General features: G+C 40.8%; 56 protein-coding genes (2 of these 56 running past the window's edge). 13 read left to right on the top strand and 43 right to left on the bottom strand.

Translation table 11 applies throughout. From position 1 onward, the window contains the following. A protein-coding gene (locus DMI82_RS02945) for an efflux RND transporter periplasmic adaptor subunit (protein WP_110102461.1) crosses the window boundary here: on the bottom strand, window positions 1-448 show its 5' portion. 995 nt of this gene lie to the left of the window's left edge; the window shows 448 of its 1,443 coding nt (coding positions 1-448); its start codon is at window positions 446-448; its stop codon lies beyond the left edge, outside the window. Window positions 449-666: 218 nt separating this feature from the next. Between DMI82_RS02945 and DMI82_RS02940 the strand changes: the two genes are divergently transcribed. Further along, the gene (locus DMI82_RS02940; RefSeq protein WP_110102460.1) at window positions 667-1,800 is read left to right on the top strand and encodes a hypothetical protein; all 1,134 of its coding nucleotides are present in this window, start codon (window positions 667-669) and stop codon (window positions 1,798-1,800) included. 84 nt (window positions 1,801-1,884) lie between these two features. On the opposite strand, the gene DMI82_RS02935 is transcribed toward DMI82_RS02940, so the two are convergent. The 16 genes from DMI82_RS02935 to DMI82_RS02860 form a co-directional block, all read right to left on the bottom strand. Then, on the bottom strand, window positions 1,885-2,640 hold the full coding sequence (locus DMI82_RS02935; protein WP_021650384.1) for a sulfite exporter TauE/SafE family protein: 756 nt from the start codon (window positions 2,638-2,640) through the stop codon (window positions 1,885-1,887). Between the two features lie 6 nt (window positions 2,641-2,646). Then, window positions 2,647-4,446, bottom strand: coding sequence for an aspartate--tRNA ligase (gene aspS / locus DMI82_RS02930; protein ID WP_110102459.1), 1,800 nt, complete (start codon window positions 4,444-4,446; stop codon window positions 2,647-2,649). Between the two features lie 77 nt (window positions 4,447-4,523). Beyond that, the gene (gene hisS / locus DMI82_RS02925) at window positions 4,524-5,777 is read right to left on the bottom strand and encodes a histidine--tRNA ligase (RefSeq protein WP_110102458.1); all 1,254 of its coding nucleotides are present in this window, start codon (window positions 5,775-5,777) and stop codon (window positions 4,524-4,526) included. Next, on the bottom strand, window positions 5,710-6,345 hold the full coding sequence (locus tag DMI82_RS02920; protein ID WP_021650382.1) for an HD-GYP domain-containing protein: 636 nt from the start codon (window positions 6,343-6,345) through the stop codon (window positions 5,710-5,712). Before DMI82_RS02920 ends, hisS begins: the two co-directional genes overlap by 68 nt. 21 nt (window positions 6,346-6,366) lie before the next feature. Beyond that, window positions 6,367-7,896: a coproporphyrinogen dehydrogenase HemZ gene (gene hemZ / locus DMI82_RS02915; protein WP_110102457.1), complete on the bottom strand. Its 1,530-nt coding sequence runs from the start codon at window positions 7,894-7,896 to the stop codon at window positions 6,367-6,369. After that, complete coding sequence (locus DMI82_RS02910) at window positions 7,868-8,497, bottom strand: MBL fold metallo-hydrolase (RefSeq protein WP_110102456.1); 630 nt, start codon at window positions 8,495-8,497, stop codon at window positions 7,868-7,870. The genes hemZ and DMI82_RS02910 overlap by 29 nt, the downstream gene beginning before the upstream one ends. Window positions 8,498-8,519: 22 nt before the next feature. Continuing rightward, window positions 8,520-10,844, bottom strand: a complete 2,325-nt coding sequence (locus DMI82_RS02905) for a RelA/SpoT family protein (protein WP_110102455.1) — start codon at window positions 10,842-10,844, stop codon at window positions 8,520-8,522. Window positions 10,845-10,922: 78 nt separating this feature from the next. Next, window positions 10,923-11,447, bottom strand: a complete 525-nt coding sequence (locus tag DMI82_RS02900; RefSeq protein WP_110102454.1) for an adenine phosphoribosyltransferase — start codon at window positions 11,445-11,447, stop codon at window positions 10,923-10,925. 202 nt (window positions 11,448-11,649) lie between these two features. Further along, a complete protein-coding gene (gene recJ / locus DMI82_RS02895) occupies window positions 11,650-13,368 on the bottom strand; it encodes a single-stranded-DNA-specific exonuclease RecJ (RefSeq protein WP_110102453.1) in 1,719 nt (572 codons plus the stop codon). Between the two features lie 167 nt (window positions 13,369-13,535). Further along, on the bottom strand, window positions 13,536-15,959 hold the full coding sequence (secD, locus tag DMI82_RS02890; RefSeq protein WP_110102452.1) for a protein translocase subunit SecD: 2,424 nt from the start codon (window positions 15,957-15,959) through the stop codon (window positions 13,536-13,538). A gap of 15 nt (window positions 15,960-15,974) precedes the next feature. Next, window positions 15,975-17,339: a thioether cross-link-forming SCIFF peptide maturase gene (gene scfB, locus DMI82_RS02885; RefSeq protein ID WP_129975275.1), complete on the bottom strand. Its 1,365-nt coding sequence runs from the start codon at window positions 17,337-17,339 to the stop codon at window positions 15,975-15,977. A 143-nt stretch (window positions 17,340-17,482) separates the two neighbouring features. Continuing rightward, complete coding sequence (scfA, locus tag DMI82_RS02880) at window positions 17,483-17,623, bottom strand: six-cysteine ranthipeptide SCIFF (protein ID WP_015524633.1); 141 nt, start codon at window positions 17,621-17,623, stop codon at window positions 17,483-17,485. Between the two features lie 82 nt (window positions 17,624-17,705). Beyond that, entirely contained in the window at window positions 17,706-18,056 is a 351-nt protein-coding gene (locus DMI82_RS02875; RefSeq protein ID WP_021650373.1) for a TIGR04086 family membrane protein, read from the bottom strand. A gap of 50 nt (window positions 18,057-18,106) precedes the next feature. Continuing rightward, window positions 18,107-19,822 carry a hypothetical protein gene (locus tag DMI82_RS02870; RefSeq protein ID WP_110102451.1) on the bottom strand — a complete coding sequence of 572 codons (1,716 nt, stop codon included), beginning with the start codon at window positions 19,820-19,822 and terminating at the stop codon, window positions 18,107-18,109. A 208-nt stretch (window positions 19,823-20,030) separates the two neighbouring features. Beyond that, entirely contained in the window at window positions 20,031-20,624 is a 594-nt protein-coding gene (locus tag DMI82_RS02865; protein ID WP_110102450.1) for a YdcF family protein, read from the bottom strand. A 144-nt stretch (window positions 20,625-20,768) separates the two neighbouring features. Then, window positions 20,769-21,533 (bottom strand): N-acetylmuramoyl-L-alanine amidase, encoded by a 765-nt coding sequence (locus DMI82_RS02860; protein WP_110102449.1) that lies wholly within the window; start codon window positions 21,531-21,533, stop codon window positions 20,769-20,771. Between the two features lie 226 nt (window positions 21,534-21,759). Between DMI82_RS02860 and DMI82_RS02855 the strand changes: the two genes are divergently transcribed. The 3 genes from DMI82_RS02855 to DMI82_RS02845 all read left to right on the top strand — a co-directional run bounded on the left by DMI82_RS02855 (window position 21,760) and on the right by DMI82_RS02845 (window position 24,538). Beyond that, window positions 21,760-22,737 (top strand): ABC transporter substrate-binding protein, encoded by a 978-nt coding sequence (locus DMI82_RS02855; protein ID WP_044960660.1) that lies wholly within the window; start codon window positions 21,760-21,762, stop codon window positions 22,735-22,737. Between the two features lie 89 nt (window positions 22,738-22,826). After that, a complete protein-coding gene (locus DMI82_RS02850; protein ID WP_021650367.1) occupies window positions 22,827-23,741 on the top strand; it encodes an ABC transporter permease in 915 nt (304 codons plus the stop codon). 2 nt (window positions 23,742-23,743) lie between these two features. Continuing rightward, window positions 23,744-24,538, top strand: a complete 795-nt coding sequence (locus DMI82_RS02845; protein WP_021977269.1) for an ABC transporter ATP-binding protein — start codon at window positions 23,744-23,746, stop codon at window positions 24,536-24,538. Between the two features lie 162 nt (window positions 24,539-24,700). On the opposite strand, the gene DMI82_RS02840 is transcribed toward DMI82_RS02845, so the two are convergent. The 6 genes from DMI82_RS02840 to DMI82_RS02815 all read right to left on the bottom strand — a co-directional run bounded on the left by DMI82_RS02840 (window position 24,701) and on the right by DMI82_RS02815 (window position 29,287). Beyond that, entirely contained in the window at window positions 24,701-25,633 is a 933-nt protein-coding gene (locus DMI82_RS02840; protein ID WP_110102448.1) for a DUF5688 family protein, read from the bottom strand. A gap of 306 nt (window positions 25,634-25,939) precedes the next feature. Next, window positions 25,940-26,410: a low molecular weight protein-tyrosine-phosphatase gene (locus DMI82_RS02835; protein ID WP_044960656.1), complete on the bottom strand. Its 471-nt coding sequence runs from the start codon at window positions 26,408-26,410 to the stop codon at window positions 25,940-25,942. A gap of 215 nt (window positions 26,411-26,625) precedes the next feature. Continuing rightward, entirely contained in the window at window positions 26,626-27,840 is a 1,215-nt protein-coding gene (locus DMI82_RS02830; RefSeq protein ID WP_044960653.1) for a site-specific integrase, read from the bottom strand. Window positions 27,841-27,944: 104 nt separating this feature from the next. Then, window positions 27,945-28,166, bottom strand: a complete 222-nt coding sequence (locus tag DMI82_RS02825; RefSeq protein ID WP_021650362.1) for an excisionase — start codon at window positions 28,164-28,166, stop codon at window positions 27,945-27,947. A gap of 424 nt (window positions 28,167-28,590) precedes the next feature. Next, window positions 28,591-28,863 (bottom strand): helix-turn-helix domain-containing protein, encoded by a 273-nt coding sequence (locus DMI82_RS02820; protein ID WP_015541278.1) that lies wholly within the window; start codon window positions 28,861-28,863, stop codon window positions 28,591-28,593. Beyond that, window positions 28,850-29,287 carry an RNA polymerase sigma factor gene (locus tag DMI82_RS02815; RefSeq protein ID WP_005426505.1) on the bottom strand — a complete coding sequence of 146 codons (438 nt, stop codon included), beginning with the start codon at window positions 29,285-29,287 and terminating at the stop codon, window positions 28,850-28,852. Before DMI82_RS02815 ends, DMI82_RS02820 begins: the two co-directional genes overlap by 14 nt. 504 nt (window positions 29,288-29,791) lie before the next feature. On the opposite strand from DMI82_RS02815, the gene DMI82_RS02810 reads away from it, so the two are divergent. Beyond that, window positions 29,792-30,151, top strand: coding sequence for a helix-turn-helix domain-containing protein (locus DMI82_RS02810; protein ID WP_015524620.1), 360 nt, complete (start codon window positions 29,792-29,794; stop codon window positions 30,149-30,151). A gap of 63 nt (window positions 30,152-30,214) precedes the next feature. On the opposite strand, the gene DMI82_RS02805 is transcribed toward DMI82_RS02810, so the two are convergent. Then, window positions 30,215-30,550 (bottom strand): hypothetical protein, encoded by a 336-nt coding sequence (locus DMI82_RS02805; RefSeq protein WP_005426510.1) that lies wholly within the window; start codon window positions 30,548-30,550, stop codon window positions 30,215-30,217. A 171-nt stretch (window positions 30,551-30,721) separates the two neighbouring features. Here DMI82_RS02805 and DMI82_RS02800 point away from each other — a divergent pair, with 171 nt between their 5' ends. The 3 genes from DMI82_RS02800 to DMI82_RS02795 all read left to right on the top strand — a co-directional run bounded on the left by DMI82_RS02800 (window position 30,722) and on the right by DMI82_RS02795 (window position 31,578). Further along, a complete protein-coding gene (locus DMI82_RS02800) occupies window positions 30,722-30,985 on the top strand; it encodes a helix-turn-helix domain-containing protein (protein ID WP_015541275.1) in 264 nt (87 codons plus the stop codon). Window positions 30,986-31,079: 94 nt separating this feature from the next. Then, window positions 31,080-31,253, top strand: a complete 174-nt coding sequence (locus DMI82_RS20030) for a hypothetical protein (protein ID WP_193599905.1) — start codon at window positions 31,080-31,082, stop codon at window positions 31,251-31,253. Next, entirely contained in the window at window positions 31,240-31,578 is a 339-nt protein-coding gene (locus DMI82_RS02795) for a type II toxin-antitoxin system RelE/ParE family toxin (protein WP_019162149.1), read from the top strand. The genes DMI82_RS20030 and DMI82_RS02795 overlap by 14 nt, the downstream gene beginning before the upstream one ends. Window positions 31,579-31,631: 53 nt before the next feature. On the opposite strand, the gene DMI82_RS02790 is transcribed toward DMI82_RS02795, so the two are convergent. Beyond that, window positions 31,632-31,991 (bottom strand): MmcQ/YjbR family DNA-binding protein, encoded by a 360-nt coding sequence (locus DMI82_RS02790; protein WP_008703804.1) that lies wholly within the window; start codon window positions 31,989-31,991, stop codon window positions 31,632-31,634. 400 nt (window positions 31,992-32,391) lie between these two features. On the opposite strand from DMI82_RS02790, the gene DMI82_RS02785 reads away from it, so the two are divergent. Beyond that, the gene (locus DMI82_RS02785) at window positions 32,392-32,733 is read left to right on the top strand and encodes a plasmid mobilization protein (protein ID WP_005426517.1); all 342 of its coding nucleotides are present in this window, start codon (window positions 32,392-32,394) and stop codon (window positions 32,731-32,733) included. Further along, window positions 32,682-34,061, top strand: coding sequence for a relaxase/mobilization nuclease domain-containing protein (locus tag DMI82_RS02780; RefSeq protein ID WP_110102447.1), 1,380 nt, complete (start codon window positions 32,682-32,684; stop codon window positions 34,059-34,061). The genes DMI82_RS02785 and DMI82_RS02780 overlap by 52 nt, the downstream gene beginning before the upstream one ends. Window positions 34,062-34,084: 23 nt before the next feature. Here the strand turns inward: DMI82_RS02780 and DMI82_RS02775 are convergent, their stop codons facing one another. Further along, complete coding sequence (locus DMI82_RS02775; RefSeq protein ID WP_005426519.1) at window positions 34,085-34,498, bottom strand: winged helix-turn-helix domain-containing protein; 414 nt, start codon at window positions 34,496-34,498, stop codon at window positions 34,085-34,087. Between the two features lie 118 nt (window positions 34,499-34,616). Here DMI82_RS02775 and DMI82_RS02770 point away from each other — a divergent pair, with 118 nt between their 5' ends. Both DMI82_RS02770 and DMI82_RS02765 read left to right on the top strand, forming a co-directional pair. Next, complete coding sequence (locus DMI82_RS02770) at window positions 34,617-34,991, top strand: BlaI/MecI/CopY family transcriptional regulator (RefSeq protein ID WP_092073165.1); 375 nt, start codon at window positions 34,617-34,619, stop codon at window positions 34,989-34,991. Window positions 34,992-35,001: 10 nt separating this feature from the next. Next, complete coding sequence (locus DMI82_RS02765; RefSeq protein WP_092073168.1) at window positions 35,002-36,798, top strand: BlaR1 family beta-lactam sensor/signal transducer; 1,797 nt, start codon at window positions 35,002-35,004, stop codon at window positions 36,796-36,798. 27 nt (window positions 36,799-36,825) lie between these two features. Here DMI82_RS02765 and DMI82_RS02760 read toward each other — a convergent pair whose 3' ends face one another. From DMI82_RS02760 to DMI82_RS02750, 3 genes are read right to left on the bottom strand one after another with little or no spacing between them, the layout of a single operon-like run. Next, window positions 36,826-38,073 (bottom strand): DUF6070 family protein, encoded by a 1,248-nt coding sequence (locus tag DMI82_RS02760; RefSeq protein WP_055059611.1) that lies wholly within the window; start codon window positions 38,071-38,073, stop codon window positions 36,826-36,828. Beyond that, window positions 38,060-39,217, bottom strand: coding sequence for a DUF6070 family protein (locus DMI82_RS02755; protein WP_110102446.1), 1,158 nt, complete (start codon window positions 39,215-39,217; stop codon window positions 38,060-38,062). The genes DMI82_RS02760 and DMI82_RS02755 overlap by 14 nt, the downstream gene beginning before the upstream one ends. Window positions 39,218-39,257: 40 nt before the next feature. After that, entirely contained in the window at window positions 39,258-41,360 is a 2,103-nt protein-coding gene (locus DMI82_RS02750; protein WP_062807811.1) for a penicillin-binding transpeptidase domain-containing protein, read from the bottom strand. Between the two features lie 697 nt (window positions 41,361-42,057). Here DMI82_RS02750 and DMI82_RS02745 point away from each other — a divergent pair. Continuing rightward, a complete protein-coding gene (locus DMI82_RS02745; protein WP_227588531.1) occupies window positions 42,058-42,537 on the top strand; it encodes a hypothetical protein in 480 nt (159 codons plus the stop codon). A 23-nt stretch (window positions 42,538-42,560) separates the two neighbouring features. On the opposite strand, the gene DMI82_RS02740 is transcribed toward DMI82_RS02745, so the two are convergent. From DMI82_RS02740 to DMI82_RS02675, 14 genes are all read right to left on the bottom strand, one after another. Next, window positions 42,561-42,980 (bottom strand): winged helix-turn-helix domain-containing protein, encoded by a 420-nt coding sequence (locus tag DMI82_RS02740; protein WP_110102445.1) that lies wholly within the window; start codon window positions 42,978-42,980, stop codon window positions 42,561-42,563. 102 nt (window positions 42,981-43,082) lie between these two features. Further along, a complete protein-coding gene (locus DMI82_RS02735; RefSeq protein WP_110102444.1) occupies window positions 43,083-43,544 on the bottom strand; it encodes a hypothetical protein in 462 nt (153 codons plus the stop codon). 7 nt (window positions 43,545-43,551) lie between these two features. Further along, window positions 43,552-44,331: an ABC transporter permease gene (locus DMI82_RS02730; RefSeq protein ID WP_110102443.1), complete on the bottom strand. Its 780-nt coding sequence runs from the start codon at window positions 44,329-44,331 to the stop codon at window positions 43,552-43,554. A gap of 2 nt (window positions 44,332-44,333) precedes the next feature. Beyond that, window positions 44,334-45,119 carry an ABC transporter permease gene (locus tag DMI82_RS02725; RefSeq protein WP_024738632.1) on the bottom strand — a complete coding sequence of 262 codons (786 nt, stop codon included), beginning with the start codon at window positions 45,117-45,119 and terminating at the stop codon, window positions 44,334-44,336. After that, window positions 45,112-46,038, bottom strand: a complete 927-nt coding sequence (locus tag DMI82_RS02720; protein ID WP_015524607.1) for an ABC transporter ATP-binding protein — start codon at window positions 46,036-46,038, stop codon at window positions 45,112-45,114. The genes DMI82_RS02725 and DMI82_RS02720 overlap by 8 nt, the downstream gene beginning before the upstream one ends. Window positions 46,039-46,173: 135 nt before the next feature. After that, window positions 46,174-47,091: a sensor histidine kinase gene (locus DMI82_RS02715; protein ID WP_110102442.1), complete on the bottom strand. Its 918-nt coding sequence runs from the start codon at window positions 47,089-47,091 to the stop codon at window positions 46,174-46,176. 5 nt (window positions 47,092-47,096) lie between these two features. Then, complete coding sequence (locus DMI82_RS02710; protein WP_110102441.1) at window positions 47,097-47,789, bottom strand: response regulator transcription factor; 693 nt, start codon at window positions 47,787-47,789, stop codon at window positions 47,097-47,099. Between the two features lie 43 nt (window positions 47,790-47,832). After that, entirely contained in the window at window positions 47,833-47,970 is a 138-nt protein-coding gene (locus tag DMI82_RS02705; protein ID WP_080633534.1) for a DNA-binding protein, read from the bottom strand. A 333-nt stretch (window positions 47,971-48,303) separates the two neighbouring features. Continuing rightward, window positions 48,304-48,573, bottom strand: a complete 270-nt coding sequence (locus DMI82_RS02700; RefSeq protein ID WP_330409192.1) for a winged helix-turn-helix domain-containing protein — start codon at window positions 48,571-48,573, stop codon at window positions 48,304-48,306. Window positions 48,574-48,775: 202 nt separating this feature from the next. Further along, complete coding sequence (locus DMI82_RS02695; protein WP_110102439.1) at window positions 48,776-54,115, bottom strand: DUF3849 domain-containing protein; 5,340 nt, start codon at window positions 54,113-54,115, stop codon at window positions 48,776-48,778. A 53-nt stretch (window positions 54,116-54,168) separates the two neighbouring features. Continuing rightward, window positions 54,169-55,557 (bottom strand): toprim domain-containing protein, encoded by a 1,389-nt coding sequence (locus DMI82_RS02690; protein WP_199579959.1) that lies wholly within the window; start codon window positions 55,555-55,557, stop codon window positions 54,169-54,171. Between the two features lie 48 nt (window positions 55,558-55,605). Next, a complete protein-coding gene (locus DMI82_RS02685) occupies window positions 55,606-57,102 on the bottom strand; it encodes a CD1107 family mobile element protein (RefSeq protein WP_110102438.1) in 1,497 nt (498 codons plus the stop codon). Beyond that, complete coding sequence (locus tag DMI82_RS02680; RefSeq protein WP_021652602.1) at window positions 57,086-57,334, bottom strand: DUF4315 family protein; 249 nt, start codon at window positions 57,332-57,334, stop codon at window positions 57,086-57,088. Before DMI82_RS02680 ends, DMI82_RS02685 begins: the two co-directional genes overlap by 17 nt. Before the next feature lie 12 nt (window positions 57,335-57,346). Next, on the bottom strand, window positions 57,347-57,671 hold the 3' portion of the coding sequence (locus tag DMI82_RS02675; protein ID WP_242981800.1) for a CD1108 family mobile element protein. Its footprint extends 2,516 nt past the window's final position; only the last 325 of its 2,841 coding nucleotides appear in the window; the start codon falls outside the window, past its right edge — the gene reads right to left on this strand; it ends in the stop codon at window positions 57,347-57,349.

Here is a 57,671-nt window from a genome sequence, read left to right as displayed (position 1 = left end):
TCTCTATTGTATAGGAAAGCTGATTATCTGCTGTAGCTTTCTTTTTCTCAGCTTCCAGTGTAGTAATCTGATCAGATATACTTAACTGTTCGTTTTTCAGGCGGTCCAAGGCCAGCTGTGCTTCCTGAAGACTTTGCTGGATACTTCCAAGATCATACTGAAAAAGAAGCTGCCCTTTCTTGACTTCCTGACCGGTCTTTACCTGAACTTCTTTTACCTTTCGGCCGCTTTCGATCTTTACCTGAACCGTTTCCTGCGGTTCCACAACACCTGCATATCGGTTTTCCACTCCGGAATCCATTTCCGAAAGCTTGCTTATCTTTGTTACATATACAATATCGCTGCCTCCTGCGGACCCTGCATGATGTGTATAATAATACCATCCACCGGCTCCGATACCGGCTGCAAGTACAAGGACTCCAAGTGCGATCAAAATACGTTTTTTCATATCTGTCCCCTTTTCTCAGCATCGTACTAAAACTATCTGTTGCTTCAAACATCATAGCAGATTCACTCTAAAAAGAAAAGTCCCTGAAGAAAACGATGCAGATTTCACAGATTTTTCATAAAAAAGTCTCCTTTTTCTCCATTTTTGCGATATTTTGACTTTCGGTACTTTATCTGCTAAAATGTTGTAATATAACTTTTTTGAAAGGAAAGAACAATATGAAGACAGTGAAACATCTGCTGGCTTTCTTGATGATCATTCTTCTCTCAGTTTTTTTATGTAGCTGCTCCCAGTCGGCCAAAGCTCATGCGGAGAAGGCGATCAAAAAAGATCTGGATCTTCTTAAAAATCTGGACTCTGAAACAACCATGCAGTACATATCCTATCAGGAACTGTTTCCGGATTCTGATGACAGCACAAAGCTTTCTGCTGACATAAAAGAAGTATTTTCTCTCTTCTTTCAGAATTTCGATTACAAAATCCTAGGTATATCCGTTGATAGCGACGAAAAAAATGCTTCTGCGCAGCTTAAGCTTACTACTCTGGATGCTGAGGCTCTTGCCAGTGATTTTGTTTCTGCAAGCCTTCAGGAAGAAATACTGGAAACCGCCTCCGGTAAAGAAAATGATAACGGAAATTCCCTGGAGCAGCGTTATCTGCTCCTGTACAAGCTTCTCAAGAATAACACGTACAGTTCTGTAGAACGCAATACTTCCATCCAACTAAACAATCTTGGATCTTCTTCAGAACCTGACTGGGAGATTACGCACAGTTCCTCTCTCGAAAATGATCTGGTCGGTGGCCTTATCACCTATCTGTCCGATCCTGATCTTGTGCCGCCTGCCGAAACGCTTACCGTCTATCTGAAAACGCTTCAGGAAATGGATGTAAAGCAGATGGCTAATTATTTGGGGCTGGATTCCATTCTGAACACTTCAGATTCGGCAAAAAACGCCATTGCCTCTGCCCTTATGGAACAGTTTCACTCCTGTTTTAACTACAAAATATCAAGCACCTCTGTTTCCGGATATCTTGCTGAAGTGGACGCAGAGCTTACCACATTTGACAGTAATTCCATTCTTACACAGTACGAAAAAGAATTGAATACTTATCTGGCTTCTGCTGATGCAGTGATCGACGGTTCCCAGAAGCGTTACAACAAATCACATGAACTGCTTCTGGACAGTATCAGGAATAATCAGGCAACCATAACTGCCACTGCTACCTTCCATCTCACAAACGATGGTGCATCCTGGAAGCTTGAAAATGCAGGTACCGAACTGGGCAATGCCATCTTCGGAACTCTTACCGCTTCACCGGTTCCTGAAGATTCTACCGAAGATAACGAATAAAGAATAAAAGCTAGAAAACCCGTGAATATCTGCTTTCTCTGACAGGAAAGCGTGATCTTCACGGGTTTTTTATATTCTTCTTTTTTATATTCCGGATATGATCTTTATAAAAAGCAATGCAAGGACTATAAGAATAATAGGCCGTATGATCCGGCTTCCGTTTTTCATAACCATACCTGCACCGGTATAATGTCCTGCGATCGAGAACACTGACGCTGCAATTCCAAGCATGATCACAATCTTTCCGCTGAGCAGAAATACAACAAGAGCCGCTACATTAGAAGAGAGGTTGGTAACCTTCATGGTACCGGATGCTTTTGCCACACTCATTTTTCCCAATCCTGTAAACAAAAGCAGGAGAAAAGTTCCTGTTCCTGGTCCATAAAATCCATCGTAGCATCCTACAGCAAGAGAGCATACGGCACAGAGCAGGATCTGTTTTTTTCTGGCGATCTCGCCACCCTTCTCATCCATATTTTTCTTGCGCAGCACATAAAAAGCAACCACCGGAAGAACAGGGATCAGCATATAACGCAGGAGCTTATCACTGGCTATAAGAGCAAGGTGAGCTCCTATGGAAGATCCCAGGAGTGCCATTGGAATACATGGAAGCACCAGGATCCAGTCCACAAATTTATTTTTGCACAGACGGACAGTTGAGATCAATGTTCCTGTTGCTGATGACAGCTTGTTGGTGGCAACAGCATTATGTACAGGAACTCCGGCCAAAAGATAAGCAGGCAGGGAGATCAGTCCTCCCCCGCCTGCTACAGCATCTACAAATCCGGCAAGAAATACAAGTGGGCAAACGATCAGAAATGTATAGATTGTCGGCTGCATGATTTTTTATTCTTCCTCTTCTTTCTGCGGCTCAAGGTCAAGTCCCAGCTCATGAAGCTGTGCCTCACTTACCTGGCTAGGAGACTGAGTCATCAGACAGGAGGCATCCTTAACCTTCGGGAATGCAATAACATCACGGATCGTATCTGCCTTTGCCATAAGCATAACAAGTCTGTCAAGGCCATATGCAAGTCCTGCGTGTGGCGGAACTCCATATTTGAAGGCATCCAGAAGGAATCCGAACTGCTCATGTGCAGCTTCTTTTGTGAAGCCAAGTGCCTCAAACATTCTTTCCTGAATATCATCCTGATGGATACGCACGCTGCCACCGCCAATCTCATTTCCGTTAAGAACGATGTCGTATGCTTTTGCACGAACCTTTCCCGGATCTGTGTCAAGAAGCGGAAGATCCTCCTCCATAAGCATGGTGAACGGATGGTGCATTGCTGTAAAACGGTTCTCCTCCTCGCTCCACTCAAGAAGCGGGAACTCTGTTACCCATACGAAACGATACTCATTTTTATCTAAAAGATCCATCTGTTTTGCAAGCTCAAGACGGAGTGCTCCCAGTACATCGTATACCAATTTTGTCTTATCTGCTGCAAAAAGAAGAAGATCTCCCGGCTTGCCGTCCATAGCTTTTACAAGAGTATCCATCTCTTCATCTGTCATAAACTTGGCGAAAGAAGATTTTCTGGTTCCGTCCTCTGCAATGGAAATGTATGCAAGACCTTTTGCACCATAACCTTTTACGAACTCAACAAGCTTATCGATCTTCTTTCTCGGCATTGCGCCCTGACCTTCTGCATTGATACCACGAACACTTCCGCCGTTCTCAAGCGCACCTGTGAACACACCAAATCCGCAGTCTTTTACGATATCACTGACATCATGAAGTTCCATACCGAAACGCATATCCGGCTTGTCGGAACCAAAACGATCCATAGCTTCCTGCCAGGTAATTCTCTGGATTGGGAGTTTTACATCGATATCCAGAACTTCTTTGAACAGGAATGCAAGATATCTCTCGTTAACATCGATAACATCGTCTACATCAACAAAGGAAAGCTCCATATCGATCTGTGTGAACTCCGGCTGACGGTCAGCACGAAGATCCTCATCACGGAAGCATCTTGCTATCTGGATATAACGATCAAATCCGGAGCACATCAGAAGCTGTTTGTACAGCTGCGGAGACTGTGGAAGGCCATAGAAGCTTCCCGGATGAACACGTGATGGTACCAGATAGTCTCTGGCTCCCTCAGGAGTACTCTTTCCAAGCATCGGTGTCTCAATCTCAAGGAATCCCTCTTCTGTAAAGAACTGTCTTGTAAGCTGGGCAACCTTGCTCTTCATCATGATATTTCTCTGAAGATCTGGTCTTCTTAAATCAAGATAACGATATTTAAGTCGGATCTCATCTTTTGTCTTGCTATTCTCCTCGATCGGGAATGGAGGAACATCTGCCTCAGCAAGAACACGGAGGGATTTTACACGAAGCTCGATCTCGCCAGTTGCAAGATTCTCGTTTACTGCTCCTCCACGTTTCTCTACGGTACCGGTTACAGCAATAACAAACTCACTACGCAGTTTACCTGCTTTTGTAAAGCCTTCCTCGTCAATGCTGCCATTCTCAAAAATCAGCTGCATGATCCCGGAACGGTCACGAAGATCCACAAATACAAGACCTCCTTTATTTCTGGCTTTTGCCACCCATCCCATTAATGTTACTTCTTTTCCGACCATCTCTGTGGTCACTTCTGCACATCGGCAAGTTCTGTGCAGTCCCTGCATGCTTTCAGCCATCTCTTTATCCTCCTCTGACTATTTTTTTCATAGTCATTTTAATTTACTCTGCTATCTCCGTTTTCAGACGGGCAGTTTCAGTCTCTGTTGAAAAATTCTACATACTCTGTATAACCATCTGCTGCCAGCTGGTCTTTCTGGAATTTTTTGTTCTTTTTCATGATAGAGATATTGATCTGTGTACCTGCACTTCTTTCCTCAGTTGCCTGTTTCAGGATATTCAGAAGCTTGTCTGCCGGCATGTTCTTCTCGATCAGATATGCTTTCTTGCCATTCTTGGTTGGAATCTCATAGCCTCTCTCAAGAAGCAGCATAACAATTCTCTCAAATCCAATGGAGAAACCACAAGCACAGATATTATTTCCTGTAAATTTACCGATCATCTCATCGTAACGTCCGCCTCCACCGACGCTTCCGCCGAACTCATCCATGGAAATCTCAAAGATCGGACCTGTGTAATAGGACATTCCACGTACCAGTGTAGGGTCAAAGGACATTTTGAAGTCTGCTGTTTTTACAGATTCTACAGTATTGATGATCGTTTCAAGATCCTCTGCAATACCTGCTTCCAGAACATCAGAAAGTTTTTCTTTAATATAACGGACACCCTCAACATCGTTGGTGATCTCACGGAAAAGTCCAAGATAAGTGTCAATGCTCTCTTTCGCAAAGCCCTCTTTCTCAAGCTCCTCTGCAACTCCCTCGATGCCGATCTTATCCATCTTGTCAAGAATAATAAAGACAGTATCAAAGCTCTCTGCCGGGAATCCACTGTACTGAGCCATTGCCTTCAGGATCCTTCTGTCATTGATACGGATCGTAAAGTTATGGAAATCCAGTTTTCCAAGAAGTGTTGTAGTTGCAAGTACAAGCTCGATCTCAGCAAGATAGGTCGGCTCACCCAGGATATCGATATCACACTGCATAAACTGACGGAAACGACCTCTCTGCGGACGGTCAGCTCTCCATACATTTCCCATCTGAAGTGCCTTAAACGGAGCCGGAAGCTCGTTTGCATTATTGGAATAATATCTGGAAAGCGGTACGGTCAGGTCATAGCGAAGTCCGGAATCTGTCAGATCATTCTCTGTTTTTGCAGTATCCAGTTTCAGTTTCTCGCCTCTCTTCATGATCTTGAAGATCAGCTTTTCATTTTCACCGCCCTGCTTGCTGCAGAGATTCTCAATATGTTCTACACAGGGAGTCTCAATTGCGGAAAAACCAAAGGTTCCGTACGTCTCTCTGATCATATTCATCACATAGTTACGGATTGCCATTTCCTTCGGTAAAATGTCCTTCATTCCTGTAACCGGTTTCTTTTTTAATGCCATAGTTTCCTCCTTTATGAATCACCCTCTGAAATGCAAGAAACACCTGCATGTCAAAGTTTTTAATCTCATCGATCATCAGTCTTAAAACTTCATCATTTTCCAGAGCCTTCCGATATGGTCTGTCCATACTCAAAGCCGCATATACATCACATACTCTCAGGATCCTTGCACCCATAGGGATATCCTTTCCGCTTCTGTTGCTGGGATAACCGCTGCCGTCAAAATTCTCATGATGATAAAGAATACTTTCCAGAACATAATCGGAATATCCCTGGTCTTTCAGGATCTCATAACCTAATGTGGAGTGCATGCGAACATATTTCAGTTCTTCAATGACCATCGGATTCTGCTCTTGGCCATTAATGTATCCTTCCAGTTTCAGCTTGCCTATATCATGGAGCATTCCGGCAATAGCCAGCTGATAACATTCTTTCTCACCAAGACCAAGCTCCTTTGCCACATCATAGGCAAGGTTACTGACAACAACCCCATGCTTCAGCTCTGCGGAAAGATCCATTTCCAGGATCCGGTCCTGCGTAGTTTCACTTATCTTCTGTACGCTTTTCAAGGATCCGTCTCTCCTTTCCGTCTACAGCCATTTTGCAATGCCCTCGCGTTTCCTCTCGATCATTTCATCGATACGTGTGATATAATTGACAACATCCTTCACATTCTCCACACGCTCAATGCGCTGTCCGTGATCAAACACAAGCTTGGAAGAACCACCTGCACCCAGTGCGATGATCGGCTGCTTTTCCTCCATAATCAGTATATTGTAAATCCCTGCTTTGTCAACCTCTGAATACCCGACGTTCTCAAAATTCCCCTTCATATTCTTCTGTCTGTACAGATAATAAGGACCCATTCCCATCTCGTAGGCCGTTTTCATAGTCAGATCCATGATCTCCTGATTGTTTTCAAAGGTCATCTCCTGGTATTTAGCACGGAAAATATTCAGTCTTGCCGCACGCTTCACAGCAAGAGAATGTACGGTCAGGCTGTCCGGCCCGAGAGCTTTTACCTCGTCCAGTGTATGCTGCACTTTTGTGATATCTTCGCCGGGAAGACCCACGATCAGATCCATATTGATATTGTCGAATCCGGCTTTTCTTGCCAGATGAAACGCATTCTTTGTCTGTTCTACTGTATGACGTCTGCCAATGATATCCAGGGTTTCCTGATTCATGGTCTGTGGATTTACAGAAATCCTGGTAACCGGAAACTCCCGGATCGCCTGAAGCTTTTCCAAGGTTATACTGTCCGGTCTTCCTGCCTCAACCGTAAATTCTTCCAGCTCCTCACAGGGAAAATATTCCGTGATCGCGCCAAGAAGTCTCCGAAGCTGATCCGGCTCCAGTGTGGTAGGTGTTCCCCCACCGATATAGACCGTATCCAGCTTCCGGTTTTTCATCATCCCGGAAACAGCCCGGATTTCCTTTACCAGCGCATCCAGATACGCCTCCACATATTTACGCCATCTCTCCAGCGGATAGGAACTGAATGAACAGTACAGACAGATACTCGGACAGAAAGGAATGCCAACATAAAGGCTGTAACCGTTTTCATAATCAATGTTTTTCAGGATATCCCGCTCACGGTTGGCAATGGTAACTGCAAGCGCTGTTTTCTCCGGGCTTACCAGATACTGTTCTCTCATATATCTGGCGATCTCTGTATTCTTCATTCCGGACTCCAGCATTCCCATAGCCATTTTCACAGGACGGATGCCTGTAAGATTTCCCCAGGGAAGTGTCTTTCCTGTAGCTTTGGAAAGCATCTGATACAGAGCGTATTTGATCGCGTCTTTATTTTTTCTGCGGATATCATGGGCATCATTGCAAGAAATAAGGGCATCCGAAGCTTCTCCACTGGATTGCCCTTCTATCACAGCCCCATGAGCTGTTTCTTTCTCTATTCCGTTGTTGTAACTGATGGTATAACCTTCTTCATCACGTGAGACCCGGAAACGGATATCATAATCCGCATCATCCTCTTCATAAAGAGAAACGATCTCATTTCCGGGATAAAACGCTTTGATCAGTTCATACACATCATGCTCAAAATCTCTGTTCTGAAACAAAATGCCAATCTTATACAAATGGATTATACCTCTTTTCATAACCAATGGTTGTGGATGCGTCATGCCCCGGAAATACTTCTGTATCCTCTGGCAAAGTATCCACAAGCTTGTGAAGGCTTCTTACGATCTCAGCAGAACTTCCGCCAGGAAAATCGGTTCTTCCCACAGAGCCGCAAAACAATGTATCTCCGCTGAAAAGCACACCTTCGTCTTTGATATAATAGCAGCAGCTTCCTTTGGTATGTCCCGGTGTGTGGAACATCTGGATGGAAAATCCTGCCGCTTCGAAAATCTGCCCGTCATCCAGAAGAACCTCCGGCTTAATTGAACAGGCACTTCCATAAACAGCAGTCATATTTATCGTGGGCTCTGCCAGCATCACTTCTTCCTGCCTGCATGCATAAACCGGGATCTGATATTTTTCCTTCACTTCCTTTACAGCCATGATGTGATCAAAATGACCATGTGTCAGAAGGATCCCCACCGGTTTTCCCTGAATAAGAGATACTTTCTGAAAAACTTTTTCTGCATAGTCTCCCGGGTCTACGATCAGCAGTTCTCCGGTCTCTTTATTTTTCAGAAAATAGCAGTTGGTAAACACCTGACCCAGCACACACTGCTGCATTTCAAGTTTACTCATAAAAATTCCTCCGTTTATCGGGTCAGCCCGTTGTTCGCTCTACATCAAGAACACTTTCAACCTGACGGATCTTTTCGATCAGGGAATTCAGTTCCTGTTTGCTGCATACATTAAAGGACATGGAAATCGTGGCGCGTTCCTGCTTGTTGGTACGGCTGTTAATGGAACGAAGATCGATCTTCCTCTCTGTAAAGATCTTGGAAATATCCACCAGAAGTCCGGTACGGTTATTTGCATAAACCTGGATCTCCGCTTCGTATTTCTCGGAATCCGCTCTGTCCGGCATCTGCCACTCTGCTTCAATGAGACGTTTCCGGTCAATCTCAGGCATGTTGAACACATTCACACAGTCTGTACGATGAATGGTGATCCCTCTTCCTCTTGTTACAAAGCCTACGATCTCATCTCCCGGGATCGGACTACAGCATTTGGAAAAACGAACTGCCACATCATGAATGCCTTTTACTACAATGCCACTCTTACTCTTGGCAATGTGAAGCTTCTCCTGTGATTCGGAAGCTGCCTCCAGGACCTGTTCATCTGTAAGATTCTTCTTATGCTCCCTCTCATAGGCTTCTACCAGCTTGTTAAACACCTGACCTTCTTTCAGGCCGCCATGTCCGATCGCTGCCAATACAGAATCCCAGTCTCGGAAACCATATTTATGCATTACCGATTCCATATACTGTGGCTTGGTATATATGCCTGGTTTAAAGCCCTTGGTCTTGGCATACTGATTCAGCATGTCCTTACCCTTCAGGATATTATCTTCCTTCAGTTCTTTCTTAAACCACTGGTTGATCTTATTCTTAGCCTGTGTGCTCTTTACGATCTTCAGCCAGTCACGGCTGGGGCCCTGAGAATTCTGGGATGTTATGATCTCAATACGATCACCGTTTTTGATCTTATATTCAATAGGAACAAGTTTGCCATTGACCCTGGCACCTACCATCTTGTTTCCTACTGCACTGTGCACGCTGTATGCAAAATCAATAGGTGTAGAACCATTTGGGAGTGTTTTTACATCTCCCTGGGGAGTGAAACAGTAAACACTGTCTGCAAAAAGATCCAAATCATTTTTCAGAAGGCTCATGAACTCCCGGTTATCGGACATGTCACGCTGCCACTCCAGGATCTGGCGCAGCCAGTTCAGCTTCTCTTCCTCACTCTTTCCAGGTTTCTTACCATCGGAAGTTTCCTTATATTTCCAATGAGCCGCAATACCGTATTCTGCGGTTTTATGCATTTCAAATGTACGGATCTGGATTTCGAAAGGCTGTCCGTTAGGGCCGATCAGTGTTGTATGCAGAGACTGATACATATTGGCCTTCGGCATTGCGATATAATCTTTAAATCTACCGGGGATCGGCTTATACATCTCATGGATAACACCAAGAGCTGCATAACAGTCCTTCACAGTATCTACAATGATACGTACGGCAAACAGATCATAAATCTGATCAATGGTTTTATCCTGATTGACCATCTTCTTATAGATGCTGAAGAAATGCTTCACACGGCCATCCACCTGCGCCCTGATATTGGCATCCTCCATATGCTGCTTTACCTGTTTCACGATAGAATTAACAAATTCCTCACGGGCACTTTTGCGAAGAGCAACCTTTTCTACCAGATCATAGTAAACATCCGGCTTCAGATACTTAAGAGAAAGATCATCCAGTTCCACCTTGATCTTGGAAATACCAAGCCGCATCGCGATGGGAGCATAGATATCCATGGTTTCTCTTGCTTTCTCCTGCTGTTTCTCTGGTCTCATATATTGCAGGGTACGCATATTATGAAGACGGTCCGCAAGCTTGATCAGGATAACGCGGATATCCTTAGCCATTGCAAGGAACATCTTTCTTAAATTCTCAGCCTGAACCTCTACCTTGTCCTTGGAATAGGACAGCTGTCCCAGCTTGGTAACACCATCTACCAGAAGTGCTACCTCAGAACCAAATTCCTTTTCTACTTCTTCATACGTCATCCAGGTATCCTCTACCGCATCATGAAGAAGGCCTGCCACTATGGTTTCCTTATCCAGCTCAAGATCCGCAAGGATGATCGCAACACAGAGAGGATGAATGATATAAGGTTCACCGGATTTACGTTTCTGATCCTTATGTGCCTCACTGGCCACTTTATAGGCCTTTTCAATCATGGAAATATCTGTAGACGGATGATATTTCTTCACACTTTTTATCAGCTCCTGATAAAGAACCTCAGGGCTTGTAAAATCATGCATGGATTTCACCGCCGCATCTGCCTTCCGGACAGACTCTCTTTTTTCTTCTTCCTTCTGTATCTCAATGTTTTGTTTTTCCGTATTTTTTGTCTCTGCCATTAAATCCCACCTGCCTGTGCACAATTTCATACTGCCGTATGACTACAACAGTTCACATCCCCTTCCACCGACAAAAAATCATTTTCCGTCGTAACAGATCACAGATGCCACATCATAACCTTTGAGACGCTCACGTCCCTTCAGACCTGCAAGCTCCATAAGGAAAACCACCTTGACAACCTCGCCGCCAAGCTCCTCCACAAGCTTGATGGCTGCTTCCACGCTTCCGCCCGTAGCGATCAGGTCATCCACAATAACAACCTTCTGTCCCGGCTTGATGGAATCCTTATGCATCTCGATAGTTGCACTTCCATACTCCAGATCATAGGTTCTGGAAACGGTCTCACATGGAAGTTTTCCTGCTTTGCGGACCAGAACAAAGGGTTTGTGAAGATTATATGCGATCGGCATACCAAAGATAAAGCCTCTGGATTCAAGACCTGTGATCACATCGAACTCCTCACCCTCCAGACAATCCTGCATAGAATCAATGGCAAGCTGTAATCCATCCGCATCCTGAAGGACGCTGGTAACGTCACGGAAAATAATCCCTGGCTCTGGAAAGTCCGGGATACTTCTTACATATTCTTCTATTTTTTTCATAATAACCTCCAATGGTTTAATTTGTCAATCAGATGTTAGATAGTATAGCACTTTTTCTGTAGGGAATCAATGTGCAACCCGACAGAACTCGCGGAATTACGACAGGCCCTGGACTGCATATTGCCCAGTACAGAGCCTTCTTTCCTGTTTTACAGTCAATTACTTGCTGTCAGGATCTGCATTTTAGAGATACTTTCTCCTGTTATTCTGTAATATAATTTCGGATTACGATCTGTAAGGTCTCTCTTCCCTGATAACGGTTGATCTCAGGATAATATGTGACCGCAATACTTCCACAGTTTTTTATTCTATCAACAAATTCATCTGCTTCTCCAAAATATACTGCTTCCACTACACAGCCGGTACTGTCTGACAGCTGAAGCTTTGCCACATTCCTATTTTTGCCAAGAATACGGCTGCTTAAAACCCGAAGTCCCTTCTGTGCAAAAATCGGTTTGGTATTTCCCTTTCCAAAAGGCTCCAGCAGGGATATCTCTTCCACAAGTTCCTTATTTATATAGGAAACCGGCATTGGCACATCGATCAGGATCTTTGGAGCCAGATCTTTTTCTGTCAGAGTACAGTTTTCGTTTAACCGTCTGCGGAACTCTTCCACATTTTCTTCTTTAATGGATAATCCTGCCGCCATAGGATGACCGCCATACTGTTCCATCAGATCTCCGCATTTTACCAGTTCCTCAAACATGGAATAGCTTTCTATGGAACGTCCGCTACCTTTCACCATTGTTTCACCTTTTGTCAGGACAAAGACCGGTTTATTGTACTTTTCCCGGATGCGTCCCGCAATAATTCCGGCCAGGCTTTCGTGACAGTCCGGTAAATAGATCACAAGAACCCTGTCCTGTCCGATTTCTGTCTCTTCCACAATACGGATCGCTGCTTCCTTTCCCTCTTCTGTGAGAGCTTTTCTGCTTTGATTCAACGCAGTCAGATCACCGGCAAGTTTTGCTGCTTCATCTTCCGTCTCCGCACAGAGCAGTTTCAGGGAACGTGCAGCGGTATCCAGTCTTCCACTGGCATTGATACATGGTCCCAGCACAAACCCTACATGATAGGCAGTGATCGGCCCATCCTCCAGGCCATTGGCACGGATCAGTTCACGGAGACCTTTGTTAGAAGTGCGGGAAAGTCGTTTCAGGCCTTCCTTTACAAGGATGCGGTTTTCACCCTGAAGATCCATCACGTCTCCCACCGTGGCAATGGCTCCTAATTCCAGAAAATCTTCCAGCTCTTTTTCCGGAATCCCGCATGCCTCATAGAGAGCTGTCACCAGCTTCAACGCAACAACTGCTCCGCACAATCTTTTCTCCGGATAATTACAGTCCGGCTGTTTTGGATTTACAATGGCATCAGCCGGCGGAAGGATCAGTTCTCTTCCATCTTCCGTTTCTTTATAGGGAATTTCATGATGATCGGTTATTATCACCGTCATTCCCTTCTCTTTAGCCATAGTGATTTCATTGTACGCCGCAATTCCATTATCACAGGTAACAATTACGTCAATCCCATCATTCACTGCTCTTTCGATCAGGTGCTCATGGATTCCATATCCATCTGCCACACGGTCCGGAATATATGTATCTGCCAGAGCTCCTGCACGCTTCAGTCCTTTGATCAGAATGAAGGTCGATACTACCCCATCAATGTCATAATCGCCTATAATACGGATGCGTTTTTTTCCCTTTATTTTATTCCGCAGGATCTCCACTGCCTTATCCACATCTTTCATCAAATGCGGAGAAGCCAGTTCGTCCACCTTTCCATAAAGATATCTGCGAATTTCATCCCTGTCCTGTACATCCCGGTTTCGGATCAGTCTGGCGATCACCGGATCAATTCCGAACTCTTTTCCAATTGCCGCAAAGTCCGCCCGTTTTGCAGCAACAACCCATCGTTCCATGTTGTTTCCTCCTTGATGCTTTGCCGCTTTCTTTCTTCAAAGCAACACAATAACCGTATTGTAACTCATACTCCTGCATAGCTGCAAGTTTTTTATGCCACACAAAAAAAACGTTCCGCCAGGAAATATTCTTTCCCGGTACGGAACGTTTCTGTTATTCAGCAATTTTATTCAGATTTCTCCTCATCATTCTGCTGCGTTGCTGCCTCCTGCGCTGCAAGGCGCTCGGCAACTCTTTTACGGTTTTTCTTCTTCGGCTGCTGAGCTGTCTGCTGTCCGGATGGCTGTTTTACCTTTTTCTCAGATTTCTCGGAAGAAATCTTTGCGGAAGCTGCTACAGCTGCCGGTGCTGCAACACGATTTTTTCTGAATGTTTTCATGGTGTACCACAGAGCACCAGTGATGCATACAGAAGAATATGCTCCACCGATGATACCTACCATCAGCGGTGCTGCAAATTCTTTAATTGAGGAAACACCCATTACATAAAGAATTGCAACCATTACAAATGTTGTCAGGGATGTGTAAATGCTTCGTGTCAGAGTTTCTGTAACACTGGTATTTACGATCTCTTTCAGTTTCTCATCCTCAACTTTCTTTCTGCCTCTCATATTCTCACGGATACGGTCGAAGATGACAATAGTAGCATTGATGGAATAACCTACGATCGTCAGCATACACGCAATAAATGTATTTCCCACAGATGTTCTGGAAATAACATAAAACGCAAGTACGACCAGGACATCATGAAGAAGTGCAAGTACTGCACTGCTTGCAAAGCGGATATCCTTGAAACGGAACCAGATGTAAAGAAGCATGAAGATCGCAGCTACGATAACCGCTACGATAGCGTCTCTTCTCATCTCATTGCTGACAGTAGCGGAAATATTCTCCGATGTGATCAGACTTGTATCTACATCAAAATTTTCCTCCAATGCCTTATTCAGTGCTTCTCGTTCCTTAAGATCCAGAGAACGTGTTTTGATCACTACCTGATTGGTTCCCTGCACCTTGGTCGGCTGTACATTCTTATCACCTGTCACTGCCTCAACAACCGGTGTTACCTCGGAATCGATCTCCTTGATATCCATCTCTTTATTGAAGGTTACATTGGTAGAAGTACCGCCGGAAAACTCCAGACTGTAATTCATGGCTTTGTCACCGATCACATTACTGTGGACCAGCATTCCTACAGGTCCGCAAAGGATCAGGATAATGGAAACAGCAAAGAAGATTTTTCTCTTTCCAACAAAATCCACAACCTTACGTTCCTTGGCAATGCCATAAAATTTCGGGTCACGAACACCAATTGCGTATACCGCATTAATAACAAGCCTGGATATAACCAGTGCTGTAAACATGGAGATCACGATACCCATTGCCAGCGTGTAGGCAAACCCCTTAACAGAACCGGAGCCAAGCCACATCAGCACACAAGCCGCGATCAGTGTTGTGATGTTTCCATCAAAAATAGCGGAAAACGCTTTGCCGAATCCACTTTTGATCGCTGCATGGACAGAAAGGCCTGCCGCGATCTCCTCACGGATTCTGGCGTAGATGATAACATTGGCATCCACTGCCATACCAATGCCCAAGATGATACCTGCAATACCCGGAAGCGTAAGGGTGATATCAAAGGCATTCAGTGTGATCAGCATTAAGGTTGTATAAAGAACCAGTGCAACAGATGCAACCAGACCTGGGATACGGTATGCGATGATCATGATCAGCATAACGATCACAAGACCGATTGCTCCGGCTTTTACACTTGTTGCAATGGCTTCTTCACCAAGCTGTGCAGCAACTACGCTGGAACGAAGCTCGGTAAGCTCAAGACTTAAGGAACCGATTCTTATGTAAGAAGCAAGATTCTGTGCCTCTTCTGTACTTGCCATTCCGGTGATCTGAGCTTTTCCGCCGGAAATCTCCTCATTTACATTCGGAGCGCTTAAAACCTGATCGTCATATACGATTGCGATCTGCTTTCCAACATTTGCCTTGGTAGCTTCCGCAAATTTGGTTTTTCCATTCTTTGTAAGAGTCAGACTGACTGCATATTTCTGGGAGCTTGTGGATGAATCCTGATAAGCACCTCCCTCAGCGTCTGCAACGTCTGTACCTTCCAGTACAACAGATCCGGCTTTCTGGATATCCTCAATACTTCTTGCAAGAACATATCCACTCTCACTGTTTCCTGTTGTAAAATTCTGGTTTCCGTCTGCATCTGTCTGATCGATAAAATACAGAGAACCTGGCTTTCCAAGTTCTTCCAAGATCGCATTTGCATCTGATACTCCTGGAATCTCAATGGTGATACGGTTGGAACCTTCCTGATATGCCTGTGCCTCAGTACTGTACTGAGAAACACGCTGCTGCATCTTGTAAACAGTATCGGACATGTCTTCCTTGCTCGGATTGCTGTCCTTAGCCTGGTATGTGATGCTGACACCGCCGGCAAGATCAAGTCCGGTGTTGATATTCTTAGCCGAACCTGTTCCTGTAGGACCAATGCCTACCGCAGCCACATAGCAGAAGAATACTGTGACAATTGCTGTCAGAAGCAGCACTGCAATTCCTCTACTTTTCTTCATTTTCTTTTTCCTCTCTTATTCCGCCAAAGCGGCTTTTATCATGATAGCGCACTCCACACGCTTCCTCTGGAGTTCGCATCCGATCTTATAATTCCCCCGGATATCCCCGCCGAAATGGTAACCATTTGCCGCACAGCCGCCGCTGCAGTAGAATCTGGCAAAACAGTCTTTACAGTCCGGTTTCGTATAGACGTTACATCTTCCAAAGTCTTTTACGATTTCAGGCTTTGTGATTCCCTCGTCTACATTACCCATAAGGTACTGTTCCTCACCCACAAACTGGTGACATGGATAAAAATCTCCCCACGGAGTAACAGCCAGGTACTCGGTTCCTGAACCGCATCCGGAAAGTCGTTTGTATACACACGGACCACCGGTAAGGTCTATCATAAAGTGGAAGAAGTTGAATCCTTTTCCCTCTTTTTCTCTTTTGATCATTTCTTTTGCAAGAATATCATACTGTTCCAGGATCTGTGGGATATCCTCCTCACGGATCGCATACTCTTCTGTATCTGCTGCCACGACCGGCTCAACAGAAATCTGCTTGAAGCCAAGATCTGCCAGATGCAGAACATCCTGAGAGAAATCAAGATTATGATGAGTAAAGGTTCCTCTTACATAATACTTGTCCTGATTTCTGGATTCCGCAAATTTCTCAAATTTCGGCATGATCAGATCATAGCTTCCTGCACCCTTACGGAACGGGCGCATGTAGTCATGAACTTCTTTTCTACCGTCCACGCTTAAGACAACATTTCCCATTTCCTTATTGCAGAATTCCATCACCTCATCATTTAAAAGAACGCCGTTGGTTGTCAGTGTGAAGCGGAATTTTTTGTTATGAAGTTTCTCCTGTTCTCTTCCATATTTCACAAGATCCTTTACAACCTGCCAGTTCATAAGAGGCTCGCCGCCAAAGAAATCCACTTCCAGATTCTTTCTGGAGCCGGAATTAGCGATCAGGAAATCCAACGCTTTTTTTCCTACCTCAAAAGACATCAGCGCACGTCTTCCGTGATACTCTCCTTCTTCTGCAAAACAATATCTACATGCCAGATTACAGTCATGAGCAATATGAAGGCAAAGAGCCTTTACAACGGTCTGGCGGTTTTTGGTAAATTCATCAATGATATTCTCATAAATATCTTTTGTAAAAAGCATTCCCTGTTCCTGAAGCTTCTTACATTCAGTTACAGAGGTTTCCACATCCTCTTTCTTAAAACGGTCGCCAAGCTTCTCAGCAATGGCAGCCGCTTCCATGCCTTCTTCAAGATACGGCAGCACCTCATAGGTTACTTCATCTACTAGGTGGATACAGCCGCTGTTGATATCCAGCACAATATTATATCCATTACTTTGATAACGGTGAATCAGACTCATCTTCCCGCAATCCTTTCTAAAATTCTTTTATAACCCGACAAAACGCGCCCTCCGGCGCGTTTTGCTGGATACCTGTTACTTTCAGATAAAACAAGTGAAGCAGCGGATCTCCCGCTGCTTTCCACTCATTCAACGGCTGCTTCTTATTTGTGCTCGCAGCTCTGGTTTCCTACTGTACAGGAAGTCTTGCAAGCAGACTGACAGGATGTCTGACATTCGCCACATCCACCCTTCTTAACCGTGTTCTGAAGGTTCTTTGTATTTAATGTCTTGATATGTTCCATGATATATCCTCCTTTATGTATTCTATTCTTCGCCTAGTATAGCATAAAATCATCGATTTTCAAAGCATTTTTTTGTAAGCTTTTACGACAGCATCCCACCAATGGCTCCGCCACCAAGACACATGAAAAAAGTAGTCAACGCATGGGCAAAGGTCATATCCCATTTCCCCTGTGCCAGAAAAGATACCAGAAGCAGCAGAACATAATAGGAAAGCCCGGTAACGATCCCCCATATATATCGGTCTTTCCGTATGATCTTTCCCGCCATAAAACCTCCGACCAGGCAGGATACTACATAAATAATAATGATCCCCACCGCCGCCGTCCCTCCTCCAAATTCAAACTGAAAGAGCAGAAACGCCAGTATCAGAAGAAAAAGTCCTGTCACTCCATAGGCTAGCAGCAATGATCGTAATATTGCTTTTCCCTTCATAAAAAAGCCCTCCCACAGTCATTATATGGGAGAGCTTTTTCTCTTATTCATTACTTCTTTCTTTTCTTAAAAAACACTGCTACACCAGCTACAACTGCCGCTGCCACAAACAAGATCACAAACGGAAGGATCTGAGTGTTATCTCCGGTATTTACCTGTTTCTTGGATGTTGTTGCAGAAGACTGTTCTTCAGCCTCATTCTCCGCCGTATCACTGTTCTGAGAAGAAGACTGTTCCTGATCTGTGCTATCTGAAGTCAGATTCTGAGATGTCTCTGCCGTATTGGTGTCTGTACTGTCTGTTTCTGCAGAATCTGCAGTACCTGAAGATGCAGTATCTGAAGATGAAGCATCAGCTGCAGGTGTAACCGTTGCACCGGTATTGCTTTCAGCATCTGGCCCTACCAGAGATTTACTTCCAGCGATGCCAAATGGGCTGAATGAATGTGTACTGAAAGTCATTGTGGCACCATCCATGCTTGGAATGATAGTCTCCATTGCGCCATTATCAAGAAGGTGTTCAATAGAATATGTATAGCCGGCCTTTACAGGTACAGTCACACTGATATACTCCCCATCCGGAATTTTATACTCTGTATTATTCTGTGTATCCCAGAGTTCAAACTCATAGGATTTAAAGATTGTTGCATCTTCTTCATTGGTAAACTGATAGTCCTCACCACCAGAAACACGAAACTGTACATACCACGGAAGATCGATTCCTGATACAGTTATTCCATCACAGGTATGATTTTGAGACGCAATTTCCTCTTTTTCTGTTTCTGTCAGATCGGTAGCTGCATTCTGAGGGCGTTTATCCTCTGTATCATCTTTCCTGTCAAAAATATTATCCTTGTTTTCTTCAGTATCAGGAGTCTCCGTAATTTCTGGAATCGCAGTAATTTCAGCATCGTTATTTTTTTCATGCTTCTCATCGTCTCTATTCTCAGATGCTGCATCAGGATCCATACCATCTTCTGCCGCCGGAGTTATCGTTACAGCAGGAGTTTCCACAGCTTCTGCTTCTTCCCCATCCTGAGTTTTATTATCCTCAGATGGTGCAGCTGTTACCTCCGGAGCTTCTGTTATCTCCGGATCCCTTTTTTCCTCTCCACTGGCATCTGCTGCATCTGAAGAATCTGAAGAAGACTGCTCCGTTTTTCCTGTTGTCTCCGGATCTTCTTTATTTTTCTGGGCACTGTCATCCTGCAGACCTTCGTTCTTCTTCTCATTCTCTGCAGTGCTGTCCTCTGTTTCTTTTACAGAAGTATCTGCATCACTCTCATTGACGTCGGTTCCATTTTCCTCTTTATCATCGGTTCCATAGGATTCTCCTGAATCTGAATCAGAAGAATCGGAACTTTCCTCACTTCCGGAATTTTCCTCTGTACTGTCAATGCTGCTGACCACAACTGTCACGGAACCTGTAAGTGTTCCTGAATTACTATCCCACCCCGGAAGGCCTGAAAGGTCAGCACCTGCAGCAGGTTTGAACACTACCCCACAGGATTGCACACGTTTGTCCGGAACATAAGAACTATCTGCCCAGGAAAGAGTTCCATACGCATTAGATGGGAGCGCAATGTTAGCAAGAGCTGTAGGGCTGTCAATAGTTATATTATCCGGGATCACAGCACCGGATTCTATACCTGAAGAGTTCTCCGCATATGCCGGAAAGGTCTGTCCTCCGATCAGTGTCATGGACAATGCCGCTGCTGCCAGTATTGAAAAGCTTCTGCTAAATGTAATCTTTGTGTTCTTTTTCATAATAATCTGCACCTCTATATTCAAAATCTAAGATTCATATTTGCCTTTTGTCAAAAAATTCAGTTATATAAAATATCGAACGCATGTAACATGCGCTCGAACCAATATTTCTCCAAAAATTAATATCTTGTTAATCTTTCGTAACAGATATTTCTTTTTTTCGTCAAATGCATTATAACACAATTCTTTTTTTTACGACACCCCTAAATTAATTTTTTTTGAGCATCAATGAAAATTGTTTAATTATTCTAGTTATTTCCCTCATTACCTCATCAATTCCATCATTTGTCATAATCCACGTATTTTTATCTATAGAATCCACACAACACGAACTCACAAAGAATTCCGTATCCGGATAAAGCAACTTGTAATACATCAACGCACGTCTTGCATGACAGGTTTTACAGCAGAGAATCGCCTTTTTGATATCCAGGTATTCTCTGTCTGTTACCTGCCGGGAATAAATTGCGTTCTCATAAGTGTAGGTTGCCTGATCTTCTTTCAGAATCGCTTCTTCCGGTACACCATTCTGCATCAGAACATCTTTCAAAAAATCCCATTCCGTTTTGTATGTCCCACAATAACATTCTTTCTTGTCAAGAACTCCTGTAAATCTCCCTGCTGTGATACTGTATCTTCCACTGGGCAGGATCTTTGGTGCAAACCCATTCCTGTAAAGCTCCGCTGCTTTTTCCGCCATTTGAGGATATCCGTTTCCCGGAACAAAGATCACATCCGCTTTTTCCGGCTTATCTTCTATAAACATGAAATCTTCTATCTGTTTCAGAAACTCTTCGTACATTATTTTCTATGTCCTTTCTTTACCATCTGCAACTAAATCCCGGATCAAAAGATATTTATCTGACAGGTATCCCTTATCCAGCTTTCTGTATTGCCTAATCATATCACTCTTTCGTGGCAGATGCACTAACAGATCATCTGTTTTCTATTTTGTAACGATCACTGTGCTATATCCACTGTCCCTCAGCCTTTGTTCCATATTGACCGCATTTCCAAGCTGCATATATGCTCCTACCTGAACTTTGTAAAGATCATTCTCTCTCAGGATAAACGCCGGAAATCCCTGATCTGTCAGCTGATACAACATCCTGTCTGCATTTTCCCGATTTCGAAATGCTCCTGTCTGTACCCGATAATACAATGGCTCTTCCACCGTTTCCTCATTCAATGTTCCCAGAATGGCATCTGCGATGCTTCTGGCAATCTCTTCGAATTTTTTTTCAAAAAGCTGATTATCCTTTTCCGAGTTTATAAATCCGGTCTCGATCAAAAGTGCCGGCATTTTTGTGCGCCGGAGCACTACCAGCCCCGGACGTTCTTTTACGCCCAGTTCCCGAAACCCCAGTTCTCCCAATGCTCCCAGGATATTCTGTGCCATCTGATATTTAATGCCTTTCTTATCATAGACCAGTACTTCAACTCCATTGTATTGTTCCGGCTTGGAACTGCTGTTGCGATGAAAAGAAATAAAAAAATCTGCTCCAGCTTCATTTGCAGCTTTCGCTTTTTCAAAAGGAGTCTGATAAACATCTGTAGTCCTGGTATAAACCACATCCACGCCGTTCTCTTCCAGGATCTTTCCTACTGCAAGGGTCAGTTTCAGATTGTCATCCTTTTCCTTGCGATCTTTATAAACAGCACCCGGATCTTCTCCACCATGTCCGGCATCCAGAACGATTTTATATGCCATGTTCTTTCTCCTTGAGAATTTCATTCACAATATGATATGACTGTATGTTTTTTCCTGTGCCTGCATTTCATTTCATGCTTTATTTTGTTTTCCGGATCTGTTTACTCAACATATTTTCACGTTAATTCTTCTTGACTTTTAAGCGTTAAAGTGTTATATTAACACAATCAGCGTTGTATTTTTAAATAATCCAAAAATGCAGCAACATCGTGAGGAGGAAAACAATATGAAAAAGCGTATTTTAACAGCTGTACTCGCAGCAGCTCTTGTAACAGGAACCTGTGCTGCCACAGTAAGCGCCAAAGAAGAAAAGACTTACACAATAGGTATCTGCCAGCTGGTCCAGCATGACGCACTGGATGCCGCAACCAAGGGTTTTGAGGATGCCATCACTGAAAAGATGGGTGATTCCGTAAAATTTGACGAGCAAAATGCACAGGGTGATTCTAATACCTGTTCTACCATTATCAACAGCTTTGTTTCAGAAGGGGCAGACCTGATCCTTGCAAACGCAACCGCATCTCTTCAGGCTGCAGCTGCCGGAACTTCCGATATCCCAATCCTTGGAACAGCCGTTACCGAATATGGTGTCGCTCTTGGAATCGATGACTTTGACGGAACAGTAGGCGGGAACATTTCCGGTACTTCTGATCTTGCTCCTCTTGATGAGCAGGCCGATATGCTCCATGAGCTTTTCCCGGATGCAAAAAATGTCGGACTTCTCTACTGCTCAGCAGAGCCAAACTCCCAGTATCAGGTAGATACAGTAAAAGATGCTCTCGAGAAGCTTGGTTATACCTGTGAAGATTATGCATTCTCTGATTCCAACGATCTTTCATCCGTTGTTACCACAGCTGCCAATGACAGTGATGTGATCTATGCACCTACAGATAATACTGTAGCATCCAATACTGAGATCATCAACAACATCTGTCTTCCGGCAAAGGTCCCGGTAATCGCTGGTGAAGAAGGTATCTGCCAGGCATGTGGTGTTGCAACACTTTCCATCAGCTACTATGATCTTGGATACAAAACCGGCGAAATGGCAGTCAGCATCCTTCAGGATGGTAAAGATATCTCCAAAATGCCGATTGAATATGCACCAAAATTCACAAAAGAATACAACAAAGACATCTGTGACGAGCTTGGTATTAAAATTCCGGATGGATATGAAGCAATCGAAACAGATAAAACAGCTGAATAATCGGTAAAAAACCTATTATACACTGATACAGCGAGAAGGGAGTTCCCCTTCTCGCTGTTCGTGCATAAAAAAGAGGAGGATAATTTAACATGCAGATTATGAGTTTAATAACCGCACTTCCAGGAGCTGCCGCACAGGGGCTTATCTGGGGAATCATGGCGATCGGTGTGTACATTACATTCCGCATTCTTGATATTGCGGATCTTACCGTTGACGGAACTTTATGTACAGGCGGCGCTGTTTGTATCATGATGATGCTCAGCGGACACAATGTATGGGTGTCCATGCTGGTTGCAACAGGAGCCGGACTTCTGGCCGGTCTTGCCACCGGTATTTTTCATACCTTTATGGGCATCCCGGCTATCCTTGCCGGAATCCTGACACAGCTTTCCCTTTACTCTGTCAACCTGAAGATCATGGGAAAAGCAAACCAGGCGATCAATGTTGATAAATTTAATCTTCTGGTATCCCTTCGACGTGTCAAGGGTGTTGCTCTGACACAGAATACGCTTTTTATCGTAGCAATTATGATCATCATTCTGATTGCAGTCCTTTACTGGTTCTTCGGAACTGAACTCGGATGTTCCCTGCGTGCGACCGGATGTAATCCAAGCATGTCCCGTGCACAGGGTATCAACACAGACCGCAATAAGGTTCTGGGACTGATGCTTTCCAACGGACTTGTTGCTCTTTCCGGCGCTCTTCTCACACAGTACCAGGGATTTGCAGATATCAACATGGGACGTGGTTCTATCGTTATCGGTCTTGCTGCAGTAATTATCGGTGAAGCGATCTTCAGCCGTATTTTCCGCAACTTTGCACTGAAGCTGTTAAGCGTTGTATTTGGTTCTATTCTTTATTATCTGGTACTTCAGATTGTTATCTGGATGGGAATTGATACAGACCTTCTGAAAATGCTTTCCGCACTCGTCGTTGCATTTTTCCTTGCTTTCCCATACTGGAAGGGCAAATACTTTACAAAAGCCAAACAGGGAGGTAAATGATCATGCTGAAACTGATCGATATACATAAAACATTTAATCCGGGCACCATCAATGAAAAGGTTGCTTTAAACGGCGTGGATCTTCATCTGAACGAAGGTGATTTTGTTACAGTCATCGGAGGAAACGGCGCCGGAAAATCTACTATGCTGAATGCAGTTGCAGGTGCCTGGCCTGTAGATTCCGGAAAGATCATTATCGGTGGAACCGATGTCACAAAACTTTCCGAATATAAAAGAGCCGCGTATCTTGGCCGTGTATTCCAGGATCCTATGACCGGAACTGCTGCAACTATGGGAATTGAAGAAAATCTCGCTCTTGCCAAACGCCGCGGAAAATCCCGCCTTCTCCGTCCGGGCATTACCCGCCAGGAACGGGAAGAATACCACGAACTCCTGAAGATTCTCGGTCTTGGTCTTGAGGACCGGCTCACTTCCAAAGTCGGACTCCTCTCCGGTGGCCAGCGTCAGGCATTGACACTTCTGATGGCAACTTTAAAGAAGCCTCAGCTTCTTCTTCTGGATGAGCACACTGCTGCTCTTGATCCGAAGACTGCAGCCAAGGTTCTCGAGATCACAGACATGATCGTAAACCGCGATCATCTGACAACCATGATGATCACCCATAACATGCGTGATGCAATCACTCACGGCAATCGTCTGATCATGATGTGGGAGGGAAAGATCATTTTGGATATCCAGGGCGAAGAAAAGAAAAAGCTTACAGTCAAAGATCTCCTGGACAAATTCGAAGAAGCCAGCGGTGAAGAATTTTCCAACGATTCCGCACTTCTCAGCTAAACCACAAAAAAAGAACTCTTATAATAGTTAAACAAACAGCATAACACATGGAAAAAACCTGGCCGGAATTTCATTCTTTATGATGGATTCCGGCCTTAATTTCTGTTCTAATGCCAAATAACGATAAACTCAAAGCACTTCCACATGTCACCTCTCTTTAGCTCATTTCAATTCCACAGAGAATTCACCACTCCTTCTGCTGTATCGATAAATGGAAGATGTCAGATAATCCTCTTCCGGAGTTGCTTTCTCGAGCGTATCACTTAGAACTTCTTTCAAATCTTCCGGATAAACCACATCCGCATTATGGACCATTACTTCATGAACACTGGTAAAAACCAGATACAGGTCTGACCCCAGAAGTTCAGAAAGACGTCTGGCTACCCCGGGCAAAAAGATTGCTGCCGCTCCATTAGTACGCTTTTCTGTACTCAGGCAATTCCCGGCAATCCCTTTATTTGGATGGTATGTTCCAAGGATATCCATGAAATTATCTCCTTCATATGTTTTATCAAACAGCATTTTTTCCCAATGATAGATTCTTGGTGGACTGATAAAATATGTATTTATTAGAGCAGCTTCGAAAACAGTATCCGCATCTTTTCCCCATTTCTCCACAAAGCTTTTCTTGATCTTTGCACTCAGAACATATCCCTCTTTTTCTCCTGCAAGATAATAAACCACTAAAGCAATATCTCCGATTTTGTGATGAACCAACTCCTTCAGTATAGTCCTGTTTTTATCTGCATTCAGAAGTCGAATAAAAAGTCTGCTTTTTACCTTCTCATAATCTTTCAGATCATCCAAATCACATAGCACACAATTTTCACTGACTTTTTTTATCTCCCTAACACAATCATGAACGATATTTTCAAAAGAATCTTCCTGACAGTACCTTTTATAAAGCTCTTCTGTATGCAACCCGCAGACTGTTTTTGCCTTTTCCATATGACCACTCTCTACAAATAGCCTATCTCCCAAACAGCCATATTTTTCTCCATCGTTTGAAAAATAAATTTCTTCTTCCTTCAGGTCCATAGCCGCAAGAAGAAGCTTTCTCAGGTCCGTGACAAAAGTTTCATAACTTTTTTCCATATTTAATTTCCTTTCTGTGAAACAAAGCGGACGAATGTCCCGACAAAATCCTGTGCGCTCTCACAACGACGCACAAAATGATTCTGATCTGATAACATGATTAGATATTTCTGTGGAAAGAACTTCCACTGTAGAATTGCAGAGAGCAGATTTCTCTGCTGAATTTGAGTTGCTTGCTGTATGGACAAGTATAATAGAAGTTTTCAGATTTGTAAAGAAGTTTTCATCGACAGAAAAAGCAGCTTCCGCTGCCTTTTGCTGTCATACCTTTTGTATTGTTTCAGATTTGTGTCTCATTCCGAAATATCAGTAATGGATTTCTCCATGTTTCTCCAGATAATCCAGAAATCCCTCACAACCTTCCTGTATATCTTCATAAGTTTCGTCAAAATTTCCTGTATACCAAGGATCCGCAATATCCCGTCCTGATCCGGCAAAAGTCAGAAACTTATAAAGCTTCTCTTCCGGGTCATTCTTCAGCATCCTGTTAAGATTACGCATATTAGCAGAATCCATACCAATAATATAATCGGATTTTTCATAATCTGCCCACGTAATCTGCTTCGCTCTGTGCGGAACCAGTGGTATTCCCACTTCTCTCAGCTTGTTCACTGTTCCTCTGTGAGGTGGATTCCCAATCTCCTCTGTACTTGTTGCAAAACTATCGATCAAAAACTGATCTGAAAGGCCGAGCGTTTTTACCTTGTGCGTAAAAACACTCTCGGCCATGGTTGATCTGCAGATATTGCCGTGGCAGACAAATAACACTCTTATCATTGCTTAAAACTCCTTGAAATGCTGTATTTACGCTGTTTACAGGCATTTTCCGATAATCTTCAATCCTATCATTTTCCTGTATATCACAGCATAAATTCGTATATTTTCTTATCCAAATTTAGTAACTTCTTAGTAATAACCAGCCTGGAAAACAGGCTTTCTAAGAACCTTATAATCAGATTATTTTTAATTCTTTTTTCTATTATTTTATCATACTATGCCAGTTTTGCAATCCTATTCATCTCTTCTTTTGCATCAATTAATCCCAGATGCGTATATACATTTAACGTAACCCCTATATCAGAATGTCCCATTAAATATTGGAGTGCTTTCGGATTCATTCCAGCTTTCGCCATATTGGAACAATATGTATGCCTACATACATGAGGCGTGATCTTTGGCATTTGTTCCTCATGAGTACGATTATACTTTCCTAACGCCCACTGAAAATGTTTTTCCCAATGGAGTGCTACCTCAGGCATATCTTTTTTATCCAGGAATAAAAATCGACTATATCCATCTATAATCGGCTCAACCCTTACTTTTTTACGGTTTTTCACAATCTGTTCAAAACATTCATAAACTTCATCTGTCATCGGCAACATTCGTGTTCCACTTGAAGTTTTGGTATCTTCAATGACGTACTGCATTCCTCTGGTTCTCTGAAGCTGATGATTCACATTGATTTTTCTCTCCTGAAGATCAATATCTTTCACTGTCAATCCACAAAACTCAGAAATACGAAGTCCAGTCTTAAACAAAATAAACATTCCATTATAGTATTTTGAGTAATGGTCATCATTTCGGATAAACTCCAGAAATAACTCTTCCTGTTCTTTTGTAATTGCCTGTCTTGTAACACTGTCATTTACGACAACTGTACATAATTGAAATTCAAAAGGATTCTTGCGCAGTAAATCATCTTCAACTGCCATCTGAAATGCAGGTCTTACAATTCCACGCACACTGTGAATGGAACTGTATCCTCTTCCATCTGCTTGCAGCTTAATAAACCATGCTTTTGCATCCGACAATTTTATTTTATCTATTCTTCTGGTTCCGAATTCTTCTTTTTTTATTATATTGATCACAAAATCATAGTTCGCCTGAGTATTATGACGAACCCCCTTTTTTTGTCCAATATATTTTTGAACCAAATCCAAAACTGTTAAATTTCCTCCGTAAGGTACTATACCATCATGTAAATCTCTTTGGATATTTTTTTCTTTTTCCCTTAGAGCTAAGCATGGTCTGCATCCAGTTGGCAGAGAATCTGTTGGCTCTAATTTCCAACTATACAAAAACTTCTGCTTTCCATAACAATCTGTATATACAAACGCATATCTTCCATCTTTTCTCTGACTTTCTCCGTTTCGTAAAATTCGACCTTTTTTATCTCGTCGTTTTTGGTCACGTTTTGTTTTACCCAAACGTCTTCGCCCCTTTCTACGAAGAAGCCCTAGCACGATATAGGTATTATATCATACCAGGGCTAACATTTCCACTTTAAAGTGCTAAATTGTTCGTATATTTTTTACAAAGACGTAGTCTGATCCAGAAAGGCCTCAAATTTCTTACGGTTAATCAATGACTTACACCCCACCTGGACTGTAAAGCAACATTCTGAATTTAGATGTTCCGAAATAAGCATCCTTATTTTCTTTTCACCTATTCCAAAATATTGCACTGCTTCATCCACCGTAAGCATATATTTTTCCCAAATTGGAATCTTACCTTTTTCAATTTTAATCGCCACTCTTCTCTCCTCCTTTTCTCTTTGGACAAAACATTTTTATCTGCCCATGACAATTTACAATTTTATACACTGTCATCGGCAGATAAAATTACAATACAGGTGGCAGTTCAGTACTCTGCCCACATCGGTTTTGCACCGTCATTAAATATGACCAGATTTTTTCTGGAAGTATCATTATCACAGATATGCTTCATCGCCCTGTGCAGCTGCTACACATTTTGTCAAATTCTTCTCGCTCCATACCTTTACTTCAATGTTATATTTCAGCATTTCCTCGTATTTACTCCATTAACAGAGCAGATATATCATGGCGGATTTACCTAGTGGCTCTACATATCTTCACGTCCTGTATGTAAAACAATATACAATTTTCAAGGTACAAAAATTCCTGAAGGGGAAAAGGAATCTATATTAAATACTCCCTTTACTGATTACTTTTCCTTACATATGATTTCGTATCAAATCCCAAGGTCTTAGTAATCAGTTTTGCTTCCAGGCGTTGACGCAGAGTTTCATCTACACAGTAATGCACCTGTCCAAATTCGTCAAACATTTTTCTGGTAGCCAAAACTGTTATGTACCCTTCATAATGCTTCAACACTGCCTGGATTGCCTCAGTATCACCAGTTGATGCTGCCTCAATAACATGGAATGGCAGCAAATCAAATGCGCATTTCTGTTTTTTACTTTTTTTCATTTGCAGATTCCTCCATATTTTTTCTCATCAGTTCCAGTGATCGTCTACGATGCTCATTAATTGTGCTGCGTACAAGATTCATTTCTCTGGCAATGTCTGCATCACTCATATCCATAAAATATGATAATAACACAACATTCCTTTTCTTTTCAGTAAGTGTCTGCAGTGCTTCAGCAATCAATGCATCTTTGACTTCTATGTCGTAACCCAGGACCTGAAAACGATGTGTTTCCATTTCATGCTCATCCATTATAAAAAGTCTGCTCAACTCCTTTTCTGATAATTCTGACAACATCACTTCATACTTCTGGCGATATGCCATATGCTTTTCATAATTAATAACTTCACTTTTCAATGCCAGCTTGCACAGAGAATCAAACTGATGTCTGACTGTCTGCTCATCTTGAAAAGAGGATTGCTCCATAAGAGTTCACCTCCTTCCCCGCCGGTAGGCAATAAGCAAAGTTCTTGCTTCCCCTTCACACATATCCCAAACGGATGAGTGCATTTGTCGGGGTGTGGGAAGAAATTTTTAAAAAATTTCTTAATAAATACGAGAAAATTGTTTTTCCTGCATTTTGAGGTATATAAAAAACGTCCTAATGGGTAGTTTTTAGCCCATCGGACGCTATTTATATCAAAAGATAATATTTTGCCATCATTTTTTGTGGCATATAATTCACTTTTTGAGGTAAAAAAATTTATTTGCTTTTTTGAACTATTTATCTATTTCATCCGTCACGTAATGACGGATATGATACCAGACAATAAAATTCTTAATCTTTCCTATACCTCCGGATCTGTTTTACGGAAATTCAGAATTTTATATGTCTTTTAAAAAGTGAAATATCACCCTCTTTTTTAGTGAAATGTTAGTTCATTTTCTTTCAATAAAGGGAACTATACACTAAACATGGAGGTGTATCATATGCCAAAACAAACAGATAAAGAACTGGGATTGTTTTTTAAGAACGCCCGACACGAGCAAAAATTGACTTATGAAGAATTAGCTGAAAAAGCAGAAATGTCCAGCCGATATTTAAAGGAAATTGAAAATGGGGGCCGAGTTCCCAGTTTTCATAAAATCAGAAAACTGGTACGCGCTTTAAATGTTCCTCCTGAACCATTGTTTTATCCAAACAATCATACAGACAATCTTGATTATCAACGCCTGCTCATGTACCTGTCAAAATGCAACGATGAGCAAATTACCGCTATCCTTGCCATCGTAGAAGCATACCTGCGCACATACAAAATTCCTACAGACCACGATAAACAAGATCCCTGAAATTCATTTGAATTCTATCTGAATTATTCTGAAGAAGCGGTATGGTTTCCCATACCGCCACTCTTAACGTGCATATTTTTCTATCATTCTCTTAACATTCGTGGATTTCTTTATTGCCCCTATATTAATAAGAAACTCAACTACATCCATCATTCCCTGGTAATAAGCCCGCTGCTCCTCTTCATAATGGAAATGTTCTAACTGATCCAGATATTTATTCCAGAAATTCTGCTCACGCTCTGGGATTTTTTCCAGATGTAGTGGCAGCTTCTTTTGTATTTGTTTCAAATTCTTCTCTGCTTCTTTCCATTCTTCCGGCTGTACTGTATATTCTCTTTCTCCGGAGTCACAGCGCAATTCCTCAAATAAATTCGATACTGCTTCATAAAATTCATTCATCTTCTTTCCACCTCTCATTAGAATTATTTCTCATTACAGGCAGCATTATCATTTTCTTATTTCAAAAATCAAATAAACTTTCCAAAAACTTCATCTTTAGAAGTATAGTAACAATATTTTTCCTTAAAATCAATAATAATACTTCATCTTTAGAAACTTTTGAGGATCAGAATGATTATTTATTGGGATAAAAAAACGAACAGTAAAAACAGAATAGGACAACGGGTAAAAGAATTACGAAAGGCTCATAATCTTACTCAGAAAACACTCGCTGCCAAATTACAACTTGCAGGATATGATTTTAATGATCTGGCAATCCTGCGAATTGAACAAGGCACACGTTTCGTTCCCGACTACGAAGTTGTCGCACTGGCCGAAGTATTTAATGTTTCCTGCGAATATCTTCTTGGTCTGACGGACGCTCCTGCAAAATAATTCAATTGTATTGCTGCCCATTCTATGCTAAACTATGGATAGATACTTCTGAACAACATACACTATTTATAAACCGTATGATTGGAGTGATTTCATGGAATTAACAAAAAAAGTCCCTACAACCGATAAAAACCAGAAAAACAATCATCTTCTCCGCATGTTAGACCGGGGAATTGATGATATGGAAGCTGGTCGTGAATTGCCACTGGAAGATGCTTTTCGCAAAATCACAGAATTAAGGGATGCACGAAGAAATGCAAGAATATAAAATTATTTTAACCTGGGAAGCAATTTACGATGTCACAGACATTGCAGATTATATTGAAGAAGAATTCGGCCAGCAACGTGCTGACCGTTTTCAATCTGATCTGAAAGAACAAATGCAGAATTTAGGCCAGTTCAGTACTGCCTTTCCCCGAACTCAAATTCTGTACAGAGGATATTCCATACATAAAAGATCTTTTCCGCCATCTATTATTTTTTATATTATAATGGAAGAAACAAAAGAGATTCATATTCTCCGAGTGTTGCGCCATGAACGAGATTGGGAAAATATCCTGTTGCAAAGATCAACTTATACATATCCAGAATGAATACCTGGGAGCCGATCAGAGATTTTTCTGAAAGGCTTCCTTTTAAATTTTAATTACTTCCCACTGTCAATTAAATCATAACTCATATCCAGAAAATCTAGCGTCTTAGCTTCACTGACAGATTCATCCAAAAGAATCGTAATCCAGTGTCGCTTATTCATATGATACCCCGGTAAAAATCCATACGTTTGAATTAACATCCCAACCAGATCAGGATCACATTTTACATCCAGGATATTAATTTTTCCATCTTCTTCTAATCCCAGTGTTTTCTTTTCCACTGCCATAATTATAGCATACCATTTTCCATTTTTATGTCGAAGCACCGCAGAATCAGGATCTTTTTTCCATAAATATTCCGGTTCCGTTCCATATTGCTCTTTCACATATTGAAAAATTTCCTCACGTTTCAAATTTATCCCTCACTTACGATTTCTTGCTCTGATTATACGCTATCAGGATTATATTCTCAACCACTTCTCACAGTTCCATTTATGTTTTATAGCTTTTGCATAGCCTGCTTTGCAGGCTACACCCCAAAAGAAGCAAGCACTGCCAGTGTCATGACAACTGGCTCATTTTGTCAAATTCCCTTTCCGGTTCATTCTACCAAAATGTATCAGGGAGTATCCCTGGCCCTCTCATATTTTATAATTTCTTAATTTGACGCTTTCACCCAGTCCTGTTAAAATAACTTACAGATACATCTGTCCAAACCAACAAAAAACCAAGTACCATAACTGTCATAGCCGAACTGGTTAGACAGTTTTTTTGTACTCTTTTTTATAGAAAAAAACGAATTGGAGGATTTCAATGAGCAAACGTACCAGAATTCATCCCGTACAATTTTATTTGAATGATGACGAACAATACATTTTAGAAGAAAAATATCGTCTTTCCAGGATGAAAAGCAAATCTGCCTTTCTACGGAAAATGATCTTATATGGATTTGTATATGAAGTAGACTACTCTCATATCCGAAAAATGAATACCCTGCTGGGCAATATCAGCAGCAATTTGAATCAGATCACCCATCGTATAAACAGTACCAATACAGTTTACCCAAAGGACCTGGACGATATAAAGGAGTTAATGGAAAAAATATGGCAGTTACAAAAATCCATGGTATCAAAACAACCGTTGATAAAGCAATAGAATACATCTGCAATCCAGATAAAACTGACCAGAATCTATATATTTCTTCCTTTGCCTGCTCTCCCGAAACAGCCGTTCTTGACTTTAAATACACTTTGGATCATACACATGACTGCAGAGATCCGCACAATACAAATAAGGCATTTCATCTGATTCAGGCATTTTCCCCTGGTGAAATTTCCTATGAAGAAGCCCATCAAATTGGCAAAGAACTTGCAGATCGCTTACTGGAGGGAAAATACTCCTATGTTCTGACAACACACACTGATAAAAGTCATGTACATAACCATTTAATTTTCTGTTCTGCAGATAACATCACTTTTTCTCATTACCATGACTGTAAAAAGAATTACTGGAAAATACGAAATCTCAGCGACACTTTATGCCAGGAACATAACCTGTCCACAATTATGCCAGATGGTAAAAAAGGAATGAAATACAATGAATGGGCTGCAAATAAATCTGAATCCAGTAAAAAAGCGCAGCTGCGAAAAGATATCAACCAGACAATCCGAATTGTTTCCACTTACTCAGAATTTCTTGCATTTATGGAAGCTAAAGGATATGAAATAAAAAACGCAGAATTTGGCGAAAACAGCAGAAAATACATTACCTTTCGTTCTCCCGATATGTCCCGTCCAGTGCGTGGAAGTGCTAAATCTTTAGGAAAAAATTTTACTAAAGAACGTATCAAAGAACGCATTGAAAATAAACGTCAGAAAGCTATTTTTCCTTCTGTTCATAACAAATTAATAGATACCAATGCTCCCAATATAGCAGGAAACATTGGGCTTCAGAAATGGGCAAATAAGGAAAATTTAAAAATTGTCTCTGCTGAATATAACAAGATGCTCACACATAATCTACATAATTTTTCAGAACTTGAAGACCGCATAGCCTTGTTACATATGCAGCAAAAAGAGGTAAATACCTCTGTTGTTTCTCTCGAGTCTCAGATACGCCATCTTCGAGAAATGCTAAAATATGCCGAACAATATCAGAAAAATAAAATTTACGACGACCATTATAAAAGCTCCAAAGATCCAGATCGTTATTTCCGTAAATATGAATCTCAAATTATTCTTTTCGCGGGTGCTGAACATATTTTACAGGAAAATGGTATAAACCTGAAACATCTTAATTCCAATAAGTTGCAAGAGCAAATTGCAGATCTTATTTCCAGAAAGGAATCACTAAATACTCAATACGTTTCCTTTAAGCAAGAAATAAAAGAGTTGGAATTGATACATCAAAACCTGTCCAAATATCTCAAACAGGATGCTCCTGAAATACAAAGATCTTCTCATAACAAACTTCCTTCTTTGTAAAACCATAATAATAGGCAGTGATTTCACTCGCTGCCTAAATTCCCGTTAAACCGATATCCTACACCTCGTACTGTTTGTATATATAATGGTTGTCCAGGATCATCTTCTATTTTTTCTCTGATATTGCAGATATGTCGCATAACCACATTATAATCACCGGAATAAGGTTCATTCCACACCAAATCATAAACCATTTCTTTTCCAAATATTCTACCTGGACTTTTCGCTAAAAGAAGTAAAATATCATATTCATATTTTGAAAGATGAACATCACTATCATTCTTTTTAACAATTCGTTCCTGTAGATATATTTTTAATTCTCCAAACCTTATAATTTCCGGTATGAATTGGTTTTTATGTTCCCAGCTAGTCAATATGTTTTCACTTATGCTTCCATTAGCATCTGTGATTCTCTCAATAATTTCTATCTTTTTCACCTTTATTGCCTCTACATTATTAATTTTATATTCTATATATCATCTGCCATTTGACTTTTTTCTTCTACAAGTAATATAATATATTTATTACATATGTAGGATTTAGCAGGAGGATTTTATTATGTCACTACCCCAAATTTCAGAAGCCGAATTTGAAGTTATGAAAATTGTATGGAAATATGCTCCCATCAATACAAATGAAATTACAGAAAAACTTACTCTAACTACCAGCTGGAGTCCAAAAACAATTCAAACTCTTATCAAGAGACTTGTTTCCAAAAAAGCTCTTTCCTACGAAAAACAAAGCCGGGTATTTGTCTATACTCCATTAGTCCAAGAAGATGAATATATACGCCAGGAAAGCAATTCTTTTTTAAAGCGATATTATAATGGAAATCTTTCTTCTATGCTGGCTTCTTACCTTGAAGACGATAAGCTCTCTTCAACAGAAATTGATAACTTACGCCATTTATTATCAAAACATCAGAAATAGGAGGTTTTGAATGAGCAACTGGATCATCCACTTTTTAATCAGTAATATCTTCATATGTATTTTTACACTTGTAATAATCGGAACAAAAAAACTTCTGAAAAAATATTTATCTGCGACTACACAGTACCATCTCTGTTTTCTTTTATTTTTATTACTTGCCGTGCCATTTTTTCCTGTACAGATTCATGGCTCACAACTTTTTTCATGGTTACATTTTTTTCAAACTGACTCAGGACTTAACTCTGGTACCGACACGCTATCCGAACTTACCAGTAATACACAAAATATTTTGTTAAACCAGGTGAATGATTTTTCAGTTTCCATCAGTAGTCAATTTTCTGGAGGCTTGAATACCATACTCTTTCTAATATGGATAACGGGTGTTATGATTATGTCAGTCCTCACCCTTCATTCATTAAACTATGTACGTTCCATAAAAAGATCTGCTCTCCCGCTTCAAAATCAGCAGGTAAAAACTATTTATTACAATTGTTTAAAGGAACTTAAAATCTCTCACCCAGTATCAGTCTACAGTACTGCATTTTTAAAATCACCAGTTTTAATCGGAATAATACATCCCAGAATTTACATTCCCATCCATTTAATTTCCGAACTGAATCCTGATGATATGCGTTTTATGCTGCTACACGAATTACAGCATTACCGTCACAAAGATACATTTATTGGCTTCCTCATGGTCATAAGTAATATACTCTACTGGTTTAACCCTTTTGTTTGGTACACTTTAAAAGAAATTCTCTGTGACCGTGAAATAGCCTGTGATTCTGCTGTATTGCAGATGATTTCTGCTGATGAATACCAAGCTTATGGAACTACACTGATTAATTTTGCAGAAAAAATATCCTCTTTTTCCTCTCCACTGGCAGTTGGAATGTCCGGAAATTTCAGGCAGATGAAACGACGTATTCTCAACATCGCCGTTTTTAGGAAAGAAACTCTTTATCAAAAAATGAGAGCATTGATAATTTATCTGGTCATTAGTGCTGTTTTTATTGGATGTACACCCATTTTATCCGTTGATGCCTCTACTCAAAGCGTATATCATTTTAGTGATACAGACAAAAATATCTCCCTGTTAGATATATCCGAAACATTTGGAACATATGATGGATCATTTGTTTTGTATGACAATAATTTGGATTCCTGGAAAATATACGATCTTGAAGAAGCCACCAAGCGTATTCCGCCAGAGTCTACCTACAAAATATACGATGCATTATTAGGGTTGGAATCCGGAATCATCACACCAGAACACTCTTCCATGACATGGAATGGTGATGCCTTTCCTTTTCCATCCTGGGAAGCTGATCAGGATTTAAACTCTGCTATGCAAAATTCCGTTAACTGGTATTTCCAGGCAATTGATTCGCAGCTCGGAATTAACAGAGTCCAGGAATTTTTGAATAAAATAGAATATGGAAACCAAACAACCAGTTCAAATCTGGATTTATACTGGTCCGATTTTTCATTAAAAATCTCGCCTTTAGAGCAAGTAACATTATTAAAAAAATTTAACACAAATGAATTCCATCTAAATTTCCAAAATGTATTTTCTGTTAAAAATGCTATAAAAATTGCCAGTACACCTAATGGTAATTTCTACGGAAAAACTGGAACCGGTCGTGTCAACGGACAGGATATCAACGGCTGGTTTATCGGATATGTAGAAACTTCCGATAACAGCTATTATTTTGCAACCAATATCCAAAGTGATTCTAATGCAACTGGCAAAAAAGCATTTGAAATCACTTCTGATATCTTAAAAAAATTACATATATGGAATTAACAAATATGAAAGGGCTGATAGTTGTTATCAGTTCTTTCTTTTTATTCTATATTGATATTTGGGAACTTCTTTCGTACCATTATTCAGAATTTTATTCCCCATATATTTAAAACTCTTATCATCGTTGAACTTAACAGTCAGCTCACTTGTAATAACGGCATCATTACATATAAATGTATCACATACAGCATCAACAACCAACACACTGTTTCCCTCTCCGCTATCTCTTATTTCAACGACCTCCGGTAAAGATGTTCCAAAATAAGTAGGGCTATAATTTAAACAGCCTAATCGTTCCCAGTCATAAGTTTGATGTTCCGAATCAAATACTGCCCATTTTTTAATTTGATCTGCTGTTATCGGCAAAAACTCCATTATCAGATTTTCAAACTCTTCTGCCGGAATTCCACTTGAGTTACCTGAAAACTCATATCTCTCCCCGTATTTCATTCGATATAAATATTCATATAAACCATTATAATCTAACCCTTCCATATCAGATCTATCCCAATCAGAACATAAAAGATTATTCCCCTGATATCCAAGCAAATACACACACCTCTTTGAAACTTCCCTGCATTCATCACTTAAAGGTTTAATTCTTATCATAGAACTGCCATCAACCGCTTCTGATACTTCCGGATACTTTGGAACGCATAGCGTATAACCAAACCAGCCTTTTTCTGTATATTTCCATTCTTCTATCCTTGTATACGAAACATATACAATAGATGGATTGTCGTTCATACCCCAAACAGCTTTCACAGCCAGCAAATACATATCTGTCCCATCATAATTGAATTTGAGTCTTTCTATCCCACCATCCCTGTTAATCCTATATAAGACGATATCTCCTGTCAGATCCTGTTCTGCCCTGAAAAGAAATTCTTCCATTTTAGAATAATTAGCCATATTTGAATACGGTGCTGATGTAATAACGGGGACATTTTTTTCCTTTAATACTTCCTGCATTTCTTCCATTACTGTCTCAGAAACTACTATATTCGATGAAGTCCCTTTATCCGCCTTTTGATAAATGACTTTCATCTGATTCATAACATTCTTACAATCTTCAATAGCTTCTTCTTTCACGACTTCATCTACTGGCAAATCATATCCTCTTTCTTGTACAGCATAATTCGCAGTTTCCTGTGAAATATATTCTAAATCAGCCCCTTTACATTTTGTATTTCCTATGAAAAAGCATCCCGAAATAAATAAAACGCTCATCATCTTTTTCAGTTTTCTTTTTGTAATCATATCAATTATCTCCATAACATTCCTCCCACTTTTCGTCTGATAATCTTTCTGTATACCAGGTAACCTCTATTTCTGACCTTGATACATAATTGGATACATATTGAAATCTATCTTTATCTAACAGCCGAATGGTTACGCTATGACAAAACGCCTGATCTAATTCTTTTTGTGGCCATACCGCATTTACTTCCAGTGTTATTGTTCCATCTTGATTTTCTATGTAGGAAACAACTTCCGGATATGGAATATATGGTGTGGGAGCAAAATCATATACGATTCCTCTGGTTCGATACCGATATGTCTGTATTTCTGTGTGAAATACCGTTCCTGTCTGCAGTATCTCTGCGCTTATATTAAAATATTTTTGAAATATCGTTTCAAATGATTCTTTTGGGATTTCATAAGTCTTTCCTTCCTTAAATTCATCAGTTTTTTCTTCCATTGAAAGTAAACGATCAAAAACATCATAAAAATTTATTCCATCATAATTTTTTTCACTCCAATTAGAAGTAAACAATTTATTAAGTGTATATCCAAAAGGAAGTATATATTTTCGATTCAACTCCCGACATTTTTTATTTAACGGTGCTACCCGAAAGTCCCGATATCCAGACGGTCCATCATATCCTGCCGGATGATATTCTTCTATAAAGAAATGCCCGTTTTCTGTATATTTCCATGAATTAGCTCTAAACTCATGATAATATGTTTCCTGCCAAGTGTCCTCTTTCCATTTAAAAGAGCTTACTTCAACGTCTATTTTCCCCTGTTTGGTTTTCAGATCATACCGGATAAAATGATCCCCTGCTATAACTTGAAATATAGTAGTTTTTCCATTCTTCTCTTTTTCTGCTTTTTTCAAAAAATCATCTACTTTAATACTTTGAACCATATCCAGCTGATTGTAGGAATCAATTACTGCATATCCATATTTTCCAAAATAATCCATACTTTTTTGTATTGTACTCAGCTCATATAGTGCATTTTCTTTCACAGCATTCTCATATATGTTCCGATAGCCTTCTGCTAGCATTTCACACTCTCTGTAAATTTTTTCTTTCGTATCTTCAATTGCCTTTTTCTGCTCTTTCTTTATGCCACATCCACTACAGACAGCAAGAAAAATAACTCCCACAAATATTTTCCAAATTTTTTTCATATCATTTTCCTCTTACATTTGTAATATTTAAAGGTAAAAATTATTCATTACCAAGATATTCATCCAGTATCGCCTTATCCTTTTCCACCACATAACCGCTTCCTCCAATATCTTTCACATTCTCTACCATACTGATGAGCAAAATAGGATTCTTTGTATCTCTATCTGTAGTAAAAACTGTAAACCAGCCAATTTCTGTTCCAGATGTATCTTCTTTTGTAGCTTTCAGTTCCGCTGTTCCGGTTTTTCCTGCTAATCTAATGTCTTCCCGGCATGCTCCATAACCAGTTCCTTCCGGGTTATTCACTACACCCTCTAACCCCTCCATAACCTCCGAAACAATTTGTGGTGAAAAAGCATCTTTTATCCAGATTTCACTGGAAGTGCTTCCACCATCCGCGTGAAGATATGGCTTTATCATATTTCCATCATTTAGAAAAGCCGTATAAATGCTTGCAAGATGCAAAGGATTTACCAGAATCTGTCCCTGTCCATACCCACTGTCAGCAAGCTGGATTTCTGTTTCTATCTTGTCCATATTAGAATATTGGGACTCTGACATTTTAATATCAAATGGAAGTTCCTGATTAAATCCTATTTGATTTAGAGACTGCATCAGTTGATCCGCACCAATTTTTAATGCTGCTTTTGCAAAATAAATATTATCTGAATAAATAAGCGCATTTTTCAAGATCACAGGTTCATAATCATGAAGTGTAGTCACTGTATAATCTCCCCACGAGGAATCTTTCTGCCACGCCAGACCCTCATTTCCAAAATCGTCATTTGCAGTAAATGCCCCCACTTTTAATCCAATTGCAGCAATTACAGGTTTAAAAGTTGAGCCAGGACACCATGTCTGGCGAAAGCGGTTGTATAAAGGCCTGTCTTCATTTTCATTTAATGCACTCCACTGGCTGTTGTCCATTCCACGTACAAAATCATTATTATCATAAGATGGCGTACTTACCAACGCCAATACTTCCCCTGTATAAGGATTCAAAGCTACAGAACATCCTCTGTCTTCTTTAAATTGTTCATAAAGAGTACTTTGAAGATCACCATCAATCGTAGTATGGATATCTTCTCCATCTTTTCTAGGCTCATATGCAATAACACTTTTTTTATTTCCATTTGCATCTACAATACAGATTTCACACCCATCTGTTCCTTTTAGTTCTTTTTCATAAAGCGTTTCCAGTCCAGTCTTTCCAATCACACTGTTTGTACGATACCCTTCCCCTTTATGTTCCTGCAAATCTTCGGCTGTAACCGCCTGTACATACCCTACCAGATGAGAGGCAGCTTCTTTTAGATAATAAGTTCGTACTTTTACATCAGATAACATAATACCTGGAATCTTCAATAATGTGTCCTGCTTTTCTTTTTCTTCCAGAACAGTTTTATCCGGATTCACTGTCAAAAGATCGACCTCTTGTATTTTAGGAATTGTTGCTACTGGTACAAAAGAATCTGCTTTTACCCAACCGGCTTTTAACTTATCCTCAATTTCGTCTGCTCCAATTCCAAGATACTCTGCCAGTTTTTTTATTGTATCTTCTCTGTTCTCCATCCTGCCCGGAACAATTCCTACCGAAGATGCAGTTCCCTCTCCAGCCAACTGACGACCATTTCTGTCTAAAATATCTCCTCTCTTTGCCTCTTCTGACGTTACCTGAACTTTATCCGTTGCAGATAACTCTGGAAAAATCAACTGATCCTGCCAGATTAAATGATATCCTGTCCAATCATGTGAAAATACCGCATCGTTGGTAAATTCTACATTTCCTGCAGCAGTCTGCATATTTGTTGTATAGGAAACTGCCGCATTTCCGTTTTCTTGTCTTTTTACTGTAATATCGGTTATGGACAGATCAGACATCTCAATGCCTTCATATATTTTAGAATTTCGTTCTATAAATTCTTCCTTACTGTTCATGCTGCTTTTTTTCTGATCCAGCATGGCATACATTTGCTCATATTCCCCTTTTTCAATATATTTCATATATTCCATTAGTCTTTTTTCAGGAACATTACAATTCATTATTGTTACAATACCGATTCCACCACCAATCAATATACCGCTAAATAAAACTATTTTTGTAATAATCTTCGTGTGTTTTTTTCTTTTCTTTTTTCTCATATAGTTTTATTTCTCCTTTTTTCATATTTCCTTAAATATTACACTTGTAATATTTAAACGTCAAGCTTTTTCTTAGGTTTATATATGTAGACAAGAGAAAAGATTTGCATAAAAAAGAAAGGGCATCTCAAAGCCTTCTTTGATAAAGAACTTTACGACACTCTGAGGTAATGGTTTCTCCGGATGTTTCCCAAACGCTATAATCACTCTCCAGAAGAACCAAAAACGATTTTTAATTTTCTCTCAGAAAAAAAAGAACTACTCTAAATCTGCTGATCTTTGAAATAACCCTGCTCGTTTCTTATAATCACAAACATATTCAGACAACACATTCTTTGCTGGCAGATTATTATAGCAGAAAACGCAACAAATCCCTTTATTAACTTTTGTTCCATATATTTCCTGTACCAATCCTATTGTTTCATCATCTGAACAAAAGCTCTTCGGAATCTCCCTACAATCCCTGATAATAACGCAAATCTGTTTACTATGTCCTCTCTGTTAGTATACAAGCCAGCTAATCTCTTTATTATAGTATCTAAATACTTCTTCCCAATTCCACTACTCAAAATTTCTTCAGTCACTATTTCTGCAGATGTGTTTTTATATCAGCCAGAGTTCCCCTGGCTGAATTCTTCCAATATATACCTGTTAACACTTCTCAAATTTAAAAATTGTCTCTGCTGAATATAACAAGATGTTCACACATAATCTACATAATTTTTCAGAACTTGAAGACCGCATAGCCTTGTTACATATGCAGCAAAAAGAGGTAAATACCTCTGTTGTTTCTCTCGAGTCTCAGATACGCCATCTTCGAGAAATGCTAAAATATGCCGAACAATATCAGAAAAATAAAATTTACGACGACCATTATAAAAGCTCCAAAGATCCAGATCGTTATTTCCGTAAATATGAATCTCAAATTATTCTTTTCGCGGGTGCTGAACATATTTTACAGGAAAATGGCATGGATCTGAAGCATCTTAATTCCGATAAGTTACAAGAGCAAATTGCAGATCTTATTTCCAGAAAGGAATCACTAAATACTCAATACGTTTCTTTTAAGCAAGAAATAAAAGAGTTGGAATTGATACATCAAAACCTGTCCAAATATCTCAAACAGGATGCTCCTGAAATACAAAGATCTTCTCATAACAAACTTCCTTCTTTGTAAAACCATAATAATAGGCAGCGATTTCACTCGCTGCCTAAATTTCCGTTAAACCGATATCCTACACCGCGCACCGTTTGTATATATACCGGATGTCCAGGATCATCTTCTATCTTTTCTCTAATGTTGCAGATATGTCGCATAACAACATTGTAATCACCCGAATAGGGTTCATTCCAGATTATATCATATATTTGTTCTTTACTAAACACTCTTCCAGGACTTCGCATTAATAAATGCAAAATTTCAAACTCTATAAAAGATAAATCTATTTTTTCCTGCTTTCGAAATAATTCTCTTTTATCCAACAAAATAACAATATCTCCATAACTCAAATTTGTTTTTGCATTTTCAATTACTTGAAATACTCTTGCTCCCGTATTGACACAGGATATTATATGATTCAGGATTTCTTCCTCACTATCTTCAAATGTCAGTATTAACATTTTCCCATGTAATCACCTACTTTATTTTTTATGCATAAACTTTTAACTAAAACAAATCTGCCGTACTGTGACATTTTTCTTTTACCATCACACAGCTAAAGATTATTCAATATTCAATTCAATGTTTCCAGTAAATTCCTCACACTCAATGCCGACATAATTTCCGCCATCAGGAAGTGTAATTGTGTCACTATAAGTTCCGGTTGTTTCAAGCAAAGTGACTACTTCATCAGCTCCAGAAATCCAAAATACTTTTGCAGTTCCCTCCGCAACCTCCAAAGTGCAATCAATAGACAAATCCTTACCAGCTTCTCGCTTTATAGAAGTTCCTCCAAACAAATACTCTGAATCTGAAAAATTCTCATAATCAGCCGTATAAGTTCCCGTATAATCATCAATCCCTTTTTCTTTTGTTCCTTCCAAAGATAACTTTCCTGTAAGCTCTATGACTCCAGCCGACTGAACGATATTATTATAATGATTGAGAATTTCATCTTTTGAACAGCCAGAAATCATAAAACTTCCCAAAAGGACAAATGCCAATGCTAAAACTATTTTCTTAATAAAATCATCACCAGCCTTTCTTTGGTGCTACCTTTTTGGCCTTTTTCTTTGTTTGGGTTGCTTCTCGCTCTTTCATGCACAAAATCAAGATGGCAGAAATAACAACAGCAAGCACAAGACTGCAAGAACAGCTTCCGATATTCCAGTTGACTGCGGTATCATAGCTGCGGTAGCCTACCATTCCAAGACTTGCGGTAATCGGATAAAGGTTTGCTAATGTCATATTTCCTGCGGCAAACATCCCTCCATATCCATAGACAAAAGCAATGATTACACCGACTAAAAAGCTACCTGTCCTCCGACAAGTAAGAGCGATAATCGGCAGAACCGCAAGATATAAAAAGAAATTAACCGCAGTAATCTGCAAGGCTGCTTTTAGAGCTAAGGAAATCTCAAAGCCTGGAAATCCCACAATCATTTCCGCTATGATTGTAAACAAGCTGCATATCAGCCCGAAAATAATAGACAATACGCCGCACACAATCAATTTTCCGGTCAGCAGCTTCTTAAAAGAAATCGGCACAGTCAGAATATTTTTCAGTGTGTCATCCGTCTGCTCACGAGAAATCATATATCCAGCAATTAGGCTGATACACATCGGAAAAATCATGGACATATTGTTTTTGATGACCTGTTCTGTAAGATAGGCGAAATCCCAAACGGAACCATCATTCGCCATAGAGGTAAACAAGGTCAGCAGGACGGATAGAAGCATGAGTGCAACGCCCGCCCAAAGGATATGATACCTTTTCAATTTATAAAATTCTGTTTTTACAATGCGAACCATGTTTATTCCCCCCTCTGCTTATATAATCTGTCAATCAGTAAGAACGAAACGAATGCCATGATTCCAAGAATGAATACAACTTGAAATGTTGAAGGAATTAGCCCTGTCATTTGCTCCAAGTCCATTTTTATTCCATGAGCCGCCATATCTCCCGCACTCCAAAATGTAGTCAGTGGCGTGGGCAGAAGCCATAACATGGTTTTAGGCAATGTGTCAAACAATGCCGTAGCACTCATGTTCAGAACGCTGTAAAAGACACACAGCAAAATGGAAAAAACATAGGTCTTACTGAAAAAGACAACAAGGACAATCAACGGGAGTGTTCCTGCTGTAATGAAGATCCCCGTTTCAACCGCCAAAAACAGCTTATAACCAATTCCATAAACTTCTAATGTTCCAATTCCGCAAAGAATTGTTGCAATAGTAGAAGCCACGCAAAAAACAATTCCAAAGATAAAAAGGACAATGATCTTTGCAAGTACCATTTGCGTGCTGGTTACTGGAATTGTACGCAAATTTTTGAATGTATCGTTGTCGCGTTCCATAAAAAACAGGATGGCGGCAATCACTCCGATAATGCAGGGCAGTAAAAACTGGATACCATATCCCAACACCATGTTAAATAGTCCATCGAAAGCATCTGCCCGATCCGTATATCGCTCCATCATAGAGGGCGTTGTCATCAGATAAGTCAGCGGGATTGGAAACAGGAACGCAGCCAGAATAATCAGCGGAATAAATTTCTTCCGTTTCAATTTCAAAAATTCGCATTTGATTAGTTTAAGCAATTCCTTCGCCCCCTGTCACACGCTTGAAGTAATCTTCAAGACTTTCTTCACAGGTATGTGCTTCTGATACCTCCAATCCGTTTTCTACAAAAGCAGTTACAATTTTCCCCACAGGCAGCTCCATATTGTGTAGACGCAGATTGTGGTCGTCTTGTATGGAAAAATGGGTTTCATGGAAATTGCGTTCCAAAATTCTTGCCGCCTGTGCAGTATCAGAGATCGTAAACCGGATATGTTTACTGCTTTTTTGCTCCAACTCAGCAAGGCTTTCTTCTTCCAGCAGTGCACCGTGGTCAATAATTCCAATATCGTCAGCCAGCAAGGAAATCTCCGAAAGAATGTGACTGGAGATTAAAATGGTTTTTCCTCTTGCGTCACAAAGCTCACGGATAAAAGAGCGTACTTCTGCAATACCGATAGGGTCAAGCCCGTTGATAGGCTCGTCCAAAATTAAAAGTTCCGGATCGTGCATGACTGCAAGGGCAATCGCCAACCGCTGCTTCATACCAAGAGAGTATTGCGAAAACAGCTTTTTATCCTTGTAAGGAAGTCCGACTAAATCCAGAGCGTCTTTGATGGCATGGTTGTTTGGTACTCCACGCAGGGTAGCAAAGATACGCAGATTCTCCGTACCGGTCAGATTGGGATAAAAACCAGGGGACTCAATCAAACTTCCAATGCGGGGCAGCAATTTCTTTTCATTTCCCTGCAAAGACTTTCCCCAGATTTTGACCTCACCGGAAGTCGGCTTCGTTAGACCCAACAGCATTTTCATGGTTGTGGTTTTTCCGGCTCCGTTTCTACCCAACAGACCATAAATTCTCCCACGCTTGACATGGATATTTAAGTCCGCCACACTCTTTTGTGAGCCGTATTGCTTTGTCAGATTTTTTGTTTCAATAATATAATTTGAATCCATATTCAAAACCTCCTGTTCTGTAAGGTATTCTATCACGCCAACCTTGCATTAACCTTGCCACAACCTTGCATTAACCTTGCAATTTGAAATCCGATAAAATAAACAAAAGTTCCCGTCACAAGGACGGGAACCCGCTTAAATCTCCAAGGGAAAACGCAAAGAAAATTCAGTTCCTTTTCCCGGTATACTTTCAACAGCTATGCTTCCGCCCATTTTTTCTACAAGTTGATGGACAATGGAAAGACCAAGACCGCTACCTTTCTCAGACCGACCTTTATCGCACTTATAAAGCCGTTCAAAAATGTGTTTCAAATCTTCTTTCTCAATTCCAACTCCATTATCTGCCAGCAGCAGCTCCATGCTGTTTTCCTTCTTCGATAGGGAGATTTTAATTTTGTCCGCATGGCTATGAGCGATGACATTTTGAATGAGATTATTGATGATTCTCATATAGCTGTCTATATCCAATCTTACCCGGACAGGCTGTTCGGAAATATCAATGTCATAATCAACCTGTTTATCCTCAAAAATCGGTATCCAGTCAATCAGGATATTCCTTGTAAACTCTGCGGCCTCAATGCTCTGGATTTCCAAAGCAAACTCGTTGGAATTTAACTTGAACCAGTCAAAAAGCACATCAATATATTCTTTCAGATCGTGGGCTTTCCGGCGAGCAGTTTCAATATAATCATCCCGGTCTTTTCCCGTGACAATACCTTTGTGTGCAGCATCAAGATACCCGATCAGAGTGGTAAGAGGCGTCCGAACATCGTGAGAAAGGCTTGTCATAAGCTGGCGGTTGGTTTCTTCCGTCTGTCGCACAGCAGAAAGCCTGCTTTCATAAGCCACAACGATCTCATTGATTTCATAGGCAAGAGGGGCTGTTAGTTCATTTGTTGCAGACAAAATACGCCGATTGCCATTTCCATTTTTCACATCAACCAATGCATCGGTCATTTCTGCTATTTGTTTTTTTATACGCCGAACGAGAACGATGGAAGTCAATACAGCCACAACAGCAATCACAATGGACAAGAATATGATGATTTCCATGCTGACTACACCTCCTTGTTAAAGCGATAACCGATCCCTTTGACAGTTTGGATGTACTTTGGACTGGAGGGGTTGACTTCTAATTTTTTACGAAGCCGACTGATAATCGCCATAATGTTACTGTCATCATAGAAATATTCTTCACCCCATACTTCTTCATAAATCTGCTGCTTTGTTAAAATCCTTCCTTGATTTTTTACACAATAGAGCAGCAAATCAAATTCCTTTGGTGGAAGTTCAAAAGTGCCGTTTCCCGTAGTAACGGAACGATTTTCAAGGTCAATTTGTAATCCATCAAAATTCAACTTTTGCATCGTTCCGGCTTGCTGATTAAAGCGAGTGTAACGGCGAATGAGGGACACAATACGGGCAATCAGCTCATCCATATCAAACGGCTTTGTCAGATAATCGTCCGCTCCGGCCCGTAACCCCCGCACCTTAGAAATGCTGTCATTTTTGGATGTGAACATTAAAATTGGCAAACTATGCTCTTTGCGGATTTCTTCCAGTGTTTCAAACCCATCCATACCGGGCATCATCACATCCAGTATTACAAGCTGATATTCCTGCTCTTTTAATTTCTGCAAGCCCTCTTTTCCGGTATTACAAAAATCGGCTGCTATATTTTCCGTTTGTACGCTGCGCTTAATTAAGGCACACAGTTCTCTGTCATCATCTATAATCAAAATTCTATTCATGGTACAATTCTCTCCCTTGTTTTGTCCGACCATCCACAGGTTTTTATGCTGATTTTGGTATCAGCCAAACCATTCCCATCTTTACAGGTCCTGGAATACGTCCACCAGAGCAAAAATAATTTATCCAACGAGGTGTTACTCCCCATTTTGCACTAGCTTCTTTTAATATCATATAATCCATATCCATTCCTCCGAATATTATTATAATTCGTTCTTTCGAATAATACAATCATATGCCTTCTACATTGGCACATCCTTCGGGAGTGCATGAAAGGATACCTAGCAAACACTTCCTATGTCATGACACAGACGAAATTTCCCACACTTTCCTAACGTCTGTACGATTAAATTTCCATAGGAAAGTCTTCCTGGCATTCTTCTGATTTTCTTCAATTTTCCGCTAGAATATCTTGACTTTTCACGCCGTCTGTATCATTAGTTAAATTTTTTCATGTACCTTGTGAATATCTCTTGGGTGTTAAAAAGGAAAAATAAGCAGTGATCTGGAATATTTTCACAGACCACTGCTTAAATTTTTATTAAAGTGATACCCAACTCCCCACACTGTCTGTATGTACATTGGTTTACTTGGATTATCTTCTATTTTCTCACGTAGGTTACGGATATGACTCATAACAATATTATAATCGCCAAAATATGGTTCTTTCCAGACACAATCGTAAATCTGCTCTTTACTGAACACTATTCCGGCATTTTGTGCTAATAGCAATAAGATTTCAAATTCTGTATAAGTCAATTCAATTTCAGTTTCACCATGGATCACTACTCGCCTATATTTGTCTATACTTAGTCCCTCAAAGCACAGGTTTTTATTTTCAACAATGTCTTGTTTGAAAATTTTTGTTTTTTCATCTACGCATGATAATATCTGATGTGTTCCTCTTCCATCGTATCATTTCGGTTGCCTTTATCAAACATTGCGGTCACTAAACATTCGTCTGTATCAAAGTTCATTGCCAGATCCATCATAATTCTACATCCCCCTTCTTATGTGCTTTGGATTTTTCAGTTGCCATTTCTTTCTGCTCCTGTGCTTTTACTCTTGCCTGGAACTCTTTTAACGACTGCAGCACAGATTTTTTCAGTTCTCCTTTTTCGCCCTTTACAGGCTCTTTCTTTTGCGTCTGGTTCGGTTCTACTGATACGGATTCTTTCTTGACTGGTGTTTCTGAAACTTCCTGTTTCACTTCCACGGTCTGTTCTGCTTCCTGCACTTTTCCATGTTTCTCATTCAGATATTTTTCCATATCGTTGATTGCTTTCTGTACCAATGGACTCTCCTTATAATGTGGAATCATATCAATCAGATCCCTGTCTATCCTGTCTCCACTCATGAGTCCATATTCCCCAGAATAATCTTCATCGCCATCTTGCAGATCAAATCCGATTCCTTTGATTCCATGCAACCGTTCTGACGGGATGCTCTCATATATTTTAATGGCTTCTTCTAAAGTAAGGTTGTTATGGTACTCTCCCATGACCGGAAACTCCATGCACTCTGCGACATAAAAACTGATCGTGGCTTCTGGCTGTTCCTGTTCTGGCTGTTTGTCAAAGATAGAAAGTCGCTCTGTATCTTCCAAACGGGAAAGTAAAGAACGGGCAGTTATCACATCGCTGTCTATATCGGATTCCTCGGATACCTCAAGCAGCCAGTCCTTGATAGCTTCTGTTTTCTTATTCAAAATATCCTCCGTGAGTTTTTCCACCTGTTCTTCTCTATTTTCAATCGTATCGTTATACTCATAGGTATCAACGTCATAACTAAAATTATCCAGATCCGCAGCGAGCTTTTTAATCTCCTGCTGGTCAAGATATTTTTCAGATTCTTTTATATACTCTGCCAGAGTGATTCGCTCCTCTGCTATCGGGTTAATGTCCACCTGGATTCCTGCCATCGCTATACCAGATTCATTTAAGGCATTGAAAAAGCTATCTTCTCGAATATCACCTTTATAGGAAAGAGCTATATCAAGGTCAGAATCTTCCCGGTAAAGGTCTTGTCTGCTTCTGGAACCATACACTCTTGCAGCAAGCAGCTCTACCTCCTGTTCCATTCCCATATCTTCTAATACTGCCTGTGCATGATACAGAACCCCTCTTTCTACTTCTGCCCTGCTCAGGCTATTTAATGCCAGTTCATTTCTTCCAATCTCAGAAGTCACACGAAGTTCCCCCTCCTGCAATAAATCTTTAGAATGCTGGATCGTCATTTTCTCAAATTCTTTATAATCCACTTTGACACATTCCATGTCATCCATTCTCTCACTTTTAAGAATTTCATAAGCGGCTTCCTGGATAAATGCGTCGGGATTATCATAATCACCACTCTGGATTTCATGCAGGTCAAAGTCATAAAAAATAAAAGAATATCCTTCTTCTGTTGCCTGTATGGTCAGATACCCTTTACTCCTGGTAAACTGCATTGCGATTCCCTCATAGGTTTGCAGTGCTTCTTCTCTGCGAAATCCTTCAAAAATACTTGCCGGGCAGTTCTTTTCTAATTGTATCCGCTGCATCTGTTCTTCCTGAACTTCTTCCACATCTGCCATCAGTTCTTCATAATCCACTACTTTTGCATCTTCCAGTGAGTACCCTTTATCTTCTAAAATATCACTGGCAGCTTCATCCACATAGATTGTCGGATTGTCATAGATTCCTCCATCATCCTCCTGATAATCTTCATTGTAAAATGTATAGTCATAGCCATCTTCTGCGGTCTGGATTGTAAAGTATTGTTTTCCAATCTGATATGCAATCTGTACCTCATTCCAGTCCAGCATGTTTTCCATTTTATTTACCGCTTCATATATTTCTGGATTCAGCCACCCTCCGATCTGTTCATACGCATGGGTCAGCCGATCTATCCCGTTTTCACATCGGATAAAATCCATGCTTTCCTGCATCGTTTCCGTATTCTGGATACCAAGCACTTTTTTCTGATGATTTGGCAGACGTAAATATTCCTGCATCGCTTCATCCAGTGATTCATACCGATTTACTTTTACTACACCCTCTGCATTTACATCTTCCATCACATAAAAATTATCAATGTAATGAATCTCTGGCATTTTTAACTTTATGCCTTCCGGCAGCTGCACCTCACTGACTGCATGAAAATTAAACCGGACATCTGTTCCCGATTCATTTTTTCCTGCCATCGTTTCTTCCCATATGTCTTTCTGTACTGCCTGTATTTCTTCGATTGTAAGTGCCTGTCCACTCCGCAGGGTTACAACAGAATCTTTCGGGAATTCCGTCAAATCATAAAGTGTTGTTCCATTTTCCTGCAGATATTCTGATACAGCTTCTAACGCTCCTTCATCAAATCCATTCCATAGGTCCTCCGCTACAAGCTGTCCATTTTCTGCTACGATAATGCCAGCCACATCGGAGTCAAATTCATCATGTTCCATTAAGAAAAACTTTTCCCCAGCATATTCCTTTTTATCAACCGTATGCCATGTCCCGTTATGTCCTTCTGCTTCATATCCTCTTGTCTCTGCTGTGATCGTCACTTCGTTTTCTCCTATCGCCTGTTCTATCCTCTGCATCCGGATCTCAGCTCTTGCCATGTCGATAAACCCATCTAAAACTGCCGGGTGGCTTTCAATCACATAATCCAGGTTCAGATTTCTGCCCCGGCTGATATTTTCCGGGATTTCGATATGCTCCGCCCAGTCTTTGTTCTGTCTGGAAAATCTTCCATCATGAGAAAGTTCACGGATGGTGTTTGCCATAACAAAATTCATACGTTCTTCCCCAAAGCGTTCCACGACTTCTTTTGCCGCACCCTGCTTTAAGTGCAGTCCGTCAAAATTCTCCCGGATAACATCCTCGATTGCTTTCTTGCAGTCCAGGTTTAACTTTCTGGAATCCAGATAGGCATCTACATCCCGTTCTCCCATTGCCTGTTCCAATGTTTCTTTATAAACTGGCGGATATGCCCTGACGGAATTATGTTCCAGCATGTTCATTCTCTGCTGGACAAACTCCGGAAGTTTCTGAAATCCAAAAGAATCTACATAATAGGCTGTGATCTCTGCACCCCTGTTTATCACGATCACATCACTTACCGATAAGGAATGACCACGGAAATCTTCCGGTCGATCAATGTTAAATCGTTCAAATATATTGTCTAACGTGATTGTTGGCATCCACGGTGCTGCATAAACCATCCGGTAATCCTTTCCATCAATGGTATAGCCCAGGTTCTTTGCAGATTCCATTCCCATAAACTGATAGGTATGCTCATCTCCACTATCCATCTGATAAATGGCAAACCTTCTGCTTTCTCCATGCAGAAGAAGTGTCTCATCAATCTTTTCTGCACTCTGCCGTTCCAGTGCTTCCTGTTTTGTGGCAGAGACTTCTCTTTCTTTCTGGACTTCCCATTCTGTTTCTGTGATTCCAAAGATACCGTCATATCCAAAAATCTCATTTTCCGTCTCCACAAGCACCTGTTCTACCCGTTGTGGATTCTCTAGATTTCCATATAAGATGTAAATTTCTGCCCCTCCACGGTATAATTCATATGCCCGGTCTTTCGTAAGCGGTAGCATATGGTCTAACTGGATTCCTGCCTCGTGCATTTCCGTAAAACCGATCATGCCATCTGGGAAATTGTCAATCTGTGCCTGTGTTTCATTCATAAGGCTTCTCGTATATTCACTTCCCGGTCTGCGGATTGCAGTCATCATACGGTTCACCAGTCCAAGCACTTGGTCTTTGTCATCCATCTTATATGCAAAATTCACAATAAGATTTCTCTGGGAATCTGTGAAGTTTCCCGTATTGGCAGCTTCTGCCGTTTCAATCAGACGGTGAGCATACTGCATGGCTGTTTCTTCTGCAATCTCTGGTTCCTTGGCTGGGAAGTTTGCCCTTGCTGCCTGAATCACTTCATACACCAGCTTTGAACCAGCTTCATCGTAAGATTCTCTCATATCCCATACCAGGTCATTCAGTCTTTCCACCTGTCCGGGGAAAGTTTCCGCATATTCATTTACAAATGCCTTTTCTTCTTCTGAAAAAATATTTCTTGGAAACTCTGCTTTTTGCACGATCATCTCTGCCTGCTCTTTCGGAGAAAGATCAGAAAAAGAAGTAACTCCTATGTCAGCATCATACTCCACATCATAAAAATCAATCGGATAGTTCTCTCCGTGCCCACTGCTGTCATACAGTGGTGTGACGGTAGCACCTTTTTCTTCCAGAAAACTTTCCAGAGGTTTCTCATTCTCCTCTATCTCACCACTTTCCAGAAGGCTGACATATTCTTCCACATTCTGTTCTAACTGTTCCCTGCTCATATTTTCGATCAGATTATAAGTAAACTCGGAACCCATGCTGCCCGAAAGATGCAGGATCAAATCTTCCTTATGGAAGGTATCCCGGATTGGTCTTTCCATTTCCAACTCGTGCATCTGTGCCTCGATATTCTCAACGACTTCTGAAGATGTTTTTCGTATGGTATCCATTGATGCTTTCAACGCCTTCATATCCCTGCTCTCGCACCAGCTGGCGATGTAGGTAAACGAATATTCTGAAGTATCCAGACCAAAATGGTTGCAGACTATGTAAGCGATACTTTCTGCTTCCACTTCCTTTGTTGTCTGGTCTTTTAAGACGCCTTCCGCATCCATTACTTCCCGGTCATGCAGCAATGCGTGGCTCACTTCATGGACTCCGGTTTTCATCGTCTGGACATTACTCATATCTTCCTTTATCGCAATATATTTTTCTGTCTGGTGATAATAGCCTTTTGCTTCCCCTTCCACATTCATCATACGGATCGGTACAGGAGAAATATTCTGCAATGCCTGCATGAACGTATCATAAAACTGTACACTTCCGGTAAGCTCCGGCACCTCCAGTTCTGCGATCGGTTCTCCCTCTGTCTGGCTGACATCAAACACTGTCGTTATGCGGAATCTCGGTATCACCATCTCCACAATCTCTGTTTCCGGCTGTCCATCATCCCCGATCACAGGCTCTTTTGTTACCGGGTCGATCTTTTCAATCTCCTGTTTCTCCCGTATCGGTGCTGGTGCGATGATCTGGATTCCTTTCTCTCCACGTTTTACATGACGGTTAAATTTCTTCTGCCATGCCTGATAGCCTGCCACCAGTGTTGCTTCCGGTTTCTGCATGGTGATCAGCAGCGTGTTATTAAAGCTGTAATTGTGGAACTTTGACATGGTATTCAGATATTCGGTATATCTCTCCGAAGTAAAGATTTCCTTTACTCCCTGTTCCAGCCGTTCCGATATTTCTTTTAACTGTTTTTCTATATTATTTGCCATAAACAAACCCTCCATTTTATGTCCCGCCAGAGAAAACTCTGACGGGAAATCTTTTATAACTCCTGTTCATGTTTTTTCTTTGCAGCTTTCTGTACAGGTGGCTGTTCCGCTGTATTCTGCTGTGCCTTCTCCTGCTTTAAGCGTTCCAGAATAGATGGCTTATGGATTCTGTCTGCTGTTTCCGAAAGTTCTTTTTCTTCTACAGCATCCCTGCTATCTGTGCTACTTCCTTCTCTGCCAATATCCTCATCTGCCATAATCGTCTCATTGCCCTTTTCATCCATGTTCAGCAACGCATTTAACTCGGATAACCGTTCCATCTTTTCATTCAGCTCTGCTTCTTTCGGGAATGGTTTCTTTACCTCTTCCTGTGCAGTCGCAAGCTGCTGTTGTACGGTTTCCAATTTCTGCTCACTTTCCGTCAGCTTCCTGTCAATGGAAAAAAGGGTGTTATGGATACGCTGCATATTTCCTACCGGGTCTTTTCCGATCTCCAGCTTATAAGAACATTTCCCTTTGACCGTCAGTTCAAATGCATTGGAGAACATATTGTAGGAAGCAGATAACGTAAACCCATGATATTCCCCGACCTTTCCACCGGTGCTAACGGTTTTTAGTCCTGCACAGGCAGCGATCAATGCCTCGCCTGCTTCTTTCTTATCTTCATAAAGGACATTTCCTACTGTCATGGCAAACGTGTCATTATCCTGTAAATCCACGCTTTTTACTACCTGGGAATCTATCTGCATCCCGGCAATCCGCTCTTTCAATGCACTGATCTGTACCGGGAAATTCTTTGCAATATCGGATTCCAGACGGTAAATCTGACTGGTATGGTTTGCCTTTAGAAGTTTTAGCTTACTCACCTGCACATCCAGATCCATTTTTTCTTTAATGTACGGATTGCCTGTGGCAAGTGCCTTTATTTCCGCATAGGACAGTGCCGTATCATCCACATCTTCACAAGCCCTGACCGGGGATTTACTGGTCATGATCTGGCTGATGAACTTCTGCTTATTCTCCAAAATCTGCCACATATACGCATCAAAAGTGTTCTCCGTCACATACCGGAATATCTTTACTTTGTCATTCTGGTTTCCCTGTCTTAAGATACGTCCTTCCTGCTGTTCCAGATCTGTTGCACATATAATTTCTGTGACATCTGCTCTGTGAAGCAGTTCCTTTAAAATCTGAAACTGCCCTTTGGTACTTTCTTTAATCTGATATTTCCAATTCTCCGGGATCATGGGAAGTGTCTCATATCTCCATGCTTTCCAGTCATCCCGGTACTGATCTGCACTGGCCAGTTCAATCAAATGCCCAATACACCAGGAAACCAGATACTCTTTTCCTTCCAGGTAGCCATCTTTTACGTTTGTGGCATGAAGCACCTTCGCAATGTTTCTGGCTACGCTGGGTTTTTCCGCAATTACAAGCTGCAATTTTCTATCTCCTTTCTGCACCTGTCGCTGTAATTAAGTGAAACAAAGTTATTCCTCTGATTCTTCGTCTTCTACTTCACCTTCCATTTCATATTCTTCTAATTCTTCATCATCCTCACGAATTGTATCTTCCTCCTCATCGTCGTCCTCGTCCTCTTCATAATCAAAAGAAGTATTTCTTCCTTTCATAAATTTCCAATAATAGTAAGCACCACAAACTCCTGCCAGAACCAGCAGCATTAATAAAATCGTGCCGGAATTATTGCTTTTCTTCTCAGGTTCTTCCTTTTCTTCCGGTATGATCGTAACTTCTGGTTCCGGTGTCTCTGTGATCTTCTCTGTTTCAAGTGGCAGTGCGGATTCTGCAATAGCCTGGTTCTGTGGAAGTGTGACCATGTTGGTATCCGTAAAGTTCAACAGATCATTTTCGCCTACCTCTGTAAGAAGATAAACATTTTCATCCGTTTTATCCTTATCTACGATCAGATAAAAAACCTTATCACTTTTTGTCTTGATCGTATAAAATTCCTTTCCCCCTTTGTCCTGAACTGTTCCTGTTGTCATGCCGGAAGCAGAACTTTCTCCCTGCACCCGTCCGGTATCTGCTTCTGTATCCGTTTCATTTCCTGTGTTTTCTGGTTCTGTTGGTGCAGTAGCAGTCTCGTTCGTTGTCTGATGTTCCGTTACGGTTGCCGTAGCACTGGTGGGCTTACTTGCAGTTCCATCGACTGGCAAAGAAGCTGCATTCTGCTCCGTTCCGGAAACCTCTGTATTCTCTTTTACTGCATCTGGATTTTCATAATAAGGGTTTCCTACTTTATAGATCTCTGACATATTTCCTGCTTTGTCTTTTGCCTGCAGGGTAAAGTATTCATAGGAAGTATCCGCTTTTTGCAAACGGACATTTAATGTATTATTCGCCAGTTCTGTGAATTCATTTCCATTGACATACAAAGCAGCAATTCCCGATTCCGCATCAACTCCCTGCACGATCAGTATCCCGTTCTTCGCAGCCGCAATAATAGTTGGTTTTGTTTTATCAAAACACTCTATGTAACGATTCTGCTCATAAGTATTTCCATTCTGATCGGTAACTCTCACATAAACACTACAATTAGAAGAGATGGATACTTCCATATTTCCGGTTATGTCTGACCATCCTCCATTTTCTGAAAGTCTTGCTTCTACTTTTGCAATAGAAAAAGCACCTGTATTCTTTGTATCTTCCACTTGAATTTTTACGGTTGCCGTATCTGTCTGCCAGCCTTCGGGTTCTGTAAAGGTAATCCCTACTTCCGGTGTTTCCGTCACATCATTTCCTGCATCTTCCTGTGCCTGTTCCACTGGATCTGCAAGAATTTCAGCTTCTGATTCATCTGAAAAATCAACATCTTCCGGGCTGCTTTCTTCTGATGATTCCACTTCTACATTATCTGCCCATACAGTCAGACTTCCGGGCGAACTATAAAAGAAAGCTCCTGCCGGAAGTCCTGCTAACGTAGCTGCGGTTAAAAATACAGCTGCTCTTTTATGAAATTTCTTCATTTTCTGTCTGCTCCTTTTCTCTGGTTTCCAATATCTTTTTTTGTTCCTCCTTACTGATATCAATCATCAACTGAAGTTCCTCTGCGGAAACTCCATTGCTTCGGATAATTTTCAGATACTCCATATCCTCTGCCTGTTTCTTCTGTTCTTCCAGATCCCTTGCTTTTTTCTGTAGCTTTTCAATCTTAACGTAGGTTCTTGCAAGTTCTTCTTTTATTCGTTCAATGTTCAAATACGCCCCTCCTTATGGCCTGCCAAAAGCATAAAAATGAGACTGCCAGTATGCAGAATTAATGGACGTATACTGAATTGGATTTCCACAATGGATCATCTGTCCATCTCCGGCATAAATTCCTACGTGGGTAACCGGCTCTCCCGCATCATACGTCCCAGTGAAAAAGATAATATCTCCTGGCCTTGCTTCTTCTGGTGATACAGGCATACAAATGTCATAAATTCCCTGTGCAGTAAGTCTTCCCATATTGCAGACACCCGAATTGGTAAACACATAGCTTACAAAACCAGAACAGTCAAAAGAAGTCTCCGGGCTGGAACCGCCCCATACATAC

Origin of the sequence: Blautia sp. BCRC 81119 (genome assembly GCF_003184505.1) — a bacterium.
In the GTDB taxonomy this organism is placed as follows: domain Bacteria; phylum Bacillota; class Clostridia; order Lachnospirales; family Lachnospiraceae; genus Blautia_A; species Blautia_A fusiformis.
Note: the sequence above shows the minus strand (reverse complement) of the source record. Positions and strands in the feature narration are given on the sequence as shown.

Coding starts and splice junctions, on each gene's coding strand:
- DMI82_RS02940 (WP_110102460.1), top strand. CDS start 667: ATGAAGACAGTGAAACATCTGCTGGCTTTCTTGATGATCATTCTTCTC.
- DMI82_RS02935 (WP_021650384.1), bottom strand. CDS start 2,640: ATGCAGCCGACAATCTATACATTTCTGATCGTTTGCCCACTTGTATTT.
- aspS (WP_110102459.1), bottom strand. CDS start 4,446: ATGGCTGAAAGCATGCAGGGACTGCACAGAACTTGCCGATGTGCAGAA.
- hisS (WP_110102458.1), bottom strand. CDS start 5,777: ATGGCATTAAAAAAGAAACCGGTTACAGGAATGAAGGACATTTTACCG.
- hemZ (WP_110102457.1), bottom strand. CDS start 7,896: ATGAAAAGAGGTATAATCCATTTGTATAAGATTGGCATTTTGTTTCAG.
- DMI82_RS02910 (WP_110102456.1), bottom strand. CDS start 8,497: ATGAGTAAACTTGAAATGCAGCAGTGTGTGCTGGGTCAGGTGTTTACC.
- DMI82_RS02905 (WP_110102455.1), bottom strand. CDS start 10,844: ATGGCAGAGACAAAAAATACGGAAAAACAAAACATTGAGATACAGAAG.
- DMI82_RS02900 (WP_110102454.1), bottom strand. CDS start 11,447: ATGAAAAAAATAGAAGAATATGTAAGAAGTATCCCGGACTTTCCAGAG.
- recJ (WP_110102453.1), bottom strand. CDS start 13,368: ATGGAACGATGGGTTGTTGCTGCAAAACGGGCGGACTTTGCGGCAATT.
- secD (WP_110102452.1), bottom strand. CDS start 15,959: ATGAAGAAAAGTAGAGGAATTGCAGTGCTGCTTCTGACAGCAATTGTC.
- scfB (WP_129975275.1), bottom strand. CDS start 17,339: ATGAGTCTGATTCACCGTTATCAAAGTAATGGATATAATATTGTGCTG.
- scfA (WP_015524633.1), bottom strand. CDS start 17,623: ATGGAACATATCAAGACATTAAATACAAAGAACCTTCAGAACACGGTT.
- DMI82_RS02875 (WP_021650373.1), bottom strand. CDS start 18,056: ATGAAGGGAAAAGCAATATTACGATCATTGCTGCTAGCCTATGGAGTG.
- DMI82_RS02870 (WP_110102451.1), bottom strand. CDS start 19,822: ATGAAAAAGAACACAAAGATTACATTTAGCAGAAGCTTTTCAATACTG.
- DMI82_RS02865 (WP_110102450.1), bottom strand. CDS start 20,624: ATGTACGAAGAGTTTCTGAAACAGATAGAAGATTTCATGTTTATAGAA.
- DMI82_RS02860 (WP_110102449.1), bottom strand. CDS start 21,533: ATGGCATATAAAATCGTTCTGGATGCCGGACATGGTGGAGAAGATCCG.
- DMI82_RS02855 (WP_044960660.1), top strand. CDS start 21,760: ATGAAAAAGCGTATTTTAACAGCTGTACTCGCAGCAGCTCTTGTAACA.
- DMI82_RS02850 (WP_021650367.1), top strand. CDS start 22,827: ATGCAGATTATGAGTTTAATAACCGCACTTCCAGGAGCTGCCGCACAG.
- DMI82_RS02845 (WP_021977269.1), top strand. CDS start 23,744: ATGCTGAAACTGATCGATATACATAAAACATTTAATCCGGGCACCATC.
- DMI82_RS02840 (WP_110102448.1), bottom strand. CDS start 25,633: ATGGAAAAAAGTTATGAAACTTTTGTCACGGACCTGAGAAAGCTTCTT.
- DMI82_RS02835 (WP_044960656.1), bottom strand. CDS start 26,410: ATGATAAGAGTGTTATTTGTCTGCCACGGCAATATCTGCAGATCAACC.
- DMI82_RS02820 (WP_015541278.1), bottom strand. CDS start 28,863: ATGAAAAAAAGTAAAAAACAGAAATGCGCATTTGATTTGCTGCCATTC.
- DMI82_RS02815 (WP_005426505.1), bottom strand. CDS start 29,287: ATGGAGCAATCCTCTTTTCAAGATGAGCAGACAGTCAGACATCAGTTT.
- DMI82_RS02810 (WP_015524620.1), top strand. CDS start 29,792: ATGCCAAAACAAACAGATAAAGAACTGGGATTGTTTTTTAAGAACGCC.
- DMI82_RS02805 (WP_005426510.1), bottom strand. CDS start 30,550: ATGAATGAATTTTATGAAGCAGTATCGAATTTATTTGAGGAATTGCGC.
- DMI82_RS02800 (WP_015541275.1), top strand. CDS start 30,722: ATGATTATTTATTGGGATAAAAAAACGAACAGTAAAAACAGAATAGGA.
- DMI82_RS20030 (WP_193599905.1), top strand. CDS start 31,080: ATGGAATTAACAAAAAAAGTCCCTACAACCGATAAAAACCAGAAAAAC.
- DMI82_RS02795 (WP_019162149.1), top strand. CDS start 31,240: ATGCAAGAATATAAAATTATTTTAACCTGGGAAGCAATTTACGATGTC.
- DMI82_RS02785 (WP_005426517.1), top strand. CDS start 32,392: ATGAGCAAACGTACCAGAATTCATCCCGTACAATTTTATTTGAATGAT.
- DMI82_RS02780 (WP_110102447.1), top strand. CDS start 32,682: ATGGCAGTTACAAAAATCCATGGTATCAAAACAACCGTTGATAAAGCA.
- DMI82_RS02765 (WP_092073168.1), top strand. CDS start 35,002: ATGAGCAACTGGATCATCCACTTTTTAATCAGTAATATCTTCATATGT.
- DMI82_RS02760 (WP_055059611.1), bottom strand. CDS start 38,073: ATGGAGATAATTGATATGATTACAAAAAGAAAACTGAAAAAGATGATG.
- DMI82_RS02755 (WP_110102446.1), bottom strand. CDS start 39,217: ATGAAAAAAATTTGGAAAATATTTGTGGGAGTTATTTTTCTTGCTGTC.
- DMI82_RS02750 (WP_062807811.1), bottom strand. CDS start 41,360: ATGAGAAAAAAGAAAAGAAAAAAACACACGAAGATTATTACAAAAATA.
- DMI82_RS02745 (WP_227588531.1), top strand. CDS start 42,058: ATGTTCACACATAATCTACATAATTTTTCAGAACTTGAAGACCGCATA.
- DMI82_RS02740 (WP_110102445.1), bottom strand. CDS start 42,980: ATGTTAATACTGACATTTGAAGATAGTGAGGAAGAAATCCTGAATCAT.
- DMI82_RS02730 (WP_110102443.1), bottom strand. CDS start 44,331: ATGGTTCGCATTGTAAAAACAGAATTTTATAAATTGAAAAGGTATCAT.
- DMI82_RS02720 (WP_015524607.1), bottom strand. CDS start 46,038: ATGGATTCAAATTATATTATTGAAACAAAAAATCTGACAAAGCAATAC.
- DMI82_RS02715 (WP_110102442.1), bottom strand. CDS start 47,091: ATGGAAATCATCATATTCTTGTCCATTGTGATTGCTGTTGTGGCTGTA.
- DMI82_RS02710 (WP_110102441.1), bottom strand. CDS start 47,789: ATGAATAGAATTTTGATTATAGATGATGACAGAGAACTGTGTGCCTTA.
- DMI82_RS02705 (WP_080633534.1), bottom strand. CDS start 47,970: ATGGATTATATGATATTAAAAGAAGCTAGTGCAAAATGGGGAGTAACA.
- DMI82_RS02695 (WP_110102439.1), bottom strand. CDS start 54,115: ATGGCAAATAATATAGAAAAACAGTTAAAAGAAATATCGGAACGGCTG.
- DMI82_RS02685 (WP_110102438.1), bottom strand. CDS start 57,102: ATGAAGAAATTTCATAAAAGAGCAGCTGTATTTTTAACCGCAGCTACG.